The 57,671-nt window shown below is 41.2% G+C and carries 48 protein-coding genes, 1 tRNA gene and 4 pseudogenes (1 of these 53 only partly in view); 25 read left to right on the top strand and 28 right to left on the bottom strand.

The features are described 5' to 3' along the window. On the top strand, nt 1-459 hold the 3' portion of the coding sequence (locus tag ACGF63_RS09625) for a condensation domain-containing protein (RefSeq protein ID WP_387630383.1). It extends 882 nt beyond the left edge of the window; the window shows 459 of its 1,341 coding nt (coding positions 883-1,341); its start codon lies beyond the left edge, outside the window; its stop codon occupies nt 457-459. 61 nt (nt 460-520) lie between these two features. On the opposite strand, the gene ACGF63_RS09620 is transcribed toward ACGF63_RS09625, so the two are convergent. The 5 genes from ACGF63_RS09620 to epd all read right to left on the bottom strand — a co-directional run bounded on the left by ACGF63_RS09620 (nt 521) and on the right by epd (nt 9,752). Continuing rightward, the gene (locus tag ACGF63_RS09620) at nt 521-3,652 is read right to left on the bottom strand and encodes an amino acid adenylation domain-containing protein (RefSeq protein ID WP_387630380.1); all 3,132 of its coding nucleotides are present in this window, start codon (nt 3,650-3,652) and stop codon (nt 521-523) included. A gap of 86 nt (nt 3,653-3,738) precedes the next feature. Continuing rightward, on the bottom strand, nt 3,739-5,388 hold the full coding sequence (locus ACGF63_RS09615) for a condensation domain-containing protein (protein ID WP_152963078.1): 1,650 nt from the start codon (nt 5,386-5,388) through the stop codon (nt 3,739-3,741). A 962-nt stretch (nt 5,389-6,350) separates the two neighbouring features. Beyond that, nucleotides 6,351-7,430: a class II fructose-bisphosphate aldolase gene (fbaA, locus tag ACGF63_RS09610; RefSeq protein WP_036849818.1), complete on the bottom strand. Its 1,080-nt coding sequence runs from the start codon at nt 7,428-7,430 to the stop codon at nt 6,351-6,353. Between the two features lie 53 nt (nt 7,431-7,483). Further along, nucleotides 7,484-8,647, bottom strand: a complete 1,164-nt coding sequence (gene pgk / locus ACGF63_RS09605) for a phosphoglycerate kinase (protein ID WP_036849816.1) — start codon at nt 8,645-8,647, stop codon at nt 7,484-7,486. 85 nt (nt 8,648-8,732) lie between these two features. Next, complete coding sequence (gene epd / locus ACGF63_RS09600) at nt 8,733-9,752, bottom strand: erythrose-4-phosphate dehydrogenase (RefSeq protein WP_132354163.1); 1,020 nt, start codon at nt 9,750-9,752, stop codon at nt 8,733-8,735. 344 nt (nt 9,753-10,096) lie between these two features. On the opposite strand from epd, the gene ACGF63_RS09595 reads away from it, so the two are divergent. Further along, entirely contained in the window at nt 10,097-10,603 is a 507-nt protein-coding gene (locus ACGF63_RS09595; RefSeq protein WP_203448942.1) for a MarR family winged helix-turn-helix transcriptional regulator, read from the top strand. Nucleotides 10,604-10,748: 145 nt separating this feature from the next. Continuing rightward, entirely contained in the window at nt 10,749-11,120 is a 372-nt protein-coding gene (locus tag ACGF63_RS09590; protein WP_152963079.1) for an antibiotic biosynthesis monooxygenase, read from the top strand. A gap of 59 nt (nt 11,121-11,179) precedes the next feature. On the opposite strand, the gene tkt is transcribed toward ACGF63_RS09590, so the two are convergent. Beyond that, entirely contained in the window at nt 11,180-13,174 is a 1,995-nt protein-coding gene (gene tkt, locus ACGF63_RS09585) for a transketolase (RefSeq protein ID WP_387630374.1), read from the bottom strand. Between the two features lie 641 nt (nt 13,175-13,815). Here tkt and ACGF63_RS09580 point away from each other — a divergent pair. Further along, nucleotides 13,816-14,508: a helix-turn-helix transcriptional regulator gene (locus ACGF63_RS09580; RefSeq protein ID WP_387630372.1), complete on the top strand. Its 693-nt coding sequence runs from the start codon at nt 13,816-13,818 to the stop codon at nt 14,506-14,508. 415 nt (nt 14,509-14,923) lie between these two features. After that, a complete protein-coding gene (locus ACGF63_RS09575) occupies nt 14,924-15,190 on the top strand; it encodes a helix-turn-helix transcriptional regulator (RefSeq protein ID WP_036849806.1) in 267 nt (88 codons plus the stop codon). A gap of 106 nt (nt 15,191-15,296) precedes the next feature. Here the strand turns inward: ACGF63_RS09575 and ACGF63_RS09570 are convergent. Continuing rightward, nucleotides 15,297-15,373, bottom strand: a tRNA-Asp gene (locus ACGF63_RS09570). Nucleotides 15,374-15,502: 129 nt separating this feature from the next. Then, complete coding sequence (gene dnaQ / locus ACGF63_RS09565) at nt 15,503-16,249, bottom strand: DNA polymerase III subunit epsilon (RefSeq protein WP_036849804.1); 747 nt, start codon at nt 16,247-16,249, stop codon at nt 15,503-15,505. Between the two features lie 57 nt (nt 16,250-16,306). On the opposite strand from dnaQ, the gene rnhA reads away from it, so the two are divergent. Next, nucleotides 16,307-16,777 carry a ribonuclease HI gene (rnhA, locus tag ACGF63_RS09560; RefSeq protein WP_036849802.1) on the top strand — a complete coding sequence of 157 codons (471 nt, stop codon included), beginning with the start codon at nt 16,307-16,309 and terminating at the stop codon, nt 16,775-16,777. Here the strand turns inward: rnhA and ACGF63_RS09555 are convergent. Further along, the gene (locus tag ACGF63_RS09555) at nt 16,774-17,490 is read right to left on the bottom strand and encodes a class I SAM-dependent methyltransferase (RefSeq protein WP_036849800.1); all 717 of its coding nucleotides are present in this window, start codon (nt 17,488-17,490) and stop codon (nt 16,774-16,776) included. The two genes, rnhA and ACGF63_RS09555, sit on opposite strands and share 4 nt — an antisense overlap. A 42-nt stretch (nt 17,491-17,532) precedes the next feature. Here ACGF63_RS09555 and gloB point away from each other — a divergent pair, with 42 nt between their 5' ends. The 4 genes from gloB to ACGF63_RS09535 all read left to right on the top strand — a co-directional run bounded on the left by gloB (nt 17,533) and on the right by ACGF63_RS09535 (nt 22,807). Then, nucleotides 17,533-18,285, top strand: a complete 753-nt coding sequence (gene gloB / locus ACGF63_RS09550) for a hydroxyacylglutathione hydrolase (RefSeq protein WP_036849798.1) — start codon at nt 17,533-17,535, stop codon at nt 18,283-18,285. A gap of 71 nt (nt 18,286-18,356) precedes the next feature. Next, the gene (mltD, locus tag ACGF63_RS09545) at nt 18,357-19,721 is read left to right on the top strand and encodes a murein transglycosylase D (RefSeq protein WP_036849796.1); all 1,365 of its coding nucleotides are present in this window, start codon (nt 18,357-18,359) and stop codon (nt 19,719-19,721) included. A gap of 1,201 nt (nt 19,722-20,922) precedes the next feature. Beyond that, a complete protein-coding gene (locus ACGF63_RS09540) occupies nt 20,923-21,855 on the top strand; it encodes a 2OG-Fe(II) oxygenase family protein (protein WP_036849794.1) in 933 nt (310 codons plus the stop codon). Nucleotides 21,856-22,426: 571 nt separating this feature from the next. Further along, on the top strand, nt 22,427-22,807 hold the full coding sequence (locus ACGF63_RS09535) for a hypothetical protein (RefSeq protein WP_036849792.1): 381 nt from the start codon (nt 22,427-22,429) through the stop codon (nt 22,805-22,807). 95 nt (nt 22,808-22,902) lie between these two features. Here ACGF63_RS09535 and ACGF63_RS09530 read toward each other — a convergent pair whose 3' ends face one another. Next, complete coding sequence (locus tag ACGF63_RS09530) at nt 22,903-24,288, bottom strand: DASS family sodium-coupled anion symporter (RefSeq protein WP_387630368.1); 1,386 nt, start codon at nt 24,286-24,288, stop codon at nt 22,903-22,905. A 715-nt stretch (nt 24,289-25,003) separates the two neighbouring features. Here ACGF63_RS09530 and ACGF63_RS09525 point away from each other — a divergent pair. From ACGF63_RS09525 to ACGF63_RS09515, 3 genes are all read left to right on the top strand, one after another. Continuing rightward, nucleotides 25,004-25,723 (top strand): helix-turn-helix transcriptional regulator, encoded by a 720-nt coding sequence (locus ACGF63_RS09525; protein WP_387630365.1) that lies wholly within the window; start codon nt 25,004-25,006, stop codon nt 25,721-25,723. Between the two features lie 68 nt (nt 25,724-25,791). Beyond that, nucleotides 25,792-26,514 carry a helix-turn-helix transcriptional regulator gene (locus tag ACGF63_RS09520; RefSeq protein ID WP_387630363.1) on the top strand — a complete coding sequence of 241 codons (723 nt, stop codon included), beginning with the start codon at nt 25,792-25,794 and terminating at the stop codon, nt 26,512-26,514. 201 nt (nt 26,515-26,715) lie between these two features. After that, the gene (locus ACGF63_RS09515) at nt 26,716-27,345 is read left to right on the top strand and encodes a hypothetical protein (protein WP_387630360.1); all 630 of its coding nucleotides are present in this window, start codon (nt 26,716-26,718) and stop codon (nt 27,343-27,345) included. A gap of 80 nt (nt 27,346-27,425) precedes the next feature. Here the strand turns inward: ACGF63_RS09515 and ACGF63_RS09510 are convergent, their stop codons facing one another. After that, nucleotides 27,426-27,968: a plasmid pRiA4b ORF-3 family protein gene (locus ACGF63_RS09510; RefSeq protein ID WP_387630358.1), complete on the bottom strand. Its 543-nt coding sequence runs from the start codon at nt 27,966-27,968 to the stop codon at nt 27,426-27,428. Nucleotides 27,969-28,334: 366 nt separating this feature from the next. Between ACGF63_RS09510 and ACGF63_RS09505 the strand changes: the two genes are divergently transcribed. Continuing rightward, on the top strand, nt 28,335-28,556 hold the full coding sequence (locus ACGF63_RS09505) for a type II toxin-antitoxin system Phd/YefM family antitoxin (protein WP_036849783.1): 222 nt from the start codon (nt 28,335-28,337) through the stop codon (nt 28,554-28,556). Continuing rightward, nucleotides 28,553-28,945, top strand: coding sequence for a type II toxin-antitoxin system death-on-curing family toxin (locus ACGF63_RS09500; protein WP_036849781.1), 393 nt, complete (start codon nt 28,553-28,555; stop codon nt 28,943-28,945). Before ACGF63_RS09505 ends, ACGF63_RS09500 begins: the two co-directional genes overlap by 4 nt. A 119-nt stretch (nt 28,946-29,064) precedes the next feature. On the opposite strand, the pseudogene ACGF63_RS09495 reads toward ACGF63_RS09500, so the two are convergent. From ACGF63_RS09495 to ACGF63_RS09480, 4 genes and pseudogenes are all read right to left on the bottom strand, one after another. Then, nucleotides 29,065-29,211, bottom strand: a pseudogene (locus ACGF63_RS09495) (IS4 family transposase); the annotation flags it as partial. Between the two features lie 28 nt (nt 29,212-29,239). Next, nucleotides 29,240-29,455, bottom strand: a pseudogene (locus ACGF63_RS09490) (transposase domain-containing protein); the annotation flags it as partial. A 50-nt stretch (nt 29,456-29,505) separates the two neighbouring features. Further along, complete coding sequence (locus ACGF63_RS09485) at nt 29,506-29,616, bottom strand: hypothetical protein (RefSeq protein WP_339366732.1); 111 nt, start codon at nt 29,614-29,616, stop codon at nt 29,506-29,508. Nucleotides 29,617-29,785: 169 nt separating this feature from the next. Further along, the gene (locus ACGF63_RS09480; protein WP_239002463.1) at nt 29,786-30,187 is read right to left on the bottom strand and encodes a flotillin domain-containing protein; all 402 of its coding nucleotides are present in this window, start codon (nt 30,185-30,187) and stop codon (nt 29,786-29,788) included. 504 nt (nt 30,188-30,691) lie between these two features. Between ACGF63_RS09480 and ACGF63_RS09475 the strand changes: the two are divergent. Beyond that, nucleotides 30,692-31,227, top strand: a pseudogene (locus tag ACGF63_RS09475) (transposase); the annotation flags it as partial. 384 nt (nt 31,228-31,611) lie between these two features. Here ACGF63_RS09475 and ACGF63_RS09470 read toward each other — a convergent pair. The 3 genes from ACGF63_RS09470 to pyrG all read right to left on the bottom strand — a co-directional run bounded on the left by ACGF63_RS09470 (nt 31,612) and on the right by pyrG (nt 35,302). Further along, the gene (locus ACGF63_RS09470; protein ID WP_036850231.1) at nt 31,612-31,821 is read right to left on the bottom strand and encodes a helix-turn-helix transcriptional regulator; all 210 of its coding nucleotides are present in this window, start codon (nt 31,819-31,821) and stop codon (nt 31,612-31,614) included. A gap of 463 nt (nt 31,822-32,284) precedes the next feature. After that, entirely contained in the window at nt 32,285-33,592 is a 1,308-nt protein-coding gene (gene eno / locus ACGF63_RS09465; RefSeq protein WP_036849777.1) for a phosphopyruvate hydratase, read from the bottom strand. A 72-nt stretch (nt 33,593-33,664) separates the two neighbouring features. Continuing rightward, complete coding sequence (gene pyrG, locus ACGF63_RS09460) at nt 33,665-35,302, bottom strand: glutamine hydrolyzing CTP synthase (RefSeq protein ID WP_036849775.1); 1,638 nt, start codon at nt 35,300-35,302, stop codon at nt 33,665-33,667. A 331-nt stretch (nt 35,303-35,633) separates the two neighbouring features. On the opposite strand from pyrG, the gene ACGF63_RS09455 reads away from it, so the two are divergent. The 3 genes from ACGF63_RS09455 to ACGF63_RS09445 all read left to right on the top strand — a co-directional run bounded on the left by ACGF63_RS09455 (nt 35,634) and on the right by ACGF63_RS09445 (nt 37,327). Continuing rightward, nucleotides 35,634-35,981: a hypothetical protein gene (locus ACGF63_RS09455; RefSeq protein WP_036849774.1), complete on the top strand. Its 348-nt coding sequence runs from the start codon at nt 35,634-35,636 to the stop codon at nt 35,979-35,981. Nucleotide 35,982: 1 nt separating this feature from the next. Beyond that, complete coding sequence (locus ACGF63_RS09450) at nt 35,983-36,591, top strand: Tox-REase-5 domain-containing protein (protein WP_387630353.1); 609 nt, start codon at nt 35,983-35,985, stop codon at nt 36,589-36,591. Between the two features lie 76 nt (nt 36,592-36,667). Next, nucleotides 36,668-37,327 (top strand): hypothetical protein, encoded by a 660-nt coding sequence (locus ACGF63_RS09445; RefSeq protein WP_387630351.1) that lies wholly within the window; start codon nt 36,668-36,670, stop codon nt 37,325-37,327. An 802-nt stretch (nt 37,328-38,129) separates the two neighbouring features. On the opposite strand, the pseudogene ACGF63_RS09440 reads toward ACGF63_RS09445, so the two are convergent. From ACGF63_RS09440 to rlmD, 6 genes and pseudogenes are all read right to left on the bottom strand, one after another. Next, nucleotides 38,130-38,430, bottom strand: a pseudogene (locus ACGF63_RS09440) (Rpn family recombination-promoting nuclease/putative transposase); the annotation flags it as partial. Nucleotides 38,431-38,598: 168 nt separating this feature from the next. Next, nucleotides 38,599-39,537: an Rpn family recombination-promoting nuclease/putative transposase gene (locus tag ACGF63_RS09435; RefSeq protein WP_152963089.1), complete on the bottom strand. Its 939-nt coding sequence runs from the start codon at nt 39,535-39,537 to the stop codon at nt 38,599-38,601. Nucleotides 39,538-39,954: 417 nt separating this feature from the next. Then, nucleotides 39,955-40,584: an ATP-binding cassette domain-containing protein gene (locus ACGF63_RS09430; protein WP_036849766.1), complete on the bottom strand. Its 630-nt coding sequence runs from the start codon at nt 40,582-40,584 to the stop codon at nt 39,955-39,957. A gap of 1,540 nt (nt 40,585-42,124) precedes the next feature. Next, complete coding sequence (mazG, locus tag ACGF63_RS09425; protein ID WP_152963092.1) at nt 42,125-42,910, bottom strand: nucleoside triphosphate pyrophosphohydrolase; 786 nt, start codon at nt 42,908-42,910, stop codon at nt 42,125-42,127. A gap of 23 nt (nt 42,911-42,933) precedes the next feature. Continuing rightward, on the bottom strand, nt 42,934-45,165 hold the full coding sequence (relA, locus tag ACGF63_RS09420) for a GTP diphosphokinase (protein WP_387630346.1): 2,232 nt from the start codon (nt 45,163-45,165) through the stop codon (nt 42,934-42,936). Nucleotides 45,166-45,190: 25 nt separating this feature from the next. After that, a complete protein-coding gene (gene rlmD, locus ACGF63_RS09415; RefSeq protein ID WP_036849759.1) occupies nt 45,191-46,522 on the bottom strand; it encodes a 23S rRNA (uracil(1939)-C(5))-methyltransferase RlmD in 1,332 nt (443 codons plus the stop codon). A 53-nt stretch (nt 46,523-46,575) separates the two neighbouring features. On the opposite strand from rlmD, the gene ACGF63_RS09410 reads away from it, so the two are divergent. Beyond that, on the top strand, nt 46,576-48,927 hold the full coding sequence (locus tag ACGF63_RS09410; RefSeq protein WP_036849758.1) for an ATP-binding protein: 2,352 nt from the start codon (nt 46,576-46,578) through the stop codon (nt 48,925-48,927). Here the strand turns inward: ACGF63_RS09410 and dgt are convergent. Next, nucleotides 48,911-50,437 carry a dGTPase gene (gene dgt / locus ACGF63_RS09405; protein WP_036849757.1) on the bottom strand — a complete coding sequence of 509 codons (1,527 nt, stop codon included), beginning with the start codon at nt 50,435-50,437 and terminating at the stop codon, nt 48,911-48,913. The genes ACGF63_RS09410 and dgt overlap by 17 nt on opposite strands. Nucleotides 50,438-50,563: 126 nt before the next feature. Here dgt and mtnN point away from each other — a divergent pair, with 126 nt between their 5' ends. Then, the gene (gene mtnN, locus ACGF63_RS09400; RefSeq protein WP_036849756.1) at nt 50,564-51,265 is read left to right on the top strand and encodes a 5'-methylthioadenosine/S-adenosylhomocysteine nucleosidase; all 702 of its coding nucleotides are present in this window, start codon (nt 50,564-50,566) and stop codon (nt 51,263-51,265) included. 98 nt (nt 51,266-51,363) lie between these two features. Next, entirely contained in the window at nt 51,364-52,194 is an 831-nt protein-coding gene (gene btuF / locus ACGF63_RS09395; protein ID WP_051477476.1) for a vitamin B12 ABC transporter substrate-binding protein BtuF, read from the top strand. Nucleotides 52,195-52,278: 84 nt separating this feature from the next. On the opposite strand, the gene erpA is transcribed toward btuF, so the two are convergent. Continuing rightward, nucleotides 52,279-52,623, bottom strand: coding sequence for an iron-sulfur cluster insertion protein ErpA (erpA, locus tag ACGF63_RS09390; protein ID WP_031280637.1), 345 nt, complete (start codon nt 52,621-52,623; stop codon nt 52,279-52,281). 414 nt (nt 52,624-53,037) lie between these two features. Here erpA and ACGF63_RS09385 point away from each other — a divergent pair, with 414 nt between their 5' ends. After that, nucleotides 53,038-53,823 (top strand): DUF1460 domain-containing protein, encoded by a 786-nt coding sequence (locus ACGF63_RS09385; RefSeq protein ID WP_152963094.1) that lies wholly within the window; start codon nt 53,038-53,040, stop codon nt 53,821-53,823. A gap of 51 nt (nt 53,824-53,874) precedes the next feature. Beyond that, complete coding sequence (hemL, locus tag ACGF63_RS09380) at nt 53,875-55,158, top strand: glutamate-1-semialdehyde 2,1-aminomutase (RefSeq protein WP_387630341.1); 1,284 nt, start codon at nt 53,875-53,877, stop codon at nt 55,156-55,158. A 63-nt stretch (nt 55,159-55,221) separates the two neighbouring features. On the opposite strand, the gene ACGF63_RS09375 is transcribed toward hemL, so the two are convergent. Then, complete coding sequence (locus ACGF63_RS09375; protein WP_036849753.1) at nt 55,222-55,620, bottom strand: type II toxin-antitoxin system VapC family toxin; 399 nt, start codon at nt 55,618-55,620, stop codon at nt 55,222-55,224. Next, nucleotides 55,617-55,877 carry an antitoxin gene (locus ACGF63_RS09370; protein ID WP_036849752.1) on the bottom strand — a complete coding sequence of 87 codons (261 nt, stop codon included), beginning with the start codon at nt 55,875-55,877 and terminating at the stop codon, nt 55,617-55,619. The genes ACGF63_RS09375 and ACGF63_RS09370 overlap by 4 nt, the downstream gene beginning before the upstream one ends. A gap of 331 nt (nt 55,878-56,208) precedes the next feature. On the opposite strand from ACGF63_RS09370, the gene ACGF63_RS09365 reads away from it, so the two are divergent. Continuing rightward, nucleotides 56,209-56,796, top strand: coding sequence for a carbonic anhydrase (locus ACGF63_RS09365; RefSeq protein ID WP_152963096.1), 588 nt, complete (start codon nt 56,209-56,211; stop codon nt 56,794-56,796). Nucleotides 56,797-57,671 lie beyond the last annotated feature (875 nt).

The raw sequence follows: 57,671 nt of genomic DNA, 5'->3' as shown, positions 1-57,671 counted from the left end.
ACACCGGCATTAATGACGAATATCCTTCCCTTATTGATAAACACCAATCCGGATGAAACATTAGAGACCTTTTTGAAAAAGACAATCAACGCACTTCATACTCAACGGACTCATGCCAGATATCGTATAGAACAGATCTTTTTAGATCATCAGCTACCTCAAGATACCCGTTATTTATTTTCGCCACTCATCAACGTGTTACCTTTTGACTCTCCTAATTTTTTCGATTGCCAGGTTAAACGCCATATACTCACCAGCGGGCTCTATGATTGCTTTAGCTTTAACATTATCTATCGCGGGAAAGTAGATGCTGGAGAATTAATTGTTGATTTTGATGCTGATTCAGCAATGTTTGGCAAAGAAGAGGTTGAAAACCATCAGAAAAACCTGACTGATTTTCTACAAAAAGTGCTCACAGGAAACTCGCTTTTCCTGCCTGTAAAAGCGCTTTACTCATAGAATAAAAAATAACTTAATATATAAAGAACCGGGTCAGACTCCGGTTCTTTAGAAAAACAGGTTAAATACTTTGTGAAAGCAAAGAAGAAACCTGCCGGGCATTTCTGCATTTAACTAACAGCTGAGGCGTCAGAATAACACCAAATTTTTCAGTGAGACGCCGAGCGATTTCTTTGAGATGCGAAGGCCTTAATCCCAGCGCTAAAAATTCAGAATCTTCATTCAAACCAGTTAACGGCTGCGCACCAATGGCATGCAAATAAATGCCGAGGATCGATTGGTAATGTTCATCCTCTGCGCTGTTATTAACGCTTTGGTTCTCCGATATAACAGACTTTTTATCCGCCAAATTATCCGGCTTCGGTTGCGTAAAGAACGCCCTGATTTGGTGTCGATCTGTTTTACCGTTTGCAGACAAAGGAAACGCCTGAATATGAGCAAAACGCGTTGGTATATGAGAAACGGGTAAAAGCCCGTGAGAAAAATCCCGCCATTCTGGGGCGAGAATTTCCTGACCATTTAGCGTCGTATACATAGCGCCTAATGTTGCATCGCCATTCTGCTCATTGGGATAATCAACGACGACAATATGATTAATTTGTGGATGTTTACATAACTCACTTTCAATATCAGGCAGAGACACCCTAATTCCCCGAATTTTGACATAACCATTTACTCTGCTGGCAAAAATGATGGTGCCATCTTTTCGGTAATAGCCCTGATCCCCTGTTCTGAATGCTCTTAATTGTTCACCTGTAGGCGAGGTGATAGTGACAAAATCTTTTTGCACAACAAGACCATCTTCCAGATAGCCTAAGGCAAGATTGACTCCCGTAGTATAAATCCGGCCAGTCACAAACGCCGGGCAATGTTCATTGATATCATTACAGATAAAATATTGAGTCGCAGGCAGGGGTTTACCATAAGGAATAAGGCTGACATCCTCTGACGTAATTTCATGCCATATACTCCAAATCGTCGTTTCAGTCGGCCCTCCCAAAGAAAATAACCGAGTATCAGGATACGTCGCTCTAATTTCCTTGATGAGAGCAGGCTTAATATAATCACCGCCCTGCGCTATCAGTCTGAGGGAAGAGAGAGAGCCCCCATTTTGGCACGCAATTAACATTTCTAAAATCGCAGGCACTGAGCACCAAATAGAAACTTTGTGCTTCGAAACCAGCCGATTCCAATGGATAGCATCTTTCTCTGCATGGGGTTCAGGGATAACCAGCGTTGCGCCAACAGTCAGTGATGCAAAGAGGTCGAAAACAGACATATCATGATGTAATGGCGTAACGGAAATAAACACATCATCCTGTTTAACCTCCCATTTATTCAGCGTTTGCCCGATAACATTAGATGTTGCCTTGTTATTGAGCACCACACATTTGGGCTTACCCGTTGTTCCCGAGGTATACAGATAATAAGCGGGCTCAATGCTATGACTCAGTGATGATAAAGTCTCTAAGGGAAGTAAAACGTTGTCAGAAACCGATGTGAGCAGCGTCTCCAATGTGACAGCTTTATCACTATTAAACTGTCCAGTACTCACAATGAGATCAGAATGGCAATTCGTTAGCAAATAATCCAGACGTTCAGAGGGAGAATTCACATCAATAGGTACCCAAATAATCCCCAAAAGCGCACACGCCATTGTTACCATCACATGTTCAGGACTACGAGGCAAACAAATCGCGACCACACTGCCTTTACGCATTCCACAGCGATTCAGGTTATTCACTATCTTTTGAACACGTTCCCCCAATTCAGAATAGGTAATCTGCTGCTCCCCACAGATAATAGCGGTTTTTTTTAATTTTCCCGTCAATAGGTTATCCGCAATACGAGACAGGAAATTTGAACAGATAAAATCACTGTCATTACCATTATCTTTGTAATGGTGATAATCAATCACCTCAGAAAAATCCACAGCGAGTTTTTCCTGACGGCAGATCAACGTTATTGCCTGAGTGATGGTTTGTAAAATATCCTGCACGATATTTTTTTCCAGCGCTTTTTCTGCATAATCAATGGATAACACCAAATTTTTATTCTGGTCCAGGGACAAACGAATATCCATCGCAACTTGCGGTGTCTGCGTTAATCCATCATAAAAAGAGACATCACCAGATGCAGACAATGTTTTCCATGACAAACCATTCGTTAACACAACAGGTAGCGCTAAACCTGTCTGATGTTGATTGAATATCAGTCTGTTAATATCAACGCCGGAAAAATCCAGATGTTCCAAAGAGGCAAAAATATCATTTTGAAAAGCTGTCGCTCTTTCTAAAAATGGCGCCTGATTCCTTTTAAAACAAACAGCGACAAATGAAGATTCATTACTGAACTGCATTTTCTTGGTGGGAATAGCAACGGGAACACCGAGACATAACCGACTATCTTGTGTCCAAAATGACATTATTTCCAGGATAATAGTAGACAAAATCGTATTTTGAAACAGACCATAAGATGAAGCGATTTTAGACAAATGATTCAACGTCGCGCTGGGAACGGTAACCTTCTCCCTTCTGTAGCGAGAGGATTTAATCGATTCTGGCGGTCTCTTCCAAGGTAACGTCGGTGGGCCGGAATATTCTTTCAGCTTTTCTGACCAATATTCAGTATCACTTTGCTTTTTCGAGTCAGAAGGCGGTTGAAGCAAATGAGCGATATTTCCCGTTGGCCTGGATCTTTTCCACTCATTCTCATCTTCCTCAAACAATTTAAACAAGATGAAAGAGATAGCGCTGCCATCCAAAATCAGTGCATCAAAGCTCACGAACACCACGGTCGTAAAAAAGTCATTATCCTCATCTTCTGGCTTTGCCAATTTAATGACCCAAATATGCCAGGGAGAGCGAGAAAGATCGTGGATTTTATGAGAATACGCCTGCCTCATCTCATCTATCTTTTGATAAGCCGCTGAACGCGGGATAGCAGTGAAATCAATTTCATCAAGATTCAGGATAATGGCATCGGAGACATGTTGAACCAATGAACTTTCATCTATATGGGTACGTAACGCATCATATTGCTGTACTAATTTGGTGAGCCGGGTCCTAATAACAGGAAACTCGATATGACCTCTGAATTCCCTGAAATCATGCATGGCAACACCACCCAGTGGTAATAGTTCACTTCGTCCTAGCAGGTACGCGCGTTGTAATGGTGTTAGTGCGGTATCCATGATATTTCCTCAATTTTCGATTGTGAGAAAGCGCAGAATCTAATTAATTAACAAGCTAAACATTTAACCTCTTTCAAAAAGAAAGATTACTTCTGTCGATTAAGGATTTTCACTAGTGCCTCAGCCGCCTTTTCAGCCGCTCCCCGCGATCTCAATGTCATTGTCTGCGCCAGTGCATTTAATGTTTGATGAGCCTTAATATCTTCAATCATCAGTCCTGCCTGTGGGATATATTTGTTAATAAATCCCGTTAATTCTTCTGCGACATCAGCATCAATATCCAATGCAGAAAGAGAAGTATGAGCATTGATATTTTCTTCATTCGTCAGCCGGGACAGTAAAATAATGAGCATTTGCTCAACACAAGAGGATGTCACCTTTTCAGTACCTACATCTTGATGCGAAGCAGAAAAATGAGATGAGAAAAAATAGTCCAAAGACTGGTTTATCAATTCAGGCGAACGAATGATCATCCGAATCAAAGAGAGATAGATATCAAACATTCTGCGGATATACAGTTCAGGGAAAATATCCAGACGAACATCCCAATTGACCAGAATCCCTTCATAAGCCGGCGCAACCTGAACATCCAAGGCAACCTGTGGCCCTTGCGAAATAACAAAGACCATTTCACCGAAAGCACGGGTTACATTTTCGGACAATAAATTATCGCCACTGATACCAAAACCGGAGGTAAAAACGATAGGCGAGATTTGCATGTTACCGTGGTATCGGGAGAGATCCCGCATAACACTGACGCCCGGATAGGCACGGTGAGAAAGGAGTAAAGCGATTTGATCAGCAAAACGACGGCATAACACAATCATCGGCTCATGACGCTGTAATTCAACACTTAAAATAGATAAATCTGAAAAATCACCAACAATTTTGTCCACATCACTGAGGTAACTTTCTCGTTGGAACGTAGGTACATTTAATCTAAATTTGTCAGACTGCGTACAAATCCCTACCGTACACGCGAAAAGAGACAAAAATAGTGTTGACAGCGTAATCTGATATTTTTTGGCGGTCGTCTTTAATGACAACTTTTCTTCTTTCGTCAGTTGAACCGCGAATCGATCACTAAAATATTCTCCCTTTGGGAAAGGACGGTGAATATGAGGAAGCTTAGGCGCTGGTGGAATTTGCGCAATACGCGTATTCCACCACTTTTTATCGCGTTCACGTAATGTTAATAAGGAATTATCAGCCTGCATCCGCTCTAAATAGTGAAAATAAGTGCTTCCTCCACTTTTTGGTTGATGCTCAGGCTGGTGATAAAACCGAGCCAGATCTTCCATGAGAATACGAAAACTTTGCGCATCACCTGCAATCATGTCCAGGTCAATATGCAAACGAAAATCTCCATTCGTTAAAAGGGTGACACTCAAGTCAATAGACTGACCGTGTTCAAGATCCAGTTTCTGGTGGGTTTTGCTTTTCCGTTTATTTTCCAGAAAATCAGCAATGCCTTTTTCATCACATATGCTGATATCATCAACGTGCAATTTGTCATTGGAAGACAGACTTTCTATGGTTTGCATGCCATCCGGTGTAACGCGTAATCGCAACATCGGATGGAGATCAAAGAGATACTGTACAGCAGTTTTCAACCGCTCAAGATCAAGCCCAGTACCATCAAACTCTGCATACAAATGTGCGGTAACACCACCCAACGTCTGCTCATATTGCCGGCCAACCCAATAAGCGGCCTGCATGGTCGTTAGTTCTCTCATTTAATTTCCATAAAGTTTAGATTATCAATCACAACAAGGACACGATTACAAATGATAATAAAAATTATTATTATTTGATAAATAAAGCAACATGAATATGAATTAGCCCGATGTTAATGGTTAAAATTTATTGAAAATATTCATATTTATTAACCAGATAAAACCACTCAACAAACAGGTGAACCTTATTCAGCAGGATTCAAGTCGAAAACACATCATCTAAACTCGATAAAAAAATTAATATACCCAATAAATAAATGGACACCACATGCCTGTTCCTCCAACATGATTACAAGGCATAGATAGATAAGCCAATGGTAAAAAAAACAGCTTTCACACATGACTATGTAGATCGCTCATCAGCAATTTTACTTGATAGCTAATTTTTCAGTTTGCTGTAACGCCCACCAACACAATCTCAAAAATCACCACAGTGTTTGCATTAATAACATCACAATAAATCGCTTGCCCTACTCATCGGCTATTGTTGTAACTTAAATTATCTTAAAAATTAATTAAGAAGCATAGAACAAAGTCAAATAATATATCGCCAGCTTAAAGGACACGCATCCCTTTCAAAAGAATCAAAGGAAAATCTTTCTTTAGGATCTGACATATCTGCCTATATGACAAAGACGATAAAGGATACGATACCAGAGCACAACGAAGGCCATAAATATAGAAGCAATCAACCTGATTTTTATGCAGAAACAGACTTCTTTGCTTTAATGGATAAAAGTGAAAGATATAAATAAAATATCAACAGAGGCTATTAACATTCGCTCCGCAGCTATTGCTGATAAATTAGGAATGAGGAGAGCTTCACAATAAAAAGACTCATTTGGAGTGCTACTTTAAATAAAATAAAGGTGTTTCTATAACATCACTAATTGAGTGTAGAAACACCCGCGAAAAACCCTCTGAATTTCCATTCAGGGGGTTACTGATAACATCAATACCAATTACAGCACATCAACCGCATTCAGTTCCCTGAAAGCCTGTTCCAGACGGACAATCATAGAAACCTGACCGGCACGCAGCCATACACGTGGATCGTAGAATTTCTTATTGGGTTTATCTGCGCCTTCTGGATTACCCAGCTGGCCTTGCAGATAGCCTTCGTTCTTTTTGTAATAATTCAGAATACCTTCCCAAGTCGCCCATTGGGTGTCGGTATCAATATTCATTTTAACAACGCCGTAGCTGACAGCTTCCTTGATCTCTTCCGCTGTAGAACCGGAACCGCCGTGAAAAACAAAGTCCAGGCTGTTGTGTGGCAGATTAAATTTCTCAGCAACATAGTCCTGCGAGTTACGCAGAATTTTTGGTGTCAGCTTAACGTTGCCTGGCTTATAAACACCATGAACGTTACCGAAAGAAGCAGCAATAGTAAAACGTGGGCTGATAGCGTTCAGTTTCTCATAAGCATAAGCAACGTCTTCCGGTTGAGTGTATAGGGCGGAGCTATCCATATGGCTGTTATCAACACCATCTTCTTCACCACCAGTACAACCTAACTCAATTTCCAACGTCATATCGATTTTTGCCATACGAGCCAGATAATTGCTGCAAATTTCAATATTTTCTTCCAACGACTCTTCTGACAGATCGATCATATGGGAAGAGAACAACGGCTTACCCGTCGCCGCATAATGCTTTTCACCCGCATCTAACAGGCCGTCAATCCACGGCAGCAGTTTACGCGCACAGTGGTCAGTATGCAGGATCACAGGAACACCATAATGTTCAGCCATCTGATGAACATGGTGAGCACCAGAAATTGAACCCAGAATAGCCGCCGCTTGCTGACCTTCAGCTTTCACGCCCTTACCGGCAATAAAAGCAGCACCGCCGTTAGAGAACTGAATGATAACTGGAGAACGAACTTTAGCAGCCGTTTCCAAAACTGCGTTGATTGAATCAGTACCTACACAGTTTACCGCCGGCAACGCAAAGTGGTTTTCTTTGGCTATTGCGAACACTTTTTGAACATCATCACCAGTGATGACACCCGGTTTTACGAAATCAAAAATTTTAGACATGTTACGTGGGTCCCGTTTAGAGCGGGCAGATAAAACTGCCCGTCATGACTTAATTACTGTTTTGCGCGTTCTTCCAGCATCACAACCGCAGGCAATTTCTTTCCTTCGACAAATTCAAGGAAAGCACCGCCACCAGTAGAGATGTAAGAAATTTTGTCAGCAATCCCAAACAGGTCAATTGCTGCCAGAGTATCGCCACCACCTGCGATAGAGAATGCATCACTATCAGCAATTGCGCGGGCGACAATTTCAGTTCCTTGACGGAAATTAGGGAATTCGAATACACCAACCGGACCATTCCACAGAATAGTTTTAGCGCTTTTCAGGATATCTGCCAAGCGTTGAGCGGATTCATCTCCCAGATCGAGGATTTGCTCATCGTCTTTAATATCGCCGGTAGATTTCAAAGTAGCTTCCGCAGTTTCAGAGAATTCTGTTGCGACACGAACATCAGTTGGCACTGGAATATCACAACTTATCAGCAGTTTTTTCGCCTCTGGGATCAGGTCATCTTCATACAGTGAACGACCCACATTGTGGCCTTCCGCAGCAACAAAAGTATTCGCGATACCCCCACCCACAATCAGTTGATCAGCGATTTTGGACAGTGTATCTAATACTGTCAGCTTGGTTGAAACTTTAGAACCACCAACGATAGCAACCATTGGACGGGCTGGCTTATCCAGCGCTTTACCCAATGCATCCAGTTCTGCGAACAGCAGAGGACCGGCACAGGCAACAGGCGCAAACTTAGCCACACCGTGGGTAGAAGCCTGGGCACGATGCGCCGTACCAAATGCATCCATAACATAAATATCACACAAAGAAGCGTATTTTTTAGCCAGAGTTTCGTCGTCTTTCTTCTCACCTTTATTAAAGCGAACATTTTCCAGAACAACCAGCTCACCTTCCGCTATGTCCACACCTTCCAGATACTCTTTTTCCAGACGAATCGGAGAAGACAATTTCTCTTTTAGGTAATCTACTACTGGTTTCAGCGAGAATTCTTCATTGTATTCGCCTTCAGTAGGGCGGCCGAGGTGAGAAGTGATCATCACCTTAGCGCCCTGTTTTAATGCTGCTTCGATGGTCGGCAAAGAAGCACGGATACGCGCATCAGAGGTGACTTTGCCATCTTTTACCGGAACGTTCAGGTCAGCACGGATCAAAACTCGCTTACCCGCCAGATCTAAATCGGTCATCTTAATTACAGACATGGTGAATCCTCTCGTTGATTCTCTAAATTGTTTAATCTTGTGCCGTGTGCAGATCTATTATTATGCACCGTCTGTCAGCAACAGATCATTTGAAACCCGTAGCAGCCATTGCTAACGTTGTATCCAACATTCGGTTAGCAAAACCCCACTCATTATCACACCAGACTAATGTCTTAATCAGATGTTGCCCACTGACCCGCGTTTGTGTGCCATCAACAATCGCGCTGTGGGGATCATGGTTAAAATCCGTTGAGACTAACGGCAATTCAGTATAGTCAACTATACCACGAAATGAAGTTGCTGCTGATTTTTGCATTAATTCATTGATTTTTTTGACATTCACTGGAGATTTTACTGTAACGCTCAAATCAATAGCAGTAACATTAATCGTTGGTACGCGTACTGAGATGGCTTCAAAACGGTCACAGAATTTTGGAAAAATCCGGGTTATCCCTGCGGCCAGTTTGGTATCCACCGGAATGATAGACTGGCTGGCAGCCCGGGTACGCCGTAAATCTTGATGATAGGCATCAATCACAGGCTGGTCATTCATTGAAGCATGAATGGTTGTCACCGTTCCAGATTCAATCTCAAATGCATCATCCAATAATTTAATGATGGGAATAATGCAGTTGGTGGTGCAAGAGGCATTGGATACAATGCGATCTTCTGCTGTCAGTAAATCCTGATTCACACCATAGACCACCGTCGCGTCTAAATCATTGCCGCCCGGATGAGAAAACAGCACCTTTTTTGCGCCACTGGCAAGATGCGCTTCCCCATCAGCTCTGCTGCCATATATCCCACTGCAATCAAGAACAATATCAATCCCCAGTTCCTGCCAAGGCAATGCCGATATATCGGGTTGATGAAACAGACGAATATTATCGTCACCAACCTGCAACAAATCATTATTCAGACGCACATCCCAGACAAAACGACCATGACTGGAATCATACTTCAGCAAGTGGGCAATTCCTTCGGCATCAGCCAACTCATTAACAGCAATAATAGCAATTTCAGCCCGACGCCCAGACTCATAAAGAGCACGTAAAATACTGCGCCCTATCCTGCCAAAACCGTTTATTGCTACCTTGATTGTCATGTTACTCCCTGAATATAGTTATTACCACGCAACCGTTTAGGATAACTGACTCAATCACTAATGTACTGATTGTTTATCACAAAATTACTAAAACTGTGGCACAAAAAACTCTCCAGACAACAAAATGAAACGATTCAGCTACTGACAATGAGATTAAGGGAAAAGTAGATTGTTGACAATAGTAAAAAGTGATCAACTCACGAAATAGAAAAGCGTGCCAGCATTTGATATAAATCAAATCCAATGCATTGATCTATCAATACCATTCGCTCAAACATTGACAACCAGCTTCAATATATGGAAACTGGTTGTCGTTTATTGAAGTCCAAGAAAGGAAGTAAATCGTGTCGATCAGGAAAACTCCGGCGTCTGAGGTATTCAACGAGATCACATTGGCGGTGTTCCGGCTCAATGCCCGACTGCTCTCTAAAGGGGATAAACTCGTTGCCCCGTTGGGAATCACGAGCGCGATATGGCAGGTACTCAGTGCGATTGCACTCGCACCGCATCCACTTTCAGCGCCGCAGATTGCCGCAGCAATGAGCATCACACGCCAAGGTGCGCAGAAACAACTGAATCTTGGATTGGAGGCAGGAATGGTGAAAGCCATCATTAATCCCCGGCACGAACGCTCACCGCTCTATCAACCCACTGGGCTTGGCCAGCGTACCTTTGATACGGCGACGTCGCTTGAAATCGAATGGATGGAATCGCTCGTGAAAGACGCTGAACTCAACGAACTGAAAATGACGTTGGACACACTACTCAGCCTGGAGGCCAGACTGGAAAATCCATCGATGCCAGATAGTACTGAGGATTGGTTTATCAAGCACGACAAAGAATTCGACTAAAAGTACGACGCACCAACAGATCGCTACACAACCTTCATACCTACGTTGGCATGTCGCCGTCGTGAACCGCATGAATCGCGCGGCTCACCCCGGCAGAATAGTAAAACAAACATAAATACAAACAAGTAATTTTCAGGAGATAAAGATGCTCAAGCTAGAAGAAATGGACACCCACGTGACCATGCGGGAACAATTATTTTCGAACACCGATGGCTCCATAGTGCTGATGAACATATTTCATGTTGATCCCGCACAGGCAGACATCCTGGAGGCGGCCTGGAAGGAAGATGCGGAGTATATGCTGGCACAAACCGGCCTGATTTCCGCACAATTGCATCGCGGGATCGCTGGCAGTGGTACGTTCATGAACTATGCCGTTTGGGAAAATCTGGAGTGTTTTCGCGCTGCATTCACTAATCCAGAATTTCAGGCGAAGCTCGCCAAGTATCCCAATGGGATAACCGGGTCGCCGCACATATTTCAAAAACTAGCAGTTCCCGGAATCTGCGAAGCATAAGTAAAAGAGCGCACCCGATCAACGTTTACCCCGGATGCGCTTACTTATAGACTAACTCATTATTTCAGCAGAGCTTTAGCCTTAGCGACTACATTCTCCACAGTGAAACCGAACTCTTTAAACAGCTGATCCGCGGGAGCCGATTCACCAAATGTCTCCATACCCACGATAGCGCCATGTATACCAACATATTTAAACCAGTAATCAGCAATACCCGCTTCAACTGCAACACGCGCAGAAACCACAGTTGGCAATACCGCTTCACGGTACGCAGCATCCTGCTTATCAAAAGCATCAGTAGACGGCATAGAAACTACACGTACCTTACGGCCTTCCTGAGTCAATTGATTATAAGCCCCTACTGCCAATTCCACTTCTGAACCTGTTGCGATCAGAATCAACTCTGGCTGATCTTCACAATCTTTCAGGATGTAAGCACCTTTCTCAATATTAGCCAACTGCTCAGCAGTACGTTCTTGCTGTGCCAGATTCTGGCGAGAGAAAATAAGTGCTGATGGACCTGTTTTACGTTTAATAGCGTATTTCCATGCAACCGCAGATTCAACCTGGTCACATGGACGCCATGTGCTTAGATTTGGTGTCACACGCAAACTGGCAATCTGTTCTACCGGCTGGTGAGTCGGGCCATCTTCACCCAAACCGATTGAGTCATGGGTATAAACAAAGATGCTACGAATTTTCATCAGTGCCGCCATACGCACTGCGTTACGGGCATATTCAACGAACATCAGGAAAGTTGCACCATAAGGTACAAAACCACCATGCAGAGCAATACCGTTCATAATGGCGGACATGCCAAATTCACGAACACCATAGTGGATGTAGTTACCTGCCTGATCTTCGTTCAATGGCTTAGAACCAGACCACATAGTCAGATTACTTGGCGCCAGGTCAGCAGACCCCCCCATAAATTCAGGCAGCACTTTACCGAAAGCTTCCAAGGCATTTTGAGATGCTTTACGACTGGCAATATTGGCAGGATTTTGTTGCAATTGTTCGATAAATGCTTTTGATTCGGTTTCCCAGTTTGCCGGTAATTCACCACGGGTACGGCGTTTGAATTCAGCAGCTAATTCAGGATATGCTTTTTCATAAGCAGCGAATTTCTCATTCCAGGTGGCTTGTTTCGCGTTACCAATTTCTTTTGCATCCCACTCAGAATAGATTTCCGCTGGAATTTCAAAGGCTGGATGACTCCAACCCAACACTTCACGAGTTGCAGCAATTTCTGCGTCACCTAATGGAGCACCGTGAGAATCATGAGTACCCGCTTTGGTTGGCGCGCCAAAACCGATAACTGTTTTACACATCAGCAGTGAAGGTTTATCAGAAATTTTACGTGCTTCTTCAATCGCTGCTTTGACGGCATCTGCATTATGACCATCAACACCGCGAACTACATGCCAGCCATAAGCCTCAAAACGACCTGCTGTATCATCGGTAAACCAGCCTTCAACATGACCATCAATAGAAATGCCATTGTCATCATAGAAAGCAATCAATTTACCCAGCTTCAACGTTCCCGCCAGAGAGCAAACTTCATGAGAAATGCCTTCCATCATGCAACCATCTCCCATAAACACATAAGTGTTATGGTCAACGATATCATGACCAGGACGGTTAAATTGCGTAGCCAGAGTACGTTCAGCAATAGCAAAACCTACCGCGTTGGCAATCCCCTGCCCCAAAGGACCGGTCGTTGTCTCTACGCCTGGCGCATAGCCATACTCAGGATGGCCTGGGGTTTTGGAGTGTAACTGACGGAAGTTTTTCAGATCATCAATAGAAACGTCATAACCGGTGAGATGTAACAGGCTATAAATCAACATCGAGCCATGCCCGTTAGACAATACAAAACGATCACGATCAACCCAATGTGGATCAGTTGGGTTATGATTTAAATAATCACGCCATAAAACTTCAGCGATATCAGCCATTCCCATAGGCGCACCAGGGTGCCCTGATTTTGCTTTCTGCACAGCATCCATGCTAAGGAAGCGAATAGCATTAGCAAGGGTTTTACGAGTGGTCATTTTCTACTCCAAGTGGGATAAAAACGTTTAGGGGGATAATTTTCTCAGCACAGCGTACAAACCGCAATCTTTAAAGCCAGATATAAGAAAACTATCTTAATTTCACTTAAACGACAATTCTTTGATTTAGATTGCTGATTTACATGAATTTCATCGTCATCAGAATAATAAATAAACTCATTACGCAATATAGCGAGGTAATTTAATTAAACATAACTATTAGTCGCAAATCAATAGATAAAACACCCAATTAAACGGCAACACATCTTTAATTCGCAGTAATTTCCAGCTACCAAATTGATTATTTATATTGAACATATATTACGTACCAATGCTCCATTAGTTATTTAATTTATAAATAATTAATACGCAGGAAAACCCCCTCCGGATATCAATATCATCGCCACATCAATAAACAAATAAATAATTTAAAATCAAATAATAATTACAGTTATATTTTCTTATATAACAATACATTACACAAAACAATAAGCAATTCAATTAACAAGCACCTGTAAAATAAAAAATATTATTTTTTGACGAATTAATTATTGCAATCCATTATATAATCAGGTTATTTTAAATAGAATAAAAAAAATAGCCATTCAGATAATTACTTAATTAGTGATCAGGGAATTTCCATGTTAAATATAAAAAACAAGCAAAACAATATCACTCCGCAATTAATTTATATGTGGGAAAGAAGTCATGAACCTTGGGGTATAAAAGATAAAAGCTCCCGCTTTGTTTATGAGAATAAAGCAATGGCTATGCTACGGGATCTTCCTGTTGGTTATAATGTTGAAGGGCGTCTCGACAATGATTTGCCTTGGAATGGCGCAGCTTTTGCAGAACAATTTCAAATACATGACAGAGCAGTCATGCAATCAGAACAAAGAATATGCTCATTAGAAACACATCTATACGGTAAAGAAAAATTACTTTCCTCATATTTCTTCGAGAAGTTTCCATTTTATAATGAAAATAATCAATGTGTTGGCGTTATTTTCCATGCCTGGAAAGCCGAAGCTTTTTCTCTGACACGCTTTTTTTACGGTAAACTCCCTGCTTCTATCATGTTTCAGCCACCCTCAGAGTTATTTACGCAACGGGAATGGGATGTCATTTTCCTATTTTTACAGAAATACACCAGTAAACAAATCGGGCAAATACTCAATATCTCTTATCGCACTGTAGAAACTCATATGTTACGAATATACAAAAAAATTGGTATTAATTCTGGTCAGCAACTGGATGAATATTGCCGCCTTAATGATTTTGATCTCTATGTTCCTGAGAGATTTTTAAAGCCAGGAAGTAAAATGTTTATATAATATGATAATTACCCTGGACAAGAGCTGTCTTTAAGGAGCAATGGAAATAATTTCCCTACTTATACTGTGATATCAGCAAGAAATGCACCACTAATGGAATAAAAATTTCATATTAAACTATATAAAAACACCTTAAAAGTACCAGAAAGAAACTATTGGCAAATTGAGCTATTAAACTAAGAATACTTTTAAAAGATAATAATTATGGCCTTTACATCCGGCAAAAACACTTGCAATATATAGGTCTTATTTTGTTATAAACTAACCGATAGCATTATTAAGTAATCGTTCCGATAGCCTCTTTAATTAACCCTCATCGATAATCTGTACTTAATGACTACCCTATCAAACGGTAAAAACATTGATAATTTATCTATTATCGATGTTTTCTAATAATTAAAATGAGGAGATTATGATGAACATTCAAGATTGGCATCCAGCGGATATTATTGCAGCCTTAAGAAAACAAGGGACAAATCTTTCAGCAGTTTCCCGCAAAGCAGGTTTAGCATCATCGACACTGAGTAATGCATTGCATCGTCCATGGCCAAAGGGAGAAGCGTTAATCGCCACCGAATTGGGTTTACATCCATCGGCTATTTGGCCATCACGCTATAGACCTGGTAAAGAAAATAAGTTCCTAATAAAGGTTACAGAAACAAGAAGTATAGAAAGCTGGTAGCTTCTCTATGTCTTATTTCAATGCAATTTCATCATTGCCAATAAAGAGACTACTGCATGATATAAACGAGAAAGCCCCGGGCGATTACCCAGGGCTTCGAAATATTTGGCGGTGCGGACGGGACTCGAACCCGCGACCCCCGGCGTGACAGGCCGGTATTCTAACCAACTGAACTACCGCACCGCGCAGCGTTCTGGTTAAGAACGAGGTAAATACTACGAACCCAAGATCATCCCGTCAATATTTTTTATTACAAAGTGGCGTGTTTGATCAACTTTTCACCCCAAAAGGTGATTTATCTGCAATTTTATTTTAACTCTGTCCAGAACTTATACGCCATAAACAGCTCCCGCCTTTCTTCTCAACTAAATCCAATCTGGATTCATGAGCAACAAGTTCTTCATCCGCTGCATAAATAACTTTTAGCGCAGTTTGCGGCCGGGTAATACGCCGCACTTCAGAAACACCCGCATTGCCAGAAACGTCGCCTTCCATTGAGAATGCAAGAGAAGTCTGCCCGCCTGTCATGATCAAATAGACATCAGACAATATCTCGGCATCAAGCAACGCCCCGTGTAGGGTTCGTTTAGAGTTGTCTATGTCATAACGATCACACAACGCATCAAGGTTGTTTCTTTTTCCCGGAAATAACGCTCTTGCTAATTGCAAGCTATCGGTAATCTTGCAGAAATCAGCCGTTGGTGGGATATCACGGCCCAGTTTGCCAAATTCATAATCCATAAAACCGATATCGAAGGGAGCATTATGGATAATTAACTCAGCGCCACGAATGAATTCAATGAATTCATCTGCAATATCAGCAAACACCGGTTTATCCTGCAAAAATTCATCACTGATTCCGTGAACTTCAAATGCCTCAGGATCGACCAATCTGTCCGGCTTAATATAGAGATGAAAATGGCGGCCAGTCAGACGGCGGTTAATAACCTCTACGGCGCCAATTTCAATAATTTTGTGTCCTTCATAGTGAACACCTAACTTATTCATACCGGTGGTTTCGGTATCAAGGACAACTTGTCGTGTAATCGCAGTGCTCATAACGCTTTTTTATGTCAGACTTAAGGTTTTGGATTGAAGAAGAAGAGTCTACCAGATATGAGCAAGCAGGTAGAAATTTTCACCGATGGATCTTGTCTTGGAAACCCGGGGCCAGGTGGATATGGTGTTTTATTACGTTATCAACAACACGAAAGAACCCTCAGTGAAGGTTTTTATCACACGACCAACAACAGAATGGAGCTGATGGCCGCAATTATTGGCCTGGAAACCCTAACCCGTCCTTGCAAAATTGTATTAACCACCGACAGTCAATACGTGCGCCAAGGCATTACACAATGGATCCATAATTGGAAAAAGCGCGGCTGGCGTAAAGCAGATAAATCGCCTGTCATCAACGTCGATTTATGGCAACGTCTCGATCAGGCAATTACCCGCCATGATATTGACTGGCAATGGGTTAAAGGCCATGCCGGACATGACGAAAATGAGCGTTGTGACGAATTGGCTCGAGCCGCCGCAAACTCACCGACAAAAACCGATGCTGGGTATGTCGAAAATACAGATTAATCACGCTTTCGGTAACATTTTGTTACACCAACAGCACTGCCCAGTTTAGGCCTTAATAGCGTCATTTTTATCTGGTTTAGCGTTAACGGCAGTGTCCGCTTACGGGCAATAATCAGACTTACACAACCAAATACAGGCAAATGCCGGTTAAAAAAACCGGCTTCATTTCGCCAGGGTAATACTTGAAAATTCCCACGATACATCACTTCATAATTCAGCAGACTCAGCCAATCAAGTTGACGCATCAGGGAAAACATACGGCTGCAATAGGGCTGATGCCGCCATAATCCTGGTACTAATTTCCCTAAACCCAGCAAACTCAATGAATTAAAACCACTGATGATAAGCCAGCCATCATCAATCATCACCCGGTCAACTTCCCGTAAAAGGCGATGAGGATCAGCACTGTAAGCCAGCACATGACTCAGCAAACAAGCATCAACGGACTTTTCTTCAAACGGCAGATGGTAAGGATCGGAAATCACCTGCATATTCTTTCCTTCCCTACCCACATTGATCTGATTAAAAATCGGACATTCTTTGCTATCAATCTCAGCACTCAAATTACCAACTTTCAACAGATGGAAACCAAATATTTTCTGCCACCAGGGTTGTAATTGACGCTCCAAAGCGGCACGGTAATACTCCCCCCAAGGTAAATCAGACCAAGAAGCCGGGGGATTCATATTCTGTGTTGTATGTGCAGATTTCATGGCTTCTTTTCCTTATAAACCGCTGTTAACAAGAGGTATACAATGGAGCTTATCAGCATTCCTGCCCTTTCGGATAATTACATTTGGTTACTTTGTGATGAAAACAGACACTCTGTAATCATTGATCCGGCAGAATCACAACCTGTTCTTGATACCTTGAAATCCCGTGGCTGGATACCCGATGCAATTTTACTTACCCATCATCATCACGATCATGTGGGTGGCGTCCCTGGGATTATTGCTCAATTCCCTGATCTGCCAGTATACGGCCCAAAGGAAACCCAGAACAAAAGTGCCACAATAATAGTATGTGGAGGTAATAACATCAATTTTGGTTGTTTTTCTTTCCAAGTTATTGATGTTCCAGGCCATACTCTGGGACACATTGCTTTTTATCAAGCTCCTTACCTTTTTTGTGGAGACACATTGTTCTCTGGTGGTTGCGGACGTCTCTTTGAAGGCACCGCTGAACAAATGTACACATCTATAGGAAAAATAGCTGAATTGCCTGATGACACACTTATCTGTTGCGCCCATGAATATACCGTTTCTAATATGAAGTTTGCTCATGCTGTTTTGCCCAATCAGACTATTAGCGAATACCAGCAAAAAGTAACTAAAATGAGGGAAAATCATCAACCAACAGTACCAACCACGTTACAAACTGAGAAAAAAATCAATGTTTTCTTAAAATGCGATGATGTTGATTTACAAAGAAATATTGGAATCACACCTCACTCTCAACCGCTTTCTAGCGTTTTCCGTCAGCTCAGAAGACAAAAAGACCAATTCTGATTTAAATAGTTGCCATATCAAGCCAAGATAAGTATTATTGCTCGTCTTTTAAGCAACTATAAAAATTAATTATGAAGACAAAAGCGATTCTGTTCGCATCTGTCTTGCTGGTTGGCTGTCAATCCGGACCTGATTGGTCGACGACAGCCGAGCAACGGGCACAGAATTCGTCTTCAACGAGTCTAAAAACAGGCAAGATAGCAGCAACTGATGACACCAATCAGTTTGCTGCCTACTGGAAGGATGGTGATCCCAGCGCTCAACAGGAGCTGTGGAGATACATCCGTGATGAGTTGAGGATGCAGATCCCTGATAATTACAGGGTTCGTGAACAACGAAATTATTACCTGAAAAACAAGAGCTATCTCCACGATGTAACTTTACGGGCTGAACCGTATATGTACTGGATAGTCAGGCAAATCAAGCAACGCGATATGCCGATGGAACTGGTACTGGTACCCATAGTGGAGAGTGCTTTTAACCCGCATGCTACCTCACGCGCTAAAGCAGCAGGTCTGTGGCAGATTGTCCCAGACACGGGTCGCAGCTACGGTCTTACTCAAGATAAATGGTATGACGCACGCCGGGACGTTGCTGCCTCAACAACTGCCGCCCTGAATCTGTTACAACGCCTTAATAAAATGTTCAATGGTGACTGGTTATTGACTATTGCTGCTTACAACAGCGGCGAAGGTCGTGTTATGCGCGCAATGAAAGAAAATACGGCAAAAGGTAGATCAACCGATTTTTGGTCCTTATCACTGCCAAAAGAAACTGCGCTCTATGTACCTAAAGTTCTGGCGCTCAGTGATGTCATCCGTCACAGTGATAAATATGGCATTACGCTGCCAAAATCCAATAATCAACGAGCACTTGATCAAATAGATGTTGGTCAGCAAATCACACTGTCTCAAGCCGCAGAAATGGCTGGCATGTCCCTGACGTCCATTAAAGCCTATAACCCTGGATATAAACGGGGAGTCACATCGCCTAACGGTCCGCATTACATCATGCTGCCAAAAGCAAAAGTTGATCAGTTTAAAAACTCATTGGCAAATGAAACTATTCTGAACAATATGCGTCAGGAAGTTGTAAAAAACAACCGCCGACTGAATAAGCAAAGTCAATATAAAGTTCGTTCAGGTGATACATTATCTGCTATTGCCAAACGGTTTAATGTCTCTATCCGTGAATTACAACATATGAATAACCTGAAAACAGCCAGGTTGTTGAAAATTGGACAAATATTAAGGGTAAATAATAACAATGCTATTATTTACCGTGTCCGCCAAGGTGATTCAATTGCCAGTATTGCTAAACATCACGGTATCAATATTAAGGACGTAATGAACTGGAACGATGGCATCAAAACGACTGATGTAAAACCTGGAATTGAGTTAACGCTTTATGTTGATGAGTTTTTTGATGAAGCTTAAAACCTTTTCCGGCAAGTGTTTATTGTTAATAAAATATAATAGATGGCCCTCCCTCAGGGCCATTTCCTTCAAGGAATTTGCTTCCCAGGAACTGGGACGGGCATACGATGGTGATGATGATGTTTTATAGCTCGCTTCTTTAATTGAAAGTATCAGACACGTTAAATCTATTTTCTGGCAACCTGTTTACAATAAACTTTTCTCTAGCTAAAGGCGGGAGAACAGAATGGGGTAAACAGGTTTTCCTACACGATTTTCATTGATAGTTGATTCGGTAAAGATATCAGTAAATACGTATATCCTTAATGAACATGAAAAAACTCTGGCTATTAAAATAAACTTTAAAGAGTTTTTTAACAAAACTATATCGTTAATAACCTTATCCTCTCCCTTCTTTAAGTTACCTATTACGGGTCGATTATGAAATTGCATCACAATATAGGCTAAAATGATTTCAGGAGTAGATCAATTAGTAACAGAATGAAAAGATCTGTCATTTTTGCTATACAAGATAATTATGATAAAACTATATCAAACTGAATAATATTCAATTAACTAACATTCTAAACACAACAATCTTATAAACTTTATATTAGGAAAGATAACCAGCGTAATCTCCTACAACGTTTAAGTTCAAGAATTTATTATAAATTCACACGCCTATGAAATAACTCCTCTTAAACAAGTCATTTGTTATCTTATTCAAGATCAATAATTACAGCAGAAAAATAAAAAATCTGGAAACATTTAATTTATAAAGCATCATAAAACAACAAAGTGATTTATAAGGTTTTTATAATGAAAACATTTACCGCAAAAAAAATATATCGTATTTTTCATTGTAGTCATTTGCATTTTAATTCTTTCTGTGCCATATATTAATCACATAGATAACAGACATTAATTACGTAAATGCATATGTGAAAAAATTGTCACTTATAGCTATAACAAATAATTAAAATATCATCTCTTTTTTAAGAAACTGTCAATATTGAAAGAAGGTTGATTTAATTTTAGTATCCATATTGGACCAAGAGTGGATCAATATTTCTATCAATATGGCAAAAACGACGCTCTAACACCTGTAAAGCTATTCCTCAATTTTCAAATTAAGGAAAGCTGATGAAATCATTTACGAATTTCATCCAAAAGTAGAGAATATCAAAAGTCCTTTTACTACCTTATTCAAGGACCACATATCATGAAAACCTTATCGACAATGCGAGATCCAGTTAAACTACCACCAATGCCATCTGAAATAACCGCCGCAAAAACTTATAAATCAGCAAACATGGCGCGATCCCGCTTGGAGGGAGACGACCTTGTTTTTATTGATGACGATGGCTTTAATCGAGCTATCCGACATGGTTTCTTTCTCCTAGAAGTTCCACCCTATATAGATTTTGAATATGGAGATCGACTTGCATACCATTTCTTTGAACCTGTTACAGAAGGTGACCTTCGACCCTATACGGGATTTAAATCATGTACTTTTTCCACCGGTTACGAAGGTTATTTCGACAGAAAACATGATCAATGGGAAAATTTCTACATCGAACGAAAACACTGGAACCTCATTCCACCGGAGGTCGCTACACTGGGTCAATACATGGCGCACGCAGGGATATGTATACTGCGCTCAGTGTTAAATCATGTTGGTATTCCTCGTAGCGACTGGGAATTAGTCACGGAGGGCCTTTCAGAAGGGCTAGGGCACCAGATGTTAGGGTTTAATCACTATCGTTCAGAGAAAGCAACCCGAGGCTCCAAGTTTCATCGCGATTTAGGATGGGTAACAATCCTAAGAACGACTGAGCGTGGCCTTTTGGCCTATATAGATGATGAGCTTTTGGCTATCGATCCGGTTCCAGGCTACCTGATAATTAACTTTGGCAGCTCGATGGAAATACTGACAGAAGATTTAGAGATAAATGTTCGGGCCAATGTACATGGTGTTGTTCGTACAGAACGCAATGGACAGCGCGACAGAATGTCCTATGTGATGCTTTTAGACAATAACCCGGCTGGCAATATCTATAAATATGATCCCAAAGGCCCAATCAAGGTTCAATCCTTTAAAGAATTTGTTGTTCAGGAAACTAGTCGAGCGTATGATGATAATATCACTTTATAAATAGAAATCCGCCAAGCTATAAAATGGCAGATTTCCAGCACAACTAATAGATTTAATTATACAGTAAAAGATGGTTTATTATGCCAATCATAACCTGTTTGCAACAAAATTTTCTCTATCTAAAACCGGTAAAATAGAACAGTGTAAACAGGTTTTTCTATGTGCTTTTCATTGATAGCAGACTTGATAAAATATCAGCAAAAGCTGATATCCTGATAACCCTCATCATATGAATAACATACTCAACAATCCCATTATTCCAATTAAAGGACTTACCTACTCTAATATGGGAATCTGGTGTACAAAATCTATTTAATATTTAAGTCAATTAGATATGAACATCAAATACCTAATCCGATAAATTAATTCCTTGCTGGCTTTCTTTATCAGGTATACTACTAATGATCTTCCTTCTCTTTGTAATGCCTAATACTTTCACATCTGCCTAATCCGGTCTGGCATCGTCTCCTTTCTACATATTTCATAATAGCTTTTTCACGTTATCAATTCATCACGCTTCATTGCAAAAAATATACGAATATCTATCTACATATGGAGTTAAATCAGCTTTATGAACATAAAAACACAATATTCATCCATTCTGGAACAGAGTACAAACTATACGCTTTTATTTATCCTTTCAGTCACCGTATTCTTCGTTGGCGCGACCGAATTCATGCTGTCATCCATGCTTACCCCTCTTGCAATAGCCTTCGGGACTAATGCCATTGCAGCCTTTGGTGTTGGCTTAGGGTTAGGTAATCTGTCTGCTGGTTGGCTTCGCAAGCTTTGCTGTCGAGAAGAAGTGACATTAGCCACTATTGGGTTAGTCGCAGGAGGTTCAAGCGCAGCAATGGTCATGCTATCCGTCGGATTGGTCATCGGCCTTACATTGACAATATTAGATTTCTGGCTGACGCGTTCCAGAAATTCGGCAGGTTGTTCTGTGTGAATCCTTTGCCCTCTGGCTTTAATCGCCCCGCCTATATATTCGGCGAGGATCGTTATTCGTTGTCACGCACAGAGGGGCATTAATTAAATTTTCAGTTACAGCCAGAAGAACCAGGCAAACAGCGAGATGATAGTGATACAGGCAATATTCAGAACCATACCTACTCTCACCATTTCAACTTGTTTGATATAACCGGAGCCGAAAACAATGGCGTTAGGTGGTGTTGCAACCGGCAACATAAAGGCACAAGATGCACCGAAGCCGATAATCAGTGTCAGAGTCATCACCGGCATACCCAATGCTTCCGCAACCGTTGCAAATACCGGTACCAACAGAGCTGCACTTGCTGTATTACTGGTGAACTCAGTCAAGAAAATGATAAACGCCGCCACCGCAACAATAATCACAAACCAGTGGCTTGCGCCGAAAGTCGCAGCCATGCCGTTTGCCATGATCTCACTAGCGCCTGAGTTTTTCAAAATAGCACTTAAAGTCAGTCTACCACCAAACAGCATCAACACGCCCCACTCGGTGTTATTCTGAATCTGAGACCAACTCGCCACACCGGTTATACCAATCAAAATAGCAGCACCAACTGCAATAATGGTATCCAGATCTTTCACACCCCCCAAAGCAGAACTAATCACAGAGCTAAAGATCCAACAGAACACAGCTAACAGAAAAATCAGCATGGCAACCAGACGCTTACCCGTCCAATCCAGTTCTTCCAGCTTCATGTCGAATTGATGATTCAAATTCGGACGCAGCATCAGATACATTAAGCCGATCATCATTGGCATCAGAATAACAACCAGTGGAATACCAAATTTCATCCAATTGAAGAAATCGATACCCAGTTGAGCCGCCGCAATTGCATTTGGTGGACTACCGACCAACGTGCCTAAACCTCCGATACTTGCGCTGTAAGCCACACCCAGCAACACAAATACAAAAGTATGACGTTCAGAACGTGCATCCAGATTAGACAAAATCCCCAAGACTAATGGCAGCATCATTGCTGCGGTCGCCGTGTTACTGATCCACATTGAAAGACCGGCAGTAACACCAAACAGCAGCATCACAGCGACAGACAAACGTCCACGGGCAATCATCAGCAGACGATTAGCAATCAGTCGGTCCAATCCTTGGATGTGAAGTGCCGTTGCCAGTGCAAAACCACCAAAAAACAGAAAGATGATAGGATTAGCAAAAGATTTCAACGCGTCACCCGTATTCATCAATCCCATGCCAACCGCCAGAAGTGGAATACATAACGCAGTAAGAGTGACGTGAATAGCCTCAGTGAGCCATAGCACGCCAACAAATACCATCAGTGCCAAACCCGCATTGGCTTTTTCATCAAACGGCAGGGTATTGAGCAGAATAAACAGCAATGCAATATCAGCAGCCAGAATGATTAAGCCTTTCTTATTCGCGAAATTTGGCCTTATGGCTGGGGTTAAAGATTCAGAAGCATCCATGGTGACTCCATTAGCGCCGGTGATATCTGATCCACCATTGCTACAATTGTTAAAAAAATACAAGGCGTGTGAATATAAGGAGTCTTTCTTGGGAAGAAAATGCGGTTCTTTGAATTTTGGGATCTAAGACGTTGGAATTGACCAATTAAATCATAACAGACGGTATTTTATACAATTTTTTGTCGTTATATCACACAATTACTACTTTTTAGGTATAGGCAGTCATCGCATTTTATGCAAGTTTTCAGATTCCTGTTCTATATTTAACTTCACCATTTTCCTTAAACTGATACTTCGTTTTTCCGTTTCCTGTATTTGATTTTTCGACCTAAAATCAGAGAGGGTAACAAGTATATTAAAGGAAAATAGTAACGAGTTATAAAATTATTTTGCTACTCGGTCATAAACAAGATCGAAAATCGATGCACAAGTCACATTTTCACACTTCATGAAACTGATTATATAAACCACACACTTCTATCACATTCCATCCAGCATATTTTATATTGTAATTTTTCATTAATGACATAATAAATAAGAAATATTTTACACAATATAAAATATTAGCGTATTGAAGATATTTACAGAAGACTACTCCTCTGTAAAATTGTCCACTTCAAAGAATCATAAACATAATTACCCCTCTCATTGTAAAAGTGATAACCTGACATGGAAGTTATTCTAGTTTTACAGTTTAATCATGATAGGTAGAATTATGAAAGATAAAAATATGAGTTTCTCTGTAAACAAAGATCTGGATGTTCATTCAAAAAGCTTTGATGCTTTCATATCATACATGGAAAACAGCAACGATTTCTGGATTATAAAAGACAACGAATCTCGATTCGTCTATGCGAATGATACTATGATTTATTACAGTGGCCTTCCCAAGGGTTTTAACATAGAAGGGAGGCTTGATAGTGAATGTCCAGCGCAGTGGTCTGAGTTTGAAGATATTATACAAGCTAACGATAAAAACGTAATGACTAGTAAAAAGACTATACCAGTACTAAATACTTTCATTTATGGAGGAAGAGAAAAAATAATCCAACCATTTCTAGTCGATATTACACCGCTAATAAAGGATGGAGAATGTATTGGGATTGTGGGACACGGTAAAAAACTTGAAATTTATTCCATGTATCATTTTGAAAACAACAGGCATCCTGACTCATTAACTTTCGGCACACCTGATTTATTTACCGACAGAGAATTCGATATAGTATTTTTTGCTTTGCAATCACTAAGCGCTAAAGATATAGCTAGAAAATTAGATATTTCATATAGAACGGTACAAAGCAGGCTACAAATAATTTATCAGAAAATAGGGATAAATTCATTAAGCCAGTTAAAAGAATATTGCAGGGGCAAGGGGTATGATAACTATGCTCCTACCCGATTTATTAACCCTAATCCCTATATACCTCTGGCATAACAATGCACAACATCACTGTCGTCACTATGCCATTAGGGTTTTACAGTTTAATCATGATAGGTGAAATTATGAAAGATAAAAATATGAGTTTCTCTGTAAACAAAGATCTGGATGTTCATTCAAAAAGTTTTGATGCCTTCATATCATACATGGAGAACTGTAATGAGTTTTGGTATATAAAAGATAAAGAGTCGAGATTTATCTATATGAATGATTATGGACTTCATCATAGCGGACTACCCAAAGGGTTTAATGTTGAAGGTAAACTGGATAGTGAGTGTCCGGTTTATTGGTCTGAGGTTGCTGATATCATTCAATCTAATGACCGTAGAGTAATGGAGGAAAAAAAAGTCATTCCTACTTTGATTACATTTATGTATGGTGGTAGGGATAAAATTATTCAACCATTTATGGCGCATGTCGCGCCTTTGATAAAAAATGGAGAGTCGATTGGCGTAGTAGGCAAAGCTAGAAAGCTAGAAGTTTTTTCAATGTATCATATGGAAATTAATAAACCTCCTGAATCATTATCATTTGGCAACCCAACTGAGATTTTTACCGACAGAGAGTTCGATATAGTATTTTTTGCTTTGCAATCACTAAGCGCTAAAGATATAGCTAGAAAATTAAATATTTCATATAGAACGGTACAAAGCAGGCTACAAATAATTTATCAGAAAATAGGGATAAATTCATTAAGCCAGTTAAAAGAATATTGCAGGGGCAAAGGGTATGATAACTATGCTCCTACCCGATTTATTAATCCTAACCCCTATATACCTTTAGCATAACAATGTACAACATCACTGTCGTCACTATGCCATTAGGGTTCTGCCTAGAGAACCCTATACCCCGGCACGTAGAAGCTCCTGTACGCCTCTATCATAAACAGGATCTTTAGCGCCAACCGGTTATTTTAGATAGAAAAAAGGCTTTATTTATGATCTGATCATTGTCGCCAAACAAAATACCGAGATCAGAGAATAAAGCCGATGACAATTATCTCCACAAAACTTCAGTTAATGCCATTCTTCAGTAACACTTTTCTTGAAAAAACCGCCCGCCGATGTGGCTTTATGGAACGACTCAGAAATATTGGGCCACAGTCTCTGGTTCTCAGTCTGATAGCCGCACTGAGCAAAGGAAACTGCACCTCCATCGCTGACCTGCACCGGCAATTTAACGGCATGTGTCTGAGTGAAAAACACACTGTCGCCTATAAGCCCTTCCATAATCAGTTGCGTAAAAGCGCCTTCGCCGATTTTATGAAGACACTGGTAACGTTCGCTATGGCTCAGTTGATTGAAAAAGCTTTGCCCCCCTTACCCAAAAAATTCAGCCAGTTTGACGATATCCTCTTGCAGGATGGCAGCTCATTCAACGTTCATCCCGAGTTAGCCGGGGTTTTTCCCTGTTGTTTCAGTCCCTTGAAGGCGGCGGTTGAGTGCCATATGACCCTGTCTTTGTTCAGCCAATCGCCCATCGCCATGACGGTGACCGCAGACACGGCCTCCGAGCGGGCTTATCTGCCTGCCCCTCACACCTTACGCAATAATTTGGATCGTGAGTTGCATGATGCTGTCCTCCCGGGGCTATCGCTGTGGTATACCCCTATTTTTTAACCGGTGACGCAATTTATAATACGTAGAAACACCTAATCCCACATTATCACAGGCTAGCTTTAACTTAATGCCTTTCGCTCTCAGCGCGTCAATCTGAGGGAGTTTGGGTTGAGTCGATGGCGATTAAATTTGACGCGATTGAACTCGTCGATGAATTCTTGGATGTCGCCAAACGTTGTACTGTCATCACTTTCGACAATGGCTTCCAATAGCTTCAATGTCGCTTCGGTTTCATCATATTGAGTGACATCAGGCATACCTTGCCCACTGAGACAGAATGGCGTGCTTTTATTTGAGTCAGGTTCAATCGCTTCGATGCGGATATCCAGTAACCCATGCCGATAGAAATTATACTCATAAGTGAATTTATCACGGTTTTCGAAATGAAAAGACGCAAGTGAAACAGCCCAGGGATCATTATAAAAACTGAGACCACCTTCATAGCTGACACCATAGTCTTTACCGTAGATATGAAAGGTATGGAGATAGTCATTATCCCAACCAAAAGCAAATTGCAGTAAAAAATGAAAAGCGCCTAGTGACATATCACTCTGAATGCGAAAACATCGCCAGATCATAGGGCTGACATCTCGAATGGCGGCTTTTACTGTATATGCGGGCATAATTTCCCTTTCACCATGATGATAAAGCGAACAATCATACTTATCAGGGAATCTGAGCGAGTAGAGCTATTAGTTATTCGGTCAGCATCTCATCAGAACGTGATTTGCAAGACTACTGCTTCCTGCTCTCACATAATTGCCCCAAGGTTTTTTATGCTTTCTTCAAAAATTTAACCACGCACATAACAAACTGTTCAAGAGTGATTCGTGTCGCGAGGTATTTTTGGTTTGCAACAGTTTGATGTTTTTATAAGGCTTCGTACAATATCTCTACAGTGTATATGTTTCTCTTGATGTTTCTTTGTAATGATTGAATAATTAGCACTCAAAATGTACAATTTAAACGTACATCTTAGGAGACACATCATGCGTACATACACCTCGACTCAAGCTCGAGCCAATATCTCAGAAGTACTGGATGCAGCCACTCATGGCGAACCGGTTGAAATCACCCGTAGAGACGGTAGCTCAGCGGTGGTTATCAGCAAGTCTGAATTCGAGGCATACCAGAACGCCAAGCTGGATGCAGAGTTTGATGTGATTATGCAGCATCATGGGCATACGGTAGAGGCGCTGACAAACCGATGATATGGGTTAGCGCACAGGAAGTTATCGCTTTTCATGACCGTATATTACAACGGCTTCCTGGTGTTGCCGGTATGTCCGATCCCGGCAGAGCTGAAGCGCTCATCTATCGGGTACAAAACCGTACACACTATGAAGGCGTAACGGATATTTTTGAACTGGCCGCAACTTACTGGGTGGCTATCGCTCGTGGTCATATCTTTAATGATGGTAATAAGCGCACAGCGTTTTTTGTTACCATGACTTTTCTCTACCGCAACGGTATCAAGATCCGTGATAACGACAATATGCTGGAAAACTTAACGGTGGAAGCTGCTACAGGTGAGAAAACCGTTGACCAGTTAGCACAGCACCTACGGGAACTGGTGGACAAGATTAGCTCAATTTGCTGAGTACTTCTGTTTTACGTGTACTTAAGTGTGTACTTAACAAAAAGATAGATTAATAAAAAACCAATAAAATCAATATAAATAAGCCATCACTCAATATTGATCCAATAGCGCAATGTAGTTCACTTAAGAGAAGCTGCTTTGCGATTAACCGGATAGCGGGTCTTAGATATCTTAACCACCCTAGGCCTAGATGACCTGGGGCGTCTTTCTATGAAGAGCGCCGATAGGTCTCCTCTCAACGCCTTTAATCTTTTGGGCATATTGCCAAGAGATAAAGCCTTACTCATCACTTTTCTCAGTAATAGACTCGTTCCTGAAAAAGGCCATACCGACAATAAGCCAAAGTACCATATCGCTGAGGAGTCGTCGGCGTCTTATGGTTGCCTGGACAGAGAGGGAAGCGGCTCTAGCCACCCACTTATCGGGGATATGTTCGGAAAAGGTCGTCAACTGGGCGACATTAACAGGTGACTCTTCGAGAAAATCAGTTAGAGCAAAAGTTAGAGACATATAAAAAATCAGAAACCAGTAAATGATTTCCGATTTTGCCGCACAGATAGTTATTCTTTTCCGGCCTGAATTTTTTGTAATACCCCAGTATTACACAACTGTTTCAAATAGACTGAAGCCGTTTGCCGTTTAGCGATGCCATTATGTGCCCAGCACCCCACGTTAAACAATGGATTGAACAGCTTAAACACTCACCAAAATTAAGAAATAATATTCGATGGCAAAAACCAAAAACTAAAATTAATGTCAAAATAGGGTTAGGTCGATTAACAGAAGCAGAATAAGACTGCCCAATCCTCCGAACAGTCTCCATGTGCTTAATACGTCAAATTACAAATTCAGCTTTTGCGGTGTATGTACATGGCTCTCTGCCGATTCTTCGGCTTTCCCAGTTATGCCTTTAATCAATTGCTCAATATCAATGCCAGAGATATTCTTCAACATTTCCGGGGCTGTCGCCATCAGTTGAGTGACGTAGTTACTAACGCGGGCAGCGCCTTCACCATTGCCGGTATCAACAACAGTCAATTTATCAATTGATGAAAGCGGCGCAGCAATTTTGCCTGCAAGTTCTGGTAGCATCTTCACAATGATATCGAGTACGGCAGCTTCACCAAACTTCTGGAAGGCTTCAGCAAGTTTTTCCTTGGCTTCCGCTTCCGCAAAGCCACGAAGACAGATAACTTCAGCATCCGCAGTCCCTTTTGCTCGCTCCGCATCTGCAATCGCCATCCCATCAAGCCGCTTCTGCTCAGCGTTCGCCTTCGCCTGAGCTTCGATAGAGTACTGCATCGCCTCTGCTTCACGCATCTTACGCGCTTTATCCGCTTCTGCTGCCTGCTCGACCGCGTATTTATCCGCATCGGCTTTCTTTTTCACTTCTGCATCATACTGCATCTGCCGAACGAGGATCTCTTTCTCTTGAAGGTCAACTTCACGATCTTGCCGTACCAGTTCCACCTGCATCTGTTCCTCCACCATGAGCTGTCGCGCCTTGGCTTCCTGAATCTGGTACGCCTGATCAGCTTCTGCCTTAGCCGTATCCTGTTCCTTCTTGAATGAAGCAACTTTCAGCTCTTTTTCCTTATTTGCCTCCGCAATATTCGTATCTCGAATGAGTTCAGCCTTCTGCCCTTCTTCCTCTGCCTTGGCTTTCTGAATCCGGGCATCCCGCGTTGCCTCTGCTTCGGCAATCTCCGCATCGCGTTTTACTGTGGCAATTCTGGGTTTACCTAGCAACTCCGGGAGATTAGTCGCAAAAACAACCGTGCTGAAGTGCTGGATTTCACCTGTCGGCGTGGCCGATTCGAATTTCGGGTCATCCGGCGTTGGTTTGCGCAGGAAAAACGCTTTTGTTTTTGGCTCACCAATCTGCCGCCATCCCACTTTACCGCCGATGACATCATGGCGGTCTATCGCTGTCGCTGGCAGGTCGAACTGTTGTTTAAGGAACTAAAATCCCACACCCACTGGACAAGCTTTGCGACCGGCCAGAAAGCGATAGCGGAAGGGCTCATCTGGGCAAGTCTGCTGGCGTTGATAGTCTGGCGAGGCGGTTTTTGCCTTCAGTTTCCTTTCTCAAGGCAGCCAAAAATGTTGATGTCGGGTTATTGCCGATATTGGGCGCGATTATTCATCATGCCTGGTCGGAAATAGAACACCCTCTGGATTGGGCCCTGAAATATCTCGCCAAAAATGCGTTGAAGTTGCCCCAAGGAAAATTCAATAAAAATAATGGGTTGGAGGGTATTTTCGAGAGGCTTAATACTTAAGGTTCAGTGTATGACGCCTCTATAAACGATTCTCACGATTTAACAAGTAAAGCATTTAAACTCTCATCACTTCGTATATCAAACTTTCTCATTCCAAATCTCGATCTTCGATATACTTTAATTATCGGTTGAATGCTCATGGATTAGATATATTCAATATAAAATATCTGTGAAGTCAGAAAAAAATACAGGGATGAGTGTCAAAATAATACAAAAGATTAAACAGTTGATGCGGAAAAATTAACTATGACAAATATCAAGGCAAGGCTTTAATAACGCTATTTTAACCCGATGATCATACCTGAAGCTTTTCACAAGACACAAGAAAAGTTTCAGGTACTTAATTTCCTCTCATTGACTTATTTAAAAGAAGTTTATTTTAATTTATTTAGAATATCTGCTTGGCCATATTTCGAAAGGCTCACAATCCAAAGCAGTAGCAATGATCCGCTCACCCTTAGGCCACGGACGGTGCAAAGCATTTGATAAAGTAGATGATGCAAGCCCCGCATCTCTTGAAACAGCAGATAACGACGTTCCCCGTTTTCTAAGTCCTGCAATAATATCCGCTGGGTGCCAGTCGTTTTTTACAATCATTCCTTCCTCTCTCCTCAGTTTGGTTATTCAAGGTGCTATATTCATCTTCTCTTCAAATTAATATTTTTATATTGTTACAGCTTTTTCCCTGAGTCCGCACTGATGCGGAATACTAAAAAATAACGTTAAACTCCGCTAAGTACAGCCAAGTATTCTCCGAATAGAAAAATGTTATATCTAACGACTAACAGGTCATAAATGAACTTTAATTATTAAGTAGTGTTCTTTTACGGATATTAGAATATTCAAAAATTATAGTTATTTTGGGAAATATTGGAAGCAGCATTAAATACATTAACGAACGTATTAAAAAAATCTCTCAATTACGGAAGATGACGCCAACCAGTTATTTCACCCTATATTCCAGCATCAGAGCCGACACTCGCTCAAACTCCCGCGTATTATTATTAAAACATTAAGGAGGGTTTTACCCCTCCTGTTTAATACTGATTACTTAAAATTACCGATCAGCCTGACCTTTTACTTCTTTTAGGCCATAGAAAGGAGCGCGGTTACCCAAAGCTTCTTCAATACGGATCAACTGGTTATATTTAGCAACACGATCAGAACGGCTCATAGAACCGGTTTTGATCTGCCCTGCGGCTGTACCTACGGCCAGATCAGCAATTGTCGCATCTTCAGTTTCACCGGAACGATGGGAGATTACCGCGGTGTAACCGGCGTCTTTTGCCATTTTGATCGCCGCCAGAGTTTCAGTTAACGAACCGATCTGGTTGAACTTAATCAGAATGGAATTAGCGATACCTTTCTCGATACCTTCTTTCAGGATTTTAGTATTGGTCACGAACAGATCGTCACCAACCAACTGGATTTTCTCGCCCAGCACTTTCGTCTGGTAAGCGAAACCGTCCCAGTCAGATTCATTCAAACCATCTTCGATAGAAACGATTGGGTATTTTCTGGTCAAATCTTCCAGGTAATGGGTGAACTCCTGAGAAGTGAAAGTTTTACCTTCACCTTTCAGTTCATAGTGACCTGTTTCTGAGTTGTAGAATTCAGAAGCGGCACAATCCATCGCCAAGGTGACATCTCTGCCCAAAACATAGCCTGCTTGTTCTACCGCCTCTTTGATCGCGGCCAGTGCAGCAGCGTTGGATTCCAAGTTAGGCGCATAACCCCCTTCGTCACCCACAGCGGTGCTCATTCCTTTCGCTTTCAGAACCTTAGCCAGATTGTGGAACACTTCAGAGCCGATACGAACCGCTTCTTTCAGCGTTTTTGCACCGATTGGCTGAATCATAAACTCTTGAATATCAACGTTGTTATCCGCGTGCTCACCACCATTGATGATGTTCATCATCGGCAACGGCATAGAGAATTTACCTGGAGTGCCATTCAATTCAGCAATGTGCTCGTACAATGGCATACCTTTCGCCGCTGCCGCTGCTTTCGCGTTAGCCAGAGAAACCGCCAGAATCGCGTTAGCACCGAATTTAGATTTGTTTTCAGTACCATCCAGGGTGATCATGATTCTGTCGATGTTAGCCTGATCTTTAGCATCTTGACCAATAACTGCCTGGGCAATGGGTCCATTTACTGCATCAACAGCTTTCAGTACACCTTTACCCATAAAACGGGATTTGTCACCGTCACGCAGTTCCAACGCTTCACGGGAGCCGGTAGATGCACCCGATGGTGCCGCCGCTAAACCAACAAAGCCCCCTTCCAGATGCACTTCTGCTTCTACGGTTGGGTTACCACGGGAGTCAATGATTTCACGACTGATCACTTTAACGATTTTGGACATTAGGTTTTCCTCAGTACAAGTTACATTTCAGGTAAGCGACGGAATACCTCATGCCGCCACTTACTGCACATCTTATTTGAGCTGGCCTTTCTGGTATTTACCGGCTGCTTTGACAAAACCGGCAAACAGCGGATGACCATCACGAGGAGTAGAAGTAAATTCTGGGTGGAACTGACAAGCCACGAACCAAGGATGGTCTGGGATCTCAATAATTTCCACTAATTTATTGTCTACTGAACGGCCTGCTACCCGCAGACCGGCATCTTCAATACGTTTTAACAGCAAATTATTCACTTCATAACGATGCCGATGGCGCTCAATAATGGTATCTGCCCCATACAAGGTACGCACCAGACTGTCTTTTGTCAGGTGGCATAGCTGACCCCCCACACGCATCGTTCCACCAAGATCACTCTCTTCGCTACGCACTTCTAAATTACCGTCCTCATCACGCCATTCGGTGATCAGGCCGACAACCGGGAACCGGCAATCAGGTTCGAATTCTGTTGAGCTGGCTTTTTCCAAGCCCGCAACATGGCGCGAAAACTCAATCAATGCGACTTGCATTCCCAAGCAGATCCCCAAATAAGGGATTTTATTCTCACGGGCATAGCGGGCTGTCATGATTTTGCCTTCTACACCACGACCACCAAAACCACCAGGAACCAGAATCGCGTCCAGATTTTTCAGCAATTCAATACCACGGGTTTCAATATCCTGGGAATCAATCAGTTTGATGTTAACAGTCAGACGATTTTTCAATCCACCATGCTTCAACGCTTCAATCACCGATTTGTAAGCATCAGGCAATTCAATATACTTACCCACCATGCCGATAGTGATTTCACCGGAAGAATTCGCTTCTTCGTAAATAACCTGTTCCCATTCGGACAAATTTGCTTCCGGGCAATCAAGGCTGAATCGTTTACAAATATAATCATCTAAGCCCTGAGATTTCAATAGCCCTGGGATTTTATAAATGGAATCAACGTCTTTTAAGGAGATAACCGCTTTCTCCGGCACATTGCAGAAAAGCGCAATTTTTGCCCGTTCATTAGCCGGAATGACGCGATCTGAACGACAAATCAGAATATCTGGCTGAATACCGATAGAAAGCAACTCTTTTACCGAATGTTGAGTTGGTTTAGTTTTTACTTCTCCCGCTGCGGCCAGATAAGGAACAAGCGTCAGATGCAGATATAACGTGTGTTCACGCCCCACTTCTACTGCCATTTGACGAATGGCTTCAAGGAATGGCAGAGATTCAATATCACCGACAGTACCGCCAATTTCCACCAACACCACATCATGACCTTCACCACCACTGATGATGCGATCTTTGATTTCATTGGTGATGTGAGGAATAACCTGAACAGTGGCACCCAAATAATCGCCCCGACGCTCTTTACGCAGAACCTCAGAGTAAACCCTGCCTGTGGTGAAGTTATTACGGCGGGTCATTTTAGTGCGGATGAAACGCTCATAGTGACCTAAATCGAGATCAGTTTCAGCGCCGTCTTCGGTAACAAAAACTTCCCCATGCTGGATTGGGCTCATCGTCCCCGGATCGACGTTGATGTACGGATCCAGTTTCATAATAGTGACATTGAGTCCACGGGCTTCGAGTATAGCGGCCAAAGAGGCTGCGGCAATGCCTTTACCCAGAGAGGATACGACCCCGCCGGTCACAAAAATATAATTAGTTTTCATGCTGAACCTGAAAGTTTAGGTTTAAAGATGATGGATATAACCAGGACGGGAAAGCAGTATACCCGAACCTTAAATTCGCTACAAATAATCTGCACGAAAATAAGGTATTTTCCCCCTACACAGCATTTTCAATGTAGACATGTGTACAGACACAAACTTCATTTTTCATGAAGCCAATCGTTATTGTCTCTTCTCAATTTCGAATGAATTTATTGCCTTAATTGATTAAAAAACAGTATGATTGCTTCCATGGTGATCGTTTCGTCTAAATTGCACACAGATAAAAGGCCCAATATAGGTAATAGTAGCTTATGAGTTAAGGAGCAATGCCATGATTAAACTCACTCAGGAACAATTCGATAAAATTATAGATCTAGAGGACAATACTTATATTGAAAAAATCAGGCAATGCATTTTGTCAGAACATGCCGACTTGGTTGTGCATGAGGATGAAAAAAATTTGCATAAGCGACTAAAAGAGGCGTATCGGTATTTAATCAGCGAGCTGGGCTTTAAAGATAAAAAACTGGTTAGATCATACCTTTATTTAACTGCATTTAATCTTAATTTCCATGGTGTACCAGAAATCAAAAATGCCCTTGAAGCAGGGGAAAACCCGGAACAACAATACAAAGATATCTTGAGGATAATAGATAACTTGTTGAAAAGGAGAAATTAACATGCCTTTACCTCTGGTAGTTCCGGTAGCCCTGACTGCTGCCGAATATGCAGCATCAGCCCTTGCGGGCATATTGGTTGGCGTTGGTGTTGGCCTCGGCGTTACGGAAATGACAAAAGACAAGGATGATGAAAAAGAGCAAGCGGAAGCCCAAACGGACGCGATCAGTACAACAAGGGAAAAATGCAAGGCGTGTCCAGCCATTGAGAAAGTAAGTCCCAGCTGGGAAAGCACCCGTTCATACTCGCAGGTGACCCTTGATTATCAAATCCAGATAGCCAAAACCGTTTACAAACCGGACACAAAACTCATACAGGTATGGGAATGTCTGGGAGTCAGCTTCGATGGCTGGCGACCAAAAGCATGCCTGTTTCTGGAATCCAAGGCTAAATATGATCAGTTTTTTAGGAAGGGAGAACCGATGGAATGGTGGACGGGAGATGAACCCATAAAAAAACAGGGGAAACGACAGCAATCCGTGTGTACCTTATTGAATGGCATTCCACACTCTCACTGGCATTTTATGGGGCCTGTGAGCGCGACTTATTACTCACAGGAATTTTCTGAGTTCCACAATATTAAAGTATTTCATACCCCTTTACTTGGATAATGTGAGGTAATGCATGGCTATTTTATCGACAAAAATAAAACTGTATTTTGACCTGAAAGAACCTTTGACTCCTCAAGTGGTATTGGCTGATTTGTATAAGATAACACAACAGGTTGACCAATTCTTCGGGCGTCATAAAACCTGGTATCTGACAGGCCATACCCGCAAGGAAGCATTGGAATATCCTGTTTTTGAAGAACAACACCCAACGAAAAAAACAGTTCAAGTGTTTGAAAAAAGTTACAAAGAAGATTTCCCTTTTATAGGAAAAAAAATCTGGGATGGTGAAGTTGATGACCTTGCTTGTTCCCTATTTTATGAGAACTATCGTATTGATAGACTAGGGCAAACTAAGCTAACAATAAAGCTCAATATTGACGAAAAAGAATTTCAATTTTCACGATTAATTGATTTTATTACCTTTTTGGTTTTCAGCCGTAATGCCCCCTATATTATGGTAGAAACTAACGGATATACCTTGAAGCGAAATCAGGTATTCCCCGACAGGTTAAGTGCCGGCTGGATGATTTATTTACCCTCCATAATAGATCCCTCATTGTTACCAATGGCAGATGAAATCTTGCCGATTGCAAATGATAAAGAACAATTGGGTACATTAATTATCACCAAAAAAGGCATTTTTAACGGCGAAAATCAGGATGATATTGATAAAGCCAATGATGTTGAAATTCAGTTATTAAATTTGGGATTATTACCATTAATTACTGAGGTTTAATCGCTGCCCTTATTGGGCGGCATTTCACACGCTTTATCTAAATGTGATAAAACAGCAGTTAAAAAAAACGGTTTTTCACCTGTCAAGGTGGTTTTAAAATCTTGAAAAAACAGTTAAAGACTTTAATCATTAAAAGTAAAAAACAGTGATTAAGGATTTTTTAAAGCGGATAAAAGATTCAATGCTCTGCTGACATTAGAAAGAGAAAACAACAGGAAAAACGGGTTTTAAATTGATTAATAAAACGGCAAAATGAAAATATTAATCCAATAACAAAAACATAAGATTATATTAAAACATTTAACAGGATTAACCGTATTAAGTAAATCATTAGTAAAAAAGCACAAATATGTTTAAAAACATTAAAGATTATTAAAGAAATAAGCGTTGTTTTCATACCATTAACACATCTGTTACTCTCTGGTTTTAAACCTAAAAAATCAAATACAGAAAAACGAGAAAACTTAATTATCAGTTTAATTAAAATAGAGAAGTTAAATAGAGATCAGAAAACGAAAAAACCATTAAATTGACAAAAATTGCTCCTTAAAGCCATGTATTAAATGAATTTTTAATTAAAAAATAAGAAAATTCCCGTAATGAGAATAATTTTACAGGCTTCTCATCTTTTTAACATGGTGTATTTTCTCCTTTTTACTTGCATTTCCTTTTTCAGCAATCGTAAGCGCCTTTTTGAAAGATTATCAGCACAAACCCGAATTCACCCAAATGGTGTGCCGTTTCTATGCGCTTCGGGCATTTACACATGAATCTTTACACCGATAAAGACTCTCAGTGTGAATTAGTGGCATATTTGCTCAAGCTCGTTCTCACTCAGACCGGTGGTTTTCATCACCGTTTCACGATCGATTCCGTTGTTCAGCAATGCATGCGCGATTTTTAGAGTTGCCTCTTGGCGCCCCTCCTGACGTCCTTCTTGACGTCCTTCTTGGCGTCCTTCCTGACGCCCTTTCTGCTCCAGTTTCTGCGCTATAGTCATCAGTACCTCCTCATACTTCGGGGACTGCTCTGCCAATCGCTAAATAAAGCTCTTTACAGGCGTCATCCTCCGCCTGCAATAAGTATTTTGACTTTCTTTTCAACCACCAATCCTTGTCTAGACTGACACAAACAACTCATCAGCTTTATTTTATTCAAAAGCGGAATGCCCGAGCAATACAAACCCGAACTCACCCAAATGGTGTACCGTTTCTATGCGCTTCGGGCATTTACACATGAATCTTTACACCGATAAAGACTCTCAGTGTGAATTAGTGGCGTATTTGCTCAAGCTCGTTCTCACTCAAACCGGTGGTTTTCATCACCGTTTCACGATCGATTCCGCTGTTCAGCAATGCATGCGCGATTTTTAGAGTTGCCTCTTGGCGCCCTTCCTGACGTCCTTCTTGACGTCCTTCCTGACGCCCTTCTTGACGTCCTTCCTGGCGCCCTTTCTGCTCCAGTTTCTGCGCTATAGTCATCAGTACCTCCTCATACTTCGGGGACTGCTCTGCCAGTCGCCGAATGAACCCTTCAGGGTCGGCGGTATCTCCCGCCTGTAACAAGTAGTTTAACACGCTTTTCAACTGCTCATCCGTATAGTAATCATATGTCAGCAGTATGATCAGTTCTTGCAGTAACTCCGCCATATCACGCTGCCGGATATGCTTTTGCACCATCTCCAACAGCGCAATCCGTTTGTGCGTTAAAATTTCATCGTTCGGAATCACCGTCACATCCACCAAAGGGAATGCGACAGAATAGACTTCCTTCGCCAATGCCGGAACATCAAAACAGTCAAGCCAGTTGGTACTCCACGGATACGGCCGAGTTTTACCATGATAAAACAATACCGGAATGACCAGCGGCAATTTTTCATGTCCCTGTTCCAGATGCCGCTGCATTGCGGAAATACTGTATCGCATCAGCCGGAATGCCATCATCTTATCCGGGGAACTCTGATGCTCAATCACGCAATATACGTATCCGTCACCCTGCACTGTTTTTAGCGAATACAGGATATCAGAATAATGTGCGCGCAGATTATCCTCAATAAACGACCCTGATTCCAACCGTAATGTATCAAGATCACAAACTGCCCGTAATGTCGCCGGCAGGTGTATTTCCAAAAAGTCTCTGGCAGTATCCACATGACTTAAAAAATGTTTAAAAACAGCATCATGTGGCGTTGGTGTATTTTTTCTTTTCATAGGCAAATAGTAGCATACTTTCTTTTATACTGAAGGAAAACTAAGCAAAAAAACAGCAAATCCCGCTAATTTTTCGTCAAAAATGCTGATCGTGTCTGAGACACGTTAGTTCCCTTCTCAAACGAAACTCAAGTTACCTAATATGCCAAAAATATTTAAATGATTTTTAATCATAGTTTAAAACCAGCCAATTATAAAACCATCAGTGAAAAATGAGAAAAAAATTGGCTTTATTAATGCTTATGTTTACTGAAAAAAGGATAAACAAAAATCTAAATAACAAAATCCGCAAATAAACGATTTAACAACATACGAATCGGGTTACTTTCAACATTATAATGTTGCATTTATTATGTAAAATCGCCACATAATATTTATTTACGACCATAGTACAGCTATCAATATTACCAAAATATTTTATTTACCATGATACATTATTTTATTACCATTTATTTCATAGGTAGTGAAACTTAATGCTTGTAAAAAACTGTCATCATGTGAACTAAAAATAACAATTTTCTCTTCTGCGAGAGAAATCATCAACGCTATTAAAAATGTTATAGAATCTGAGTCAAGGCCATTTGTTGGCTCATCAAAAATATAAACATCTGCATCTGTCATAAAAGCCGATGTCAATAAAAATTTCTTTTTTGTCCCAAGTGACATTTTTCCATATTCAATACCAGAATATTTAGATATGCCAAAACCATTTAAATAGTAGTCTAATTGATGTTTTAGATTACTTTTCCGATAATGTTTACCTAGCTTTATCACATCCATTCCAGTAATAAAGTTATAAAAATCAACATTATCTGAGATGTAAAAACCATGCCTTTGTAAACTAAATCGATATGTTTTCTCCTTTTTTATAAAATTAACCATTCCTTTTTTAACCTTATTTACACCAGCAATACTTGAAAGAAAAGCCGTTTTACCCGCACCATTAATTCCCGCAATACGGTTTAATCCAACATAAAAATTACAATTAACGCCTGAAAAAATAGTCTTATCATTAATAATAATTTCCAGTTCAATAACTTCAAGCATAAATAACCCCAAAAAAATATGTAAAAAAGAAAATAACACAAAGAATAATAAGTTTCGTGTACTGTGTTCTTAATAGAGAAATAAATGACAAAAAAACTAAAAGAAAAACATAAGATATAAACATAATAACAGGGAATGATTTAATAACCAAAAAACAAAAAGCAAAAGTTAAAAAAGAAAATAAAAACAAAGAAATACAATAATTATAAAACAAAATTTTCCGCATAGACAAAAAATTAGATAAATATGAAAGATAATTTATTTCAATATATGAAAAATCATAGAACAATAACATGCATACATATATAACAACACTGAAATATGCTAATAATATATAATCAGCCTTGGCTGGAATTTGAGAAAAGGCACTTTCACATAATATATATAATATTATAACGAATAATAACATAATCAGTGACGATATTTTATTTTTATGAAAATAATATCGGAGATTTATAATATAAGGTAATGAAAAAAATCCTGATAAAAGCAACTTCTTGTTTTGATTAATTGGGTAACATAACGTAGGGTTTAAATATAATCTATATGCCATCAATAAAATAGTTAACGTGAAAATAAAATTATATAATATTCCATTTCTGAATGATGCAGATAAAATAAAGAATGCAACAACAAAAACAAAACATAAGAAGTTTAACTCAAATAGGCAAAATCCAATTACAGCAAAAGAAATAATCAAAAACAACATAGATGAAAAATAATACAAAAAATTAACATTTCCAGAGAAAAAACCCAAGAAAAAGAAAATAATCATCGGAAAAGCACTGTAAATAAAAAAAACGACACTACAAAGAAACAATGTTTTTTTATCTACCAAAGAAACAACAAATGAATTTTTTCTTGCCGTAGGTAAAAATCTTATGTTAACCAAATAAAATAACACATAAATTATTAACGATATGGAAGAGAAATAAAATGATTTAATGTAACTCCCTGGCGTAATAATATTCGAAGAAAAAACAATTAAGATTTCAATTATACCACTGGCTTTTGCCGGGAGTAATAAAATACAGAGAAATATAATGACATTTTTATTCCCGGAAGCAAATTTTTTTATCCTGCCTTTATACTCCAATGCATCAGCTATTATTAAATTCATACAACCCTCTAAAAATAACGTCCTTTGTGAGTCTTTTGGAAACTTCATCCTGGAATGTAAATACAAATAGTTACTAAACACAATACATTGGTTTTTACTTAAATACAATCGGCATTGATTTTCCTTTTGATGTATAAATATATTGATATCCATCAGCATTGAGTAAACCTCTTCCGTGCATTTAAAATTATTGGGTAATGGTGAGAATGATATTCCAATATTACCCTCTATTCTTGAGAATATTCTTTTTTGAAAAAAATTTATCATTGGAAAAACGAGCAAGACATTCATCACGAAATAATAGAATAGCCAATCCAGAAACACTTAATCCTTTCTTACGCGAAGATCAGGAAAATTTATTCAACATAAATTTTCCTGTCAAAAAACTAAAAATTTCAGCTTTCAGGCTATTCCTTCAACTTATTGTTTCTTAACCTGTTGCCACATTTGTTCCATCTCTTCCAATGTCGCCGCTTCCAACGTCTGGCCTTTGTCCAAGATCAGCTTTTCCACGCCTTTAAAACGATGCTCAAACTTATTACACGCTTTTTGCAACGCGATTTCAGGTTTATACCCCAAATGGCGCGACAAATTCACAACGGCAAACAGCAAGTCACCAATCTCTTCTTCCAAATGCGGCTCATCAACAACTGCCTGACGAGCCTCATCCATCACTTCGTCGATCTCTTCATAAACTTTGTCTAACACGGGCCCCAGAGTGTCCCAGTCAAAACCGACGGAAGCGCAACGTTTCTGCATTTTATACGCTTTCATTAACGCCGGCAGGCTTGTCGGAATGTCGTCAAGGAGCGAATGAAGATCTTTTTGTGCTCTTTCCTGCGCTTTGCGTTTTTCCCAGCCACTGATAGCCACGTCACTACGGATATTTTGCTGCGGCTCAAAAATATGCGGATGGCGGCGCTCCAGCTTATCGCTAATGGCATTGCAGATGTCATCAAAATCAAATAACTGCTGCTCTTTGCCCATTTCAGCATAGAACACCACCTGAAATAATAGATCGCCCAATTCTTCTTTCAGATCAGAAAAATCGCCACGTTCAATGGCATCAATGACTTCGTAAGTCTCTTCTAATGTATAAGGTGCGATAGTTTTGAATGTCTGTTCTTTATCCCAGGGACATCCCTGTTGAGGGTGGCGCAATTGCGCCATAATCCCCAGTAACCGTTCTATAGCGGGTGACTTCATTTTTTATCCTAATTTCCCTGCGGTCAGTTGCCATGAAGACGTTTAGCTTCAATAACATCCGGTAACTGATTGGTTTTTGCCAATATCCGTCCCAATACTTGCAGGTTATAAATCTCAAGATTCATATCAATGGTGGCAATCTGTTGCTTTACATCACTACGACTACTCACCCCAAGTACATTCACTTTTTCATTCGCCAGGATCGTGGTGATATCACGCAGTAATCCACTGCGATCATTCGCTATCACACGCACAATCAGTGAGTAACCACTGGAATAACTTTCTCCCCAAACCGCATCTACCACCCTTTCAGGCTCACTTGCCTGCAAATCCGCCAGTTGTTCACAATCAGCCCAGTGGATGGAAATTCCCCGGCCACGGGTGATAAAGCCGACAATCTCATCCCCCGGAATGGGCTGGCAGCAACGGGCAATGTGATGCATCAGGTTACCAACACCTTCTACCACAATCCGCCCGTTATCTTTAGCAGAACTACGCTGCGGATGGGATTTGCTTTCCAGATTGCGAAGCGCTTCCCGATCTGCATCTTCCGCAGTGGTTTTATTGAGTTTGCTTTGCAGGAAGTTAGCCAACTGGTTAATGCGGATATCACCAACGCCAATTCCCGCCAGCACTTCATCAAGGGTATTAACGTTATAACGCGCAATTAGCAGCTTTTCCGCTTCTTTCAGGCTGATATCCAAGTGTGCCAGTTCGTTATCCAACATCTGACGGCCCGCAATGACGTTCTTATCCCGATCCTGCTTGCGGAACCAGTTATGAATTTTCGCCCGGCCACGGCTGGTGGTGACATACCCCAAATTTGGATTCAGCCAATCACGGCTTGGGTTCGGATGTTTCTGCGTGATGATGTCAATCTGATCGCCCATCTGCAATTGGTAGCTAAATGGCACAATTCGACCGCTGATTTTCGCCCCAATACAACGATGCCCTACATCGCTGTGAATATGGTAAGCAAAATCCAGTGGCGTAGAGCCGGCAGGCAGATCAATAACATCCCCTTTCGGCGTAAATACATATACCCGATCATCAAACACCTGGCTGCGAACCTCATCCAGCATCTCGCCAGAATCAGCCATCTCTTCCTGCCATGTAATCAGTTTACGCAGCCATGCAATACGCCCTTCATACCCCGCTCGACCAACCGCCGTCGCACCCTCTTTATATTTCCAATGTGCAGCTATTCCCAATTCCGCATCTTCATGCATCTGACGAGTCCGGATCTGAATTTCCAGTGTTTTACCACCCGGCCCAAGCACTACGGTATGAATGGATTGGTAACCATTAGGCTTCGGGTTAGCAACATAATCATCGAATTCATCGGGCAAATGACGATAGTGAGTATGTACTATCCCCAGCGCTGCATAACAATCCTGTAAACGTTCAACCACAATCCGCACAGCCCGGACATCAAACAACTCATCAAATGCCAGTGATTTTTTCTGCATTTTGCGCCAGATGCTGTAGATATGTTTAGGTCGTCCGTATATTTCAGTTGTTACGCTCTCTTTGAGCATATATTTACGCAATGTGCTGATAAAGTGATCAATATACTGTTCACGATCAATCCGCCGCTCATGCAGTAAGTTAGCAATTTTTTTATATTCATCAGGATGGAGATAACGGAAACAGTAATCCTCAAGTTCCCATTTGAGTTGACCAATCCCCAGGCGGTTAGCAAGCGGCGCATAAATATTGGAACACTCTTTAGCAACCAGTACACGCTCATCTTCAGCCGCCTCTTTCACTACCCGCAGATGGGCAATACGTTCCGCCAGCTTGATAACAACACAGCGAAAATCTTCTACCATTGCCAGCAACATCCGGCGGACATTATCAACCTGCACAGAACAGGTCGAATCATTATGCGTGGCTTTCAACTGACGAATAGCATCCATATCCATGACACCTTTCACCAGATTGATAATCGCACTGCCAAACACCTCTGTGACGGTTTCATTGTCGAGCAATTTGGCGTCAACCAGTGGAAACAGTAGCGCAGCGCGCATACTGTCATTATCCATACTCAGCGTGGAAAGGATCTCAACCATTTCCACACCGCGCCATAACAGAAGTTCTGAATCAGGATGATTTTGCGCTTTTTCGTGACAATAACGCCAGGTTTCGGCTAATTTCTCACCCAATTGAAGATTCGCTATATTTAAACTGGCGATCCACTTATTTACTGCAAACTCTCCCGCAGGGGTTAAATGAGCACTTCTTACCGCAACCATAATCTCTCCTGATACTTCACAGCCTCTACCCAACCGCAACCTGGTGGCTAAATAGCGCCATTGACTCCAGATGACCGGTATGCGGAAACATATCCAGCATCCGCACACTGATAATGTGATAGCCAGCCTCAAGCAGAATCTTACTGTCCCGCGCCAATGTTGTTGGATTACAAGAGACATAGACCACTTTTTCAGGGGCCAGCTCGACGATGTGTGACATGACTCCTGCCGCACCAGCACGCGCCGGATCTAATAATACCTTGTTAAACCCCAGTTTTGCCCAGGGTTGACGATGTATATCCGCTTCCAGGTTTTCATGGAAGAAAGATATGTTATCCAAATTATTTAATCTGGCATTATATTGCCCATTCGCTACCAGCGTGGCAACCCCTTCCACTCCGACCACCGACTGCACTATCCGGCCAATAGGTAAGGTAAAATTTCCCATCCCGCAGAACAGATCGAGCACTCTGTCATTCGGTTGTAAATCAAGCCATTCCATCGCCTGAGCAACCATTTGCTGATTGACTTCATCGTTAACCTGAATAAAATCTCTTGGACTGAAAACCAGTTTCAGGCCACCTACCTGATACCAAGGTTCCGGCGGTTCATTCAGTGACTCAATTGAAGTTTCATCTGCCGCCAGATAGACAGCCACATTGTGCTGCACAGAAAACGTGGATAACTTTGCTTTATCTTCCCCTTTCAGGGGATCAAGGTGGCGCAATATCATCAATGGGCCGTTATCTGCCAGCACCAATTCCACATGTCCCAACCGTTTAGCTGCTTTTAGATTATTCAGGCATTGAGATAGTGGCTGCAATAACCGTTCCAATTCAGGTTGTAAAACAGGGCATGTTTTTATCGCAACTAATTCATTGGATTGATTCTGACGAAACCCCATTACGAGTTGACGTTGTTTAATTTGATAATGTAAACCAAGTCTTGCCCGACGCCGGTAACCATATTCAGGGCTGAGAATCACCGGCTTGGCGGAGACAATTATACCGGTTTCCCGCCTAATAAGATGTTCCAAAACACTGGCCTTACTCTCACGCTGTAAATCAGATGCAACATGTTGTTGCTGACAACCGCCACATATTCCAAAATGCGGGCAGCGGGGATTTACACGATATGGACTGTCAGATAAACGCTTAACCAACTTTGCCTTGGCAAACTGGCGCTTCTCTTCCGTTAGTTGTACCTGTGCCTGTTCACCGGGCAATAATCCGGCGACAAAAATGGTTTTACCCTGATAACGAGCTACACCCTGTCCTTGGGCATCCAGGTTATCAGCAGTGACTGTGATGATATGCCGGTTTACTGTTCGGCGATTGGGGGAATAAAATTGCACCATGATTCTTACGGACTATGAATTATTAAGTTCTTATTTTCCCATAATGGACGCCTATGACCAAATATAGCTTACGCTTTCGAATGATGAGCCTGATCCTGATTCCGATTTTACTGATTGGCATGTTTTTCAGTATATCGTTTCTCTGCTATCACTATCGTGAACTGAAAAACCAAATCGTTCGATCCGGGGTCAGTATTATCGAACCGCTTTCGATTGCCAGTGAAATCGGGATAAACCTGCATAACCGTGAACGCGTCAACTCATTGATAACCCGGCTTCATCGCAGAAACTCGGAGATAGTCCGGGCGATTGCCATTTTTAATGATGATAATCAGCTATTTGATATATCAAACTATAAATACAATTCAGCTCAACTACAGATCACATCAGGTACGCCACTGCCAACCACCCTGACAAGAATGGAAGTCAAAAACAGTATTATTTTACGTATGCCGATTATCTCAGAGCGCCATTTATCTCAAAATCAGCAGAACGCGGATACCCCATCGCTACATCCAATCGGTTATATCGCCATTGATCTTGATTTACGGTCAGCTCACTTGCAGCAATATAAAGAGATAGTTATCTTTATATTGCTATTATTGATTTGCCTTGGCTGGGCATCACTGTTTGCCTACCATTTGGTCCGCAAAATCACAAAACCTATCAGCGATATGGTCAGTACAGTTGATAGAATTCGCCAGGGGCAGTTAAACAGCCGTGTCAGCGGGAAATATTTTGGTGAATTGGATACGCTGAAAAATGGCATTAATGCCATGGCAAAATCCCTTTCCAGTTATAAAGAAGAGATGCAGAACGATATTGATCAGACCACTTCAGATCTACGGGAGACGATGGAACAGTTCGAAATTCAGAACGTTGAGCTGGCAATAGCAAAAAAACGCGCTCAGGAAGCCGCCAGAATAAAAACAGAATTTCTGGCAAATATGTCTCATGAATTACGTACACCACTTAATGGCGTCATTGGTTTTACCCGCCAGACACTGAAAACCTCTCTGACAATACAGCAAGCTGAATATCTGTATGTTATTGAACGTTCTGCCAATCATCTGCTGAATATTATCAATGATATATTGGATTTTTCCCGGCTTGAAGCGGATAAGCTGGTACTGGAAAACATTCCATTTCTTCTACAAGATACGATTGATGAGGTGATAGTTTTATTGACCCCCAGCGCCAAAAATAAAGGCATTCAACTCACGCACAGCGTTGATCCCCAAATACCGAATCTGGTCATAGGCGACCCTACGCGCCTCCAGCAAATACTCACCAATATCATCGGTAACGCCATTAAATTCACTGAACAAGGTTTTGTGGAGATAAAAATCAATCTGATACAACTGCAATCTCATAAAATCAATTTAGAGATTACGGTCAGAGATACCGGTATCGGTATCAGCCCTGAACAGCAACCCCATCTGTTTCAGGCTTTTCATCAGGCAGATGCCAGTATTTCCCGCCGTTACGGTGGTACCGGCCTTGGTCTGGTGATTACCCGGAAACTGATCCGCGAAATGGGTGGTAATATCAGCTTTACCAGCGAGAAAGAAAAAGGTTCCATTTTTCGTTTTGATTTGTGGCTAGGAAAAGATGACTTTATTCTAACCGGCTCTGTTGTACCGCAAAAAACGATTAGTCAATCCCCACGTTTACCCATGACAGTCATGGCCGTTGATGATAATCCGGCCAACCTCAAACTAATCGGCTCATTACTGGAAGAGATCGTAGAAAAAACAGTGATATGTAACAATGGAGAAGACGCTTTACAATCAGCAAAATCTCACCATTTTGATGTCATTCTGATGGATATCCATATGCCGGGTATGGATGGCATCTGTACTTCTGAACGCATCCACCAGCTACCACAACATTGTAATACCCCCATTATCGCCGTCACAGCCTATACCTGCCGGCCAAGGAGCGATGCAGATCAATCACCATTTGAAGATTTTCTGACCAAACCCCTGGATGAAGATGGTCTGAGAACTGTGCTAAACCGTCACATTAAAGCACCGGAATCACAACCTGTTAACTGGCAGTTAGCGCTGCAACAGGCAGCAAAAAAAGAACAGATGGCGATAGAAATGATAAAAATGCTGGTGGATTCTCTACCGGATATAAAAGCAATCACAGAAAAAGTTTTATCCGGCGACATTGTTGACGATTATCAGCAGCAGATCCATAAGCTGCACGGTAGTTGCTGTTACAGCGGCGTGCCACAACTTAAAACACTCTGCCAATTAATTGAACAACAATTACAAAAAAACATTCCATTAACCGATATAGAACCTGAATTACTGGAGCTAATAGATGAAATTGACAATGTACTTGCCGCTGCCCAAAAGCTATTGAGTAACGGCCAAAATATCAGTTACACACAATGAATTTGCGATACTCTTCGTAAGCATAATTATCCGTCATGCCACTGATGTAATCCTGAATAAGACGAGCACGGTAGTAAAATTCCATCAGGTCTTTTTCAGATTCATCAGTGGCGATAATGCCTTCTACCGCTTCGTTATAAGCCAGGCGATGCTTAGTGGAAAGTTTGTGCAGCAACCGGGTTTCAATAAAATAATCTTTATGGAAATTGTTCTGGTTTAATTGCATAAAACTCTGGCGGGACATCTTCAATAGTGGCCAATAAAAATCCAACAACCCATTGATAATTTTATACCCTTTCAATTCCAACTCTTCAATTTCCGGATGATTAAACACTCTTTTACAGGCAATGTTCTTCAGCGTTTGAAGCAACCGATGCTCCTTGCTCTTATCCTCAAGCAGCGCTTGATTAAATGAACCCTCAAAAACGGCAGGCAGATGATCAATAAAACGACGGGCAGTATAAGGTACCAGCCTGCCGGTAATATAAACCCGCAAATACATAAAAAATTGGTCCTGCTGACTTCGACGTAATTCGTTGCCACTCGTTCTTTTATAAGCTTTTCTAATCGTAGCGTCGAACAGATCGCCAGACCGATGACCACCGTTCTCTTCCCACTCCTGTTCCAAATATTCCATCAAGGTATCTACGCCAAAAATATCCTTTTCAACCGCATCATCCAGATCAGCAATGCAATAAGAGATATCATCTGCGGCTTCCATAATATAAGTCAGCGGGAAACGACAGAATTCCCCCATTTTAAGCTCGCGACGCAATTCACGGACAAAATTCTCTTCCGACCAATAAAAGCCCGATTTTTTCATCAGGTAATTAAATTGATCCAGCTCTTTTTCAAGACGAAAAGCAGGACAGGTATATTTTAGAATGCAGCCAATCTGAGCATAAGTCAGATTGAGTTTTAACAAGCTGTGTACCATACGGATAGCCTGAGCATTCCCTTCAAACTGACATAAATCTTTACGTAATTGACGCCGGAAAAGATCTTTTTGCACATCTCCGCACAAATGCAATGCAGGCATTTCACATTGATCTTTTCGCTCAATATTTTCCAGGGCAAAATTAAGATCGAGCTTTCTGGCAAACCAGTCTTTAATTGCCGCTTCACCAAAATGACCAAAAGGTGGATTACCAATATCGTGCATTAAACAAGCCATTTCAATCAAGCTCTCAAATGGCAACAGCCGTTTATCCAGCCTGTATTGAACCAACAAATTACGCGTTTTCAGCTCATTGATAATCGTTTTCGAAATATAGCGCCCAATCTGTTGCACTTCCAATGAATGAGTCAAGCGACTGCGGACAGCGGCATTATTTTCCAAAGGAAAAACCTGGGTTTTCTGCTGTAAACGACGAATCGCCGCTGAATTCATAATCCGCCCGCGATCACTTTCAAACTGGCGAATAACTTGCTCTTCATCATTAGGATCAACATCATAATAGCTGTATTTACGTTGATAATTAAGCTTCTGATTAAAGTCTATCCCGGACATTTATCCCCCGACTTGTGAGATAGCACTGTTTTACACCACAGATTATCTGCTTGTTCTGTATTAAATGTTAAACTCAAGAGCTGAATGATTTTATATGATTAATTAATCAACAGCGAGTATGACATAATGAAAGTAGGCGTGATAGGTGCTATGGAGCAAGAAGTGACTTTACTGCGCGATCAAATCGAAGATCGTCAGACACTGTCACGAGGTGGCTGCGAAATCTATACCGGTAAGCTCAACGGCGTGGAGATCGCACTGTTAAAATCCGGTATTGGTAAAGTTTCTGCTGCAATTGGTACGACTTTGCTGCTTGAACATTGTCAGCCTGATGTGATTATCAACACAGGCTCCGCAGGTGGCCTTAATCCGCAACTGCAAATCGGTGATATCGTGGTATCCAGCGAAGTTCGCTATCATGATGCTGATGTTACCGCTTTTGGTTATGAACCGGGTCAAATGGCACAATGCCCCCCTGCGTTCCTGGCGGATAACCAACTGATCGCACTGGCAGAAAAATGTATTCGTTCACTGGATTTGAATGCGATACGTGGGCTGATTTGCAGCGGTGATGCATTCATTAACGGAGCAGAACCACTGGCACGTATCCGGGCCACTTTCCCACAGGTTACCGCAGTAGAAATGGAAGCAGCAGCGATAGGGCATGTCTGCCACCAATACAACACACCATTTGTTGTGGTACGTGCAATCTCTGACGTGGCAGATAAAGAATCTCATCTCAGTTTTGATGAATTTCTTTCCGTGGCAGCCCGCCAATCCACATTAATGGTTAACGCAATGCTGACTGAATTGAGCAAGAATCAATAAGATATTACCGATAGAATCACGCCCTGATTGATATTTTCGGGAAAAATGCAGGGCGTGTCTGGTGACAATATATTTAATCTTTTAAAGGCACGCCTTACATGAAATGGATAAAAAGCCTGAGTTCAGTTTGGTTATCACTTTTACTGCTTCTCAGTGGTTTCGGCCATTCTCTGCATGCCGAGTCTCTGCGTGTCATCAGTTTATCCCCGTCAACCACAGAATTGGCCTATGCTGCCGGGTTAGGCGACAATCTGATCGCCGCCAGTGCTTATTCTGATTATCCCCCTCAAGCCAGCAAACTTGAGCAAGTGGCGAACTGGCAAGGCATTAACCTGGAACGAATTATCACGCTTAAACCCGATATAATCTTGGCATGGCGAGGAGGTAATCCCCAACGGCCACTGGAACAACTCGCCTCTTTTGGTATTAAAATCTTTTATTCCGACCCCAAAACCACCGAACAGATAGCTCAAGATTTAGAACGACTGGCTGAATACAGTCCCCATCCTCAACAGGCAAAAAAATCTGCGGCTGAACTTCGTCAACGGTTTGCTGCTCTGAAACAAAAATATGCCGCGACCACACCAAAACCTGTCTTTTTACAATTCGGCACTCAGTCTCTGTTTACTGCCTCAGGACAGACACTGCAAAGTGAAGTGCTTTCAACCTGTGGTGGCAGAAATATTTTCGCTGACAGCCCCGTTCCCTGGCCACAGGTAAGCCGTGAGCAAGTACTCACTCGGAAACCTGAGACGATTGTTATCAGTGGAGGGCCGGAACAAGCCAGATTAATTGAAAATTTCTGGCATCCACAATTAAATGCCAAAGTGATTACATTGCATGAAGATTGGTTTCATCGCGCAGGGCCTCGTATCGTTCTGGCCGCCGAACAGCTATGCCAGCAATTGAACGATAAGGGGTCCGGATAAAGCAAAATAGTTTAGTGGGATTACAGGAATATCCCGAAAATGGGTCATATTATTCACAGACCCATTGCGGGAAACAACCTGGAATCAGATACTGAAAGAAGAACCACAACCGCAGGTTGTCTTAGCATTAGGGTTGGTGACGATAAAGCGTGAACCCTCCAGACCTTCGGTATAATCAACACAACCGCCAACCAAATATTGCAGACTCATCGGATCAACAACCAACTCGACACCCTGCTTCTCAATGGTCATATCGCCTTCATTGATCTGATCATCAAAGGTAAAGCCATACTGGAAACCACTGCAACCGCCACCTGTGATATAAACCCGTAAACGCAGGTTTGGATTTTCTTCATCCGAAACTAAGATTTTCACTTTACTGGCGGCAGCATCAGTAAACTGCAAAGGTAATGCTATATCATCGCTCATCATTTTTTACTCCAGACCGGAACCCGGCAAAGACATTCACAAGACAACAGAAATTTGCCGATTTATTAATAATTCGAATTATCTAATACCTGGTTAGTTCGTTCAAGTTTTGTCATTTCAGCAACTCAAGAATAGCTAACAAGTTGTCTGAGCATCTTTTAACATTGAGGTTAACCCTTGATGAATCAGCGAGTCCAAAATGCACCAGTGAAAAGAGGCAAATGAGACCACCAGTTACAGCCACTAACAGATATGCAGAATTCAGACAATATCAATAAGCACTTTCTGGATCCTGAATGAAGTATAGTTCAATCATCAGTTAATCAATTCACTATAAAAAGGAAAATTTATTGATTTATCATGATTATTAGTTACTTTATTGAATATTTATTAAAGTCACCATGCGGAGTTCTTATGCAAAAAATATTACCACTTATGCTGGTTGTCACCCTTGCAGGCTGCGTAGCCCATAGCAAGCCAGTCGATATTGACAGTTATACCTCGAAGAAAATTAATGACATCATAGAAAACCAGATAAAACCGGGAAATAAAGACAATCCTGGCGAAATGATAAAAAATATCTCTTATCAATTCCTGGATACGCCTTATGCCGCAAACAAACTGGTCGGCTCCCCAACTGAACCTGAAAAATTAGTAATAGATTTTAGCGGCCTGGACTGTTTTACTTTTCTTGATTACGTAGAATCGCTAAGGAAATCAAATAACCAACAGGATTTTATAAAGAATCTCATTCAGACAAGGTATATCGACGAAAAAGTCAGTTTTTTACAAAGAAAACATTTCTTCACAGACTGGTCAACCAGAGAAAAATTAAATGCCAAAGATGTGACGAATGAAATAAGTTCTTCTTACATAAAAATCACAAAAAGTCTGAATAGAAAAGCGGATGGTGGCGAATATATCCCCGGACTTGGTGTTATCAACCGAGATATTCAATATATTCCAGGTAATAAAGTGAATGATTCCGTGATTAACCACTTAAAAACGGGAGATTATATAGGAATATACACCCATATTGCCGGGCTGGATGTCACGCATACAGGGATTTTTATTATGACAGATAATGGCCCAATGTTTAGAAATGCGTCTTCACTTGCAGCCAATAAAAAAGTGGTCGATTCACCATTCCTTGATTACGTAAAGAATAAACCCGGAATTATCGTCCTAAGATCATTATAATCAGTGAGGCAAGCGATAAACCCATTTAAAGTTACATTCAGGAGCCTTTTAATGAGCCAATCAGAAATCCTCTATTCTCAGGCCAAACAGCTTATTCCCGGCGGCGTCAATTCTCCGGTACGGGCATTTAACGGCGTTGGCGGTACGCCTCGGTTTATCAAACACGCTGACGGTGCCTATCTCTATGATGTTGATGGTAAAGCCTATATTGATTACGTCGGCTCCTGGGGTCCCATGGTATTGGGGCATAACCACAGCGCTATCCGTAATGCAGTCATCAAAGCCGCCGAACAAGGGTTAAGTTTTGGTGCACCCACTGCCGCTGAAGTAGAAATGGCTCAATTAGTGACTGAACTGGTGCCATCAATGGATATGGTGCGCATGGTCAACTCAGGCACAGAGGCGACCATGAGTGCTATCCGTCTGGCTCGTGGCTATACCAACCGCGATAAGATCATCAAATTCGAAGGTTGTTATCACGGCCACGCTGATTGCCTGCTGGTCAAAGCCGGTTCTGGCGCGCTGACTATCGGCCAACCAAACTCTCCGGGGGTTCCGGTTGATTTCGTCAAACATACTCTGATCTGTACCTATAACGATTTGAACTCGGTTCGGGAAGCGTTTGAAAAATATCCTGAAGAGATAGCCTGTATTATTGTCGAACCTGTTGCCGGTAATATGAACTGCGTGCCACCGCTACCTGAATTTTTACCCGGCTTACGCGCGCTGTGTGATGAATTCGGTGCTTTATTGATTATCGATGAAGTGATGACAGGTTTCCGCGTCGCCTTATCCGGTGCGCAATCTTATTACAATGTAGAGCCTGACCTGACTTGCCTTGGCAAAATCATTGGTGGTGGTATGCCCGTTGGTGCTTTCGGTGGACGTCATGAAGTGATGGCAAAATTAGCACCAACCGGCCCGGTTTATCAGGCTGGAACCTTATCCGGCAATCCAATTGCCATGGCTGCGGGTCTTGCTTGTTTGAAAGAAGTTTCTCAGCCCGGTGTACATCAGCGCCTGACTGAACTGACAGATAACTTGGCTGCTGGCCTGACGAAAGCAGCAAAAGCGGCTGGCATTCCGCTGGTGGTTAACCATGTTGGCGGGATGTTTGGTATTTTCTTTACTGATGCGGAGAAAGTATCCTGTTATCAAGATGTGATGAATTGCGATATTGAACGCTTTAAACGTTTCTTCCATCTGATGCTTGATGAAGGGGTTTATTTAGCTCCTTCTGCATTTGAAGCGGGTTTTATGTCTATCGCTCATACTGATGAAGATATTCAACGTACTGTTAATGCTGCCGCCCGCTGCTTTGCCAAATTAAAATAATTTTTTTGCTTCAAATAACAGCGCCGTATTTTTACGGCGCTCATAACATCAGGTAACTTCAATTTAAACAGTCCAATCTTCGATATGCAATCCCGGTACATATTGAAAAGCACGATCATTTGTAACCAATATCATCTTCATATTTAGCGAGTGCGTTGCAATAAGTAAATCAAGTGGTGCTAATATCTTACCCTGTCTTTGCATCTCAGCCTTGATCATACCATAGTGTTCAGCAACAGAATTATCCCAAGGTAAGACATCAATCCGCATGAGAAACTCTCTTACTGCCATACGGAGTTGCTTTGCTTCTGGACGACGCGCCAATCCGAACAATAATTCACCTTCTGTAATAGCTGAAATACAAAGTGACGACATTGGCACAGATAGAACATGCTGCACGACTGAATGGTGCCCTCTGATAAAATGCCCTACTACGTTTGTATCAAGCATATAATGCTTCATTCTTCCCATCCCTCAAACGGATCACGAGATTGCTCTTGCTGACACCGTTCTCCTTCACTCAGAAAATCGTCAGGAATAGTTGTTCCCTTCAATGCCGCAAAAAATCCATCCCAATTGTGTGGCTTACGGGACAGTATTACATCTCCTGTCTCAGGATCCTTTCGGATAAAAACTTCATCAGAATCAAATCGATAAGCCGCTGGCAGACGTACCGCTTGACTCCTCCCATTCATAAACAATTTAGCTATATGCCCCATACAACCTCCTAATACTGATTGGTATATATCAAAGCATATTACAAGTGTGGGTATATCTCAAGATATAGATCAAACATGATGCTATAAAGAGCTATCGATTTAACGGTAAGTTATAAATCCGTTGCCCTTCAAAAAAACACCCTGTTTCACTTGACCAGCACAAAGGATACAAGTATATATTTTTCATAAATTTTATTTATGTATTCCGTGTTTTCAGACTCATATTCATTTATTAAATAGATATTCTGGCTTTATCAAGAAGTTGAGTTTTATTTCTATCTTTTTGTTTTACATCATAATTTACTAAACCAGAAAATATGAAGGAGAGAGGATGAGCAACGTTATCAAAGAAATAAGTGATGCTAATATTGCATATGCAACAACTTTTGGTGATGATAAAAAAAATCTTGGTTTACCGGCTGTCAGACGATTTGCCATATTGACTTGTATGGATGCCAGGCTGGACCCAGCAAAATTTGCAGGTTTATCGGAAGGTGACGCTCATATTATTCGTAACGCAGGCGGAAGAGCCAGTGATGATGCCATTCGTTCACTTATCATTTCTTACAAACTTTTTGGAACAAAAGAGTGGTTTGTCATTCATCATACTCATTGTGGGATGGAGCTTTTTACAGACAATATCATGGGCGATCTACTGGAAAACAGCCTGGAAAGTGTCATCATGACGGATGAGGGATTTAAAGATATCGGCAACGGTACAGGTTCATCCGAGGGAAAATATATCAAATGGCTTACTATTGATAATCAAGTTAATAGTTTAGTTGAAGATATTCACCGTATTCGTACTCACCCCCTTGTGCCCGAAAATATTGCTATATATGGGTACATCTATGATGTGAAGTCAGGAAAATTAATTGAGGTTCCTGAAGCAACAAGCATTGTAAATGTAGAGTCGTGAATCAAACTTGTTGGTATACCATAATCATTGAAGATATTTGATTTACGATAGACTTGTGTGATTTACTCCCCACGCTCAATCACCAGTGATTAGCGTGGGGTTTCTTATCAGCGATTCTATACTCTGCTTATTTTACTGCCATAACCATTTAAAAATGCGAATACAGAAATATTATCCGAACAGACTGGTATTTAAATACTTTCTCGCCATTATTTTATGAAGGAAACCCTGAAAATAACGCAATAAAAAAATGGATAAAACGGGTAATCTGGCAGGATTTAAGCCCTAAAAAAGCTGATTATCCGTAAAGATATCTTTAATCTTATCAGGTTACTTACTGATTTATCAAGATAAAATAAAGGGTGGTAATTTATTAAAACTGCCAAAGATTTCCGGTAAAACAACGTCAGTAAAAATAAAATCGGGTATGATTAACGTTCATTAAACGTAAAACCACGATATGCCATGATGATTAAACTTGATAAAAAGCAGACGTTAAAAGTGGTAAAAACCATAGTTAAAAAAATGGTTAAAACTTTATACCGATTAAAACCAAGGATTAACACCATGACTTTTAAAACAGTTTAAAACCGGCTTATTATAAAACTATCAGTGAAAAATGAAAAGACTCTGTTAATGCTTATATCCATTTTGGGAAAAAAGAAAAATAAGAACATGAGTCGTTTAATCATAAAATACATTTTCCAAAATGAAATGATTTTATTAACGTTTTCAATCTGGAGTAAACTTTGTCGTAAATAGATTAAATAGTCGTAATTAACACCCTTTATCCAAGAAAAATAATTAAGAGATTGCTCTTCAATAAAAAATCTCCTAATAAGATTTTCTTAGACTATTTATTAACACTTCAACAT

The sequence above is a fragment of the Photorhabdus sp. RM322S genome, from assembly GCF_042879395.1.
In the GTDB taxonomy this organism is placed as follows: Bacteria; Pseudomonadota; Gammaproteobacteria; order Enterobacterales; family Enterobacteriaceae; genus Photorhabdus; species Photorhabdus khanii.
The sequence above is the reverse complement of the archived record's forward strand: the minus strand, read 5'-3'. Positions and strand labels throughout refer to the sequence as shown.

What these genes read in the sequence shown, in the direction of transcription:
- ACGF63_RS09385 (WP_152963094.1), top strand. Translation starts at nt 53,038, where the DNA reads ATGCAAAAAATATTACCACTTATGCTGGTTGTCACCCTTGCAGGCTGC.
- gloB (WP_036849798.1), top strand. Translation starts at nt 17,533, where the DNA reads ATGGAGCTTATCAGCATTCCTGCCCTTTCGGATAATTACATTTGGTTA.
- mtnN (WP_036849756.1), top strand. Translation starts at nt 50,564, where the DNA reads ATGAAAGTAGGCGTGATAGGTGCTATGGAGCAAGAAGTGACTTTACTG.
- ACGF63_RS09450 (WP_387630353.1), top strand. Translation starts at nt 35,983, where the DNA reads ATGCCTTTACCTCTGGTAGTTCCGGTAGCCCTGACTGCTGCCGAATAT.
- tkt (WP_387630374.1), bottom strand. Translation starts at nt 13,174, where the DNA reads ATGACCACTCGTAAAACCCTTGCTAATGCTATTCGCTTCCTTAGCATG.
- ACGF63_RS09540 (WP_036849794.1), top strand. Translation starts at nt 20,923, where the DNA reads ATGAAAACCTTATCGACAATGCGAGATCCAGTTAAACTACCACCAATG.
- fbaA (WP_036849818.1), bottom strand. Translation starts at nt 7,430, where the DNA reads ATGTCTAAAATTTTTGATTTCGTAAAACCGGGTGTCATCACTGGTGAT.
- ACGF63_RS09580 (WP_387630372.1), top strand. Translation starts at nt 13,816, where the DNA reads ATGTTAAATATAAAAAACAAGCAAAACAATATCACTCCGCAATTAATT.
- rnhA (WP_036849802.1), top strand. Translation starts at nt 16,307, where the DNA reads ATGAGCAAGCAGGTAGAAATTTTCACCGATGGATCTTGTCTTGGAAAC.
- ACGF63_RS09505 (WP_036849783.1), top strand. Translation starts at nt 28,335, where the DNA reads ATGCGTACATACACCTCGACTCAAGCTCGAGCCAATATCTCAGAAGTA.
- relA (WP_387630346.1), bottom strand. Translation starts at nt 45,165, where the DNA reads ATGGTTGCGGTAAGAAGTGCTCATTTAACCCCTGCGGGAGAGTTTGCA.
- ACGF63_RS09520 (WP_387630363.1), top strand. Translation starts at nt 25,792, where the DNA reads ATGAAAGATAAAAATATGAGTTTCTCTGTAAACAAAGATCTGGATGTT.
- hemL (WP_387630341.1), top strand. Translation starts at nt 53,875, where the DNA reads ATGAGCCAATCAGAAATCCTCTATTCTCAGGCCAAACAGCTTATTCCC.
- pyrG (WP_036849775.1), bottom strand. Translation starts at nt 35,302, where the DNA reads ATGAAAACTAATTATATTTTTGTGACCGGCGGGGTCGTATCCTCTCTG.
- epd (WP_132354163.1), bottom strand. Translation starts at nt 9,752, where the DNA reads ATGACAATCAAGGTAGCAATAAACGGTTTTGGCAGGATAGGGCGCAGT.
- ACGF63_RS09480 (WP_239002463.1), bottom strand. Translation starts at nt 30,187, where the DNA reads ATGGCGATTGCAGATGCGGAGCGAGCAAAAGGGACTGCGGATGCTGAA.
- ACGF63_RS09525 (WP_387630365.1), top strand. Translation starts at nt 25,004, where the DNA reads ATGAAAGATAAAAATATGAGTTTCTCTGTAAACAAAGATCTGGATGTT.
- ACGF63_RS09575 (WP_036849806.1), top strand. Translation starts at nt 14,924, where the DNA reads ATGAACATTCAAGATTGGCATCCAGCGGATATTATTGCAGCCTTAAGA.
- mazG (WP_152963092.1), bottom strand. Translation starts at nt 42,910, where the DNA reads ATGAAGTCACCCGCTATAGAACGGTTACTGGGGATTATGGCGCAATTG.
- ACGF63_RS09530 (WP_387630368.1), bottom strand. Translation starts at nt 24,288, where the DNA reads ATGGATGCTTCTGAATCTTTAACCCCAGCCATAAGGCCAAATTTCGCG.
- ACGF63_RS09535 (WP_036849792.1), top strand. Translation starts at nt 22,427, where the DNA reads ATGAACATAAAAACACAATATTCATCCATTCTGGAACAGAGTACAAAC.
- ACGF63_RS09615 (WP_152963078.1), bottom strand. Translation starts at nt 5,388, where the DNA reads ATGAGAGAACTAACGACCATGCAGGCCGCTTATTGGGTTGGCCGGCAA.
- erpA (WP_031280637.1), bottom strand. Translation starts at nt 52,623, where the DNA reads ATGAGCGATGATATAGCATTACCTTTGCAGTTTACTGATGCTGCCGCC.
- mltD (WP_036849796.1), top strand. Translation starts at nt 18,357, where the DNA reads ATGAAGACAAAAGCGATTCTGTTCGCATCTGTCTTGCTGGTTGGCTGT.
- eno (WP_036849777.1), bottom strand. Translation starts at nt 33,592, where the DNA reads ATGTCCAAAATCGTTAAAGTGATCAGTCGTGAAATCATTGACTCCCGT.
- btuF (WP_051477476.1), top strand. Translation starts at nt 51,364, where the DNA reads ATGAAATGGATAAAAAGCCTGAGTTCAGTTTGGTTATCACTTTTACTG.
- ACGF63_RS09365 (WP_152963096.1), top strand. Translation starts at nt 56,209, where the DNA reads ATGAGCAACGTTATCAAAGAAATAAGTGATGCTAATATTGCATATGCA.
- dgt (WP_036849757.1), bottom strand. Translation starts at nt 50,437, where the DNA reads ATGTCCGGGATAGACTTTAATCAGAAGCTTAATTATCAACGTAAATAC.
- pgk (WP_036849816.1), bottom strand. Translation starts at nt 8,647, where the DNA reads ATGTCTGTAATTAAGATGACCGATTTAGATCTGGCGGGTAAGCGAGTT.
- ACGF63_RS09555 (WP_036849800.1), bottom strand. Translation starts at nt 17,490, where the DNA reads ATGAAATCTGCACATACAACACAGAATATGAATCCCCCGGCTTCTTGG.
- ACGF63_RS09515 (WP_387630360.1), top strand. Translation starts at nt 26,716, where the DNA reads ATGACAATTATCTCCACAAAACTTCAGTTAATGCCATTCTTCAGTAAC.
- dnaQ (WP_036849804.1), bottom strand. Translation starts at nt 16,249, where the DNA reads ATGAGCACTGCGATTACACGACAAGTTGTCCTTGATACCGAAACCACC.
- ACGF63_RS09590 (WP_152963079.1), top strand. Translation starts at nt 10,749, where the DNA reads ATGCTCAAGCTAGAAGAAATGGACACCCACGTGACCATGCGGGAACAA.
- rlmD (WP_036849759.1), bottom strand. Translation starts at nt 46,522, where the DNA reads ATGGTGCAATTTTATTCCCCCAATCGCCGAACAGTAAACCGGCATATC.
- ACGF63_RS09375 (WP_036849753.1), bottom strand. Translation starts at nt 55,620, where the DNA reads ATGAAGCATTATATGCTTGATACAAACGTAGTAGGGCATTTTATCAGA.
- ACGF63_RS09370 (WP_036849752.1), bottom strand. Translation starts at nt 55,877, where the DNA reads ATGGGGCATATAGCTAAATTGTTTATGAATGGGAGGAGTCAAGCGGTA.
- ACGF63_RS09455 (WP_036849774.1), top strand. Translation starts at nt 35,634, where the DNA reads ATGATTAAACTCACTCAGGAACAATTCGATAAAATTATAGATCTAGAG.
- ACGF63_RS09410 (WP_036849758.1), top strand. Translation starts at nt 46,576, where the DNA reads ATGACCAAATATAGCTTACGCTTTCGAATGATGAGCCTGATCCTGATT.
- ACGF63_RS09435 (WP_152963089.1), bottom strand. Translation starts at nt 39,537, where the DNA reads ATGAAAAGAAAAAATACACCAACGCCACATGATGCTGTTTTTAAACAT.
- ACGF63_RS09430 (WP_036849766.1), bottom strand. Translation starts at nt 40,584, where the DNA reads ATGCTTGAAGTTATTGAACTGGAAATTATTATTAATGATAAGACTATT.
- ACGF63_RS09500 (WP_036849781.1), top strand. Translation starts at nt 28,553, where the DNA reads ATGATATGGGTTAGCGCACAGGAAGTTATCGCTTTTCATGACCGTATA.
- ACGF63_RS09510 (WP_387630358.1), bottom strand. Translation starts at nt 27,968, where the DNA reads ATGCCCGCATATACAGTAAAAGCCGCCATTCGAGATGTCAGCCCTATG.
- ACGF63_RS09620 (WP_387630380.1), bottom strand. Translation starts at nt 3,652, where the DNA reads ATGGATACCGCACTAACACCATTACAACGCGCGTACCTGCTAGGACGA.